Origin of the sequence: Ralstonia sp. 22111, assembly GCF_052045895.1 — a bacterium.
Lineage (GTDB): Bacteria > Pseudomonadota > Gammaproteobacteria > Burkholderiales > Burkholderiaceae > Ralstonia > Ralstonia wenshanensis.
Genome location: NZ_JBQEPR010000009.1, coordinates 1 through 55,382, shown reverse-complemented (window position 1 = coordinate 55,382; position 55,382 = coordinate 1). Strand labels below are relative to the sequence as shown.

Genomic DNA, 55,382 nt, shown 5'->3' with positions numbered 1-55,382 from the left:
CAGATGGCGCTTCAAACTGAGGCCAAGCATAACGTTCACAATTTGCTCACACATCCCTATAAAGAGTGAAATCGCGTTTAGATCTGATTAAGTTTTTTTTGTTGACTCTGCAAGTGTGAGTTGAGCATGCACATGCCGCATTATGAGTGAACGATTATGCGCATATGCAAATTAAAAAACCGCCGAGAACATTAATTCGGCGGCTGATATGACAATCTGATGAAAAGATCTCTAGCCGAACTTGATGGCGGCGAGTTCACGGGTGCCTTCTGCTTCCTTGCTGGCACGCAGCTGCAGCGCACTCGTCAGGCCACGGCTGCGGCTGGTGGACACTTGTTCGACGATAGCGAGCTTCTCCGGCACGCGGGACGTGGGCGCTTCGAGCAGCGCCTGCGCAAGCGCTTCTGAAGCTTGCGCGTCGGCAGAATTCGGGTCGATGCTCCGGTGCAGGTCCGCCAGGGCGAGGTGGCCCTCGATCTCGCGAGCAGCGGACGGCCGGAGCCGATGCCGGTTCAGGTAGCGCTGGTTGGGGCGGGCGTGCTTTTCAACGGTCTCGCAGTAGGCCTCGAACTCGCGCGCGGCCTGTTCCGGTGTGCCGCCTGGCTTGTGCGCAAGCATGTTGATCCATGCATCGCGTTCGCTGCGCACGACGGCCAGGTATTCACGCACGCTGCGGTATTCAGTGTCGAAGTAGCTGACGCGATCGGCAATCTTGCCGTTCTGGTAGCCCATCTTCACCTTCGTCGTATGGCCGCCTTCCGAGAGTTTCCAGTTGAACCCGAGCGGCATGCCGCCGGTAAACGACTGTGTGAACTTGCCGCTCTCGCCGGCTTTGGCCGAGGCGTTGTCGTCAGGAGCCGCCGTGTAGAAGGTGCGGCCCACCGAGAACGCCAGTCCACCCCGGGCCGTCACCTTGTGCCCCGTCGCGACGCTGAACTGCTCGACGCGCATCGTGCCGGTCTTCTCCTGGAGGGTCGCCGTGTTGCTGAGCGTCTTTTCGCCGCGCAGCCGGGCCGACGGGCCGATCCGCACCGGCGTGTGCGGGCTGCTCACGCGTACATTCATGCCGACGCTTGCGTCCATCGAGGCGCGCCAGCGCTTCTTGGTCTGGTCGACCCAACTGATCGAAATGCCGCCGCTTTCGCCACAGTGCTGTGCCAGCGCATTCCACAGCGTATCGGCATCGGGCCGCTGCTCGGGCGCGGCGCACGCGTGCTCGAACAGCAGGTTGGTGGCCTTGACGATGGCATCCGCAGCGGCTTTGTCGTCGTACTTGATGGGTTCCCAGTCGTCGTGGCCCTCCACGGGGCGCTGCGTGGGCCGCGTGGCCCGGATGACCACGCCGCGCGGCTCACCTGTCTCCAGATCGAATGGCGTGACCTTGACGGCGAGCAGATTGGCGCGCAGGCGCTTGCCCCACGTTTTGAGGTCGTAGCCAACGGAGGCCCCCACGCCAACCGAAGCGCGCATCGTGCGGTCAGTGCCGACGAACACGTCGCGCCCATGAGAACTGCGTCCGATTTCCACCACGGCCTGGCGGCCTCTGCCGTAATTGGCGTCCAGTTGCACGGATACGGGCACCGGCAGCGCCTTGCCGACGTGCGACAAGCCTGTCGATACGCCGGCCGTGCTGCCGCCAATCCAGCCACCGTTGGACAGGCGCACCTTGTTGCCCGATTCCATGGACGTGAGCAGCGTCTCGATGGTCTTGCGCGCGTCTTCGATCGTGGGCGCCTGCATCTTGAGGTCTTCCGGGTGCTCGAGCTTGTCGGCACGCTCAAGTGCGCTTCGGAATGCGGGCGCCTCGGCGGCCTCGCCCGCGTGGGCACTCCAGTAGCGCAACAGCGTGGCCGACGGCTGGAGCCCCACGAGGTATTCCGGCGGCTCGCCCACCAGGCCGGCGTGGTCGATGAGCTGCGTCACGTGAGCCTGCGCGGTGTTGACTTGCGGCAGGGTCAGCGTGTCCAGGCGGGTTTGCGCCCACGCCCGGGTGTCTACATCGTCGGTCAGTCCGGCCGCGGCCACGAGCTGCGCGAATTCCTGATGGGCCGGCGAACTGCCCGGTGTGCGTGCGACGGCAGTCGGCTCGGCGCTTTCGCGTTGCATGCGGCTGACCGCTGCGCCGACTTCCGGTTGCAGCGCACGCAGCTTCTCTGCCGTGAGCGCGTAGTCGCTCAACGGCGCGTTGGCAGCTGTCAGCCCGGCCCAGTGTGCAAGGATTGCGCCGCGCCAAAGATCGCCCGGGTGGGCGATGGTGTGCAGCGGCGGTGCATTGCCTGCCTGCGCGAGCGTGTCGATCATCGTCCGTAGCGCCGCCGTATAGGCGTCCATTTCCTTGACGAGACCCGGCCGCTGTGCGCCGTGCATGCCAAGCGCAGCCGATGACAGCGGCGATTTCTTCTTGCCGATCATCTGCCAGAAATGGCTGCCCGTGGTTTGCTTCTCTACGCGCGGAATGGTGCGCCCGACAAACTTGGCCAGGCGTGCCTTGGTGTTGGCCAGATCCGAGCCCGGACCATCTTCACGAAAGCCCTGGTGCCACGCAAAGAGGACCCCCGCCTGTTGCGCGCTGACGGGCTCGCCGCGCAGCTTGAGCGCAGCGGCGTGCATGACGTTGACGGCGAGTGACTCGGCTTGCGTGCCGCTGCCCGCCGGACGCGCGTGCAGCAGGGCGGTGGGGTCGGCTGCGGTGGCGGCGGCCGTATGCACATGGTCGGCCGCCTGCAGAAAGGCGCGCGCGGTGTGCGCCTGCTCCGGTGTGGGCGGAGTCTCCATCAGGCCGGTCAGCGCTTCAAAGCCGTGATGGCTGCGCGAGAGCAACTGCGCCGTGCGCCAGGCCGCGCTTGCCACGCCCGCATCGCTCATGCCCTGCGGCATTGGCGGGACCGCCAGGCTGCTTGAAGAGCGACCGGAGCGACCGGAGCCACCCGACCCGTCTGAACTGCTTGATCCGTACTGGGCCAACAGGCTGGATTGCCGGGAAAGCGAACGGGGGCTTTGCTCGTCACTGGTTCGGCTGGCGCCGGTTTCGCTGCGCTGTGGCGACGTTTCGCCCTCGCCAAACAGATGAGACAAGCCCAGGTCCGACGTGCTGGAACGGTGCGACGCCGTTGCCGATGCCGTCTCATTGAACAGGCGGCCCATGCCCAAGGAGGAGCTGCTCGTGGAATGTGTTGAGCCCTCATTACTCGGCGTCGAAACAGGTGCCGCAAAGGCGGCAGCATCAAAGTGCACCGCATGCGTGACGTGCTGCAGCACCCGCAGCGCATCGCCTGCATTGCCGCCACTGGTGGCCGCCAGCGCGCGTGCCGCCAACATCGGGCGGATGTAGCTGCCTGCGGCCGACGAGGTGCCCTGCGCTGGAGCCGCCAAGACGCCGAGCCGATCGGCCAGCAGCTCACGTTCGCTTGCGCTGCCCGCCATGCGGAACAACTGCGCAATGCTCTGGCGGAACGCTTCGCCCGTAGCCGGAACCGTCAACGCTGCGGCGGGCGATGCCGCTTGGGGTGTCGGCGGTTTTCCGCGTTGGCGCAAGCGCTGCGCACCCTGTTCAGCACGCTGCATCATGGACGACGTTTTGCGCTGCGAACGTGCCGCGCGGCGTGTTTCTTGATGTTCCTGCACCTGCGCTGTGGCAGGGTGCGGGGTGCCTTCGGTGGCCTGCGGCGTTGCCTCGGGCGTGGTCGTCAACGTGCCGCGCGTGGGCGCCTTGTAGTTGTCCACCGTATTGAACGACGTGCCGGAGCGCTTGCGGTCGCTTAGCAGCGTAGCCAGTTCTGTCTCGTCACTCTTGGGCAGCTTTTCGCGCACGCGCGATTTCAGGTTGCTGAGCCAGCCACCCTTCTTGCGGGGCTGCAGAGCATCGCCGCCCTCGGCCGATTGCGATGGCGATGGCGTGCGCGCGGCGAAGTCGTGGAGTGTCTCGTACTCCGACGGCGATGTCGGCACGTTGACGGGCAATAGGCGTGAAGGTGGCATGGCGCGAGATGTTCAGGCACTGGCCTGGTCAATCGGCATACCACTTTGATGCGGCCGAATGACAAACACGCGCGCAATGCGAATCCGCCGTGACGATGGCGAAGTTGCATGCCACCGGCCCAGGCGCAATCGGCTAGTGCACCGACCACTTCGAGACCGATGTCGCTGACGCCGCAAGCCCGCTCATCGCGTCAACGAGCAAAGCGCCCGTCGGGTCGTCGTGAAGCGCGTAAGGGAAGCGATAGACCAGCGTGCCGGTGTGCGCCTGCTGCGCCACCTCGCCCCGCGACGAAGCTGGCAGGCCGAGGCACAGCCCGAGGATCACGTGCAGTGCTTCGTCAACGTTGATCTCAAGCGGCTTGCCTAGGTCGATACAAACGGTGACCGACTCATGGTCGGCATTTGCATCTGCATCACAGGTGAACCAGAGCTGGTATGCGCCGATGAGGATGGGGTGCGCAGCGAAGGGGAAGAACTCGCCGGCGCGTAGAAGCGGGATGTCTATGGTTGGCAGATACGGTGTGCGTGAGGCGGACATGAACTTGGATTGGCGATGCCGCCGAGCCGACGCGTCAGCTTCAACGAGCACCTTCGCATGTAATGCCGCGAGCGTACGGCGTTATATGACAGCCGGCGTACGCGTTCACGAAGTCATCACGGGCGCTGCGAAGGCACGCCCGTAGGGGCGCTGCCGTGCGCCCCATGCATGCGCATTACGCCCGAATCCACACGTAGGTGCCGTTCGCCAGGTTCTCGAACATGTCGTCTGTCGTCTGCAGGATGTTGTCGCGCCAGTAGCGGCCGTGCTCGGCATAGTGGCCCAGCAGTTCGGCCAGTTGCTCGCCGTCGATGTCGGGGTCGTAGGCCACACGCACGATCAGGATGATGCCGCCCGTATCGCCATCCAACCCGAGTTGTGCATGGTCTTGCGCATAGATGGTGACGTTGGCTTCAAGCATGAGGCGGAACACGCGCAGCGTGCGGCCGCCTGTGACGATGCCGTAGTCGAAGTTCAGGTAGAACGCGTCGATGTCTTCCTCGACTGCATCGATGATGACTTCGAACCCCTCCACCGTGAGCCGGCCGGCGGCGATGATGGCATCGGCATCCGGAATCTGCAGATGCATGCACATGTCGCGGATGAGGCTGTCGCGCCGTTCGATGCTCATGCTTTACACCAGCAGATCTTTGGCCGCTTTCGGGCCGGCTTCCATCAGCTTGGCGAATGCCTGTGTGCGGTTCAGCTCATCCTCGAGATGGGCTGTGTTCAGCATGTCGTCCGCGGCGGCGGATACCACGGCATGCAGCGTGCCGGATGCGTGCGCACCTGTGTGGCCGTGCGCAGGGTGCGATGCAGACGGATCCTGCGCAGGAGTTGCGGCAGCTGCAGAAACGTTGCGGTGGATGGGGGTCATGTCGGGATCGCGGTAGCGGGTCGGATTCGGTGAATCGGGCTGCGGCGCGATGGGCCGGGGGAGAACAGCAGAAGCGCGCGGGCAATACATCTAAAAAACCGCTCGGGAACGGCGCGGCCCCGTTCCCGAACGTTGGCGGCACAGGATGTGCCGTCCGGAACTGATCATTACGAGATCAGGTCCTTGGCGGCCTTCGGGCCCGCTTCCATCAGCTTGGCGAACATGTTGGTGCGGTTCAGTTCGTTTTGCAGACGGGCTGCGTTCAGCATGTCTTGCTCGCCTTCTTTCGTGATGGCTTCGTTTTGAGCATCGAACGACAGGCGGCTACCGGTGTCACGCAGGGCAGCGGTGGTGGTTTGCACGGTCATGGAAAACTCCTTTTCGGTGGATGAGTGGTCTCGGGTGAGAGCCGGGTTTTTCAACAACACCCCGGAATGGGATGCCGCTGATTCGGTTCAGCGAACGTGCTGCTGTTGTGTTCGCCGTGAAGTCATCATCGTGGATTTCATTGCGCTGGACCGGCGAAGAGGCGAAATGTGATGTCGTCTCGCGAAGCCCGTATGTGCACTGCGCGCGTTATGCCGGGATCAACCCCGAGCACACTTGTGCCGCGCTGGAAAAGCCGTGCGACAGCACGCGAAGCTGCTCGCGGTTGTTGACGTCCGTCGCACGAATGGCGCGCTGTTCCATGTCCATGGCGGTGTGCTTGAGCGCTTCGATAGCCTTGTTCAGCGGGCCGAAATCCTTCGGGCCTTCCTGCTTGGCAAAAGCCTGAATGTCGTCAAACGTTTCGATGATGTCGAGCGTGAAATGGTCAAACATGTGAGTCTCCAGAAGAAGGGGAATGGCAAGAACGATCTGCGCCTTAACGCTGCGCAGCGAGAAAATCCTTGGTGCCGTCGGAGCTTTCGATGTAGCTCAGTTCATCCACGGAAAGCGCGGATGTGGCATCGGCCTTGGGGTCACGCACGCGTGCCTGCGTGATGTCCAGGGCGATGTCCTTGATGTTGCCGCCCAGGTCGCTGCGCACGTGGTCTGCCGTTGCGCGAACTCGCTCAGGGTGCACGGCTGGGCCCGTAATGGAGAACCGGTTGCTGCCCAGGTAGCTGATGCGCAGCCCCGGTTCCTGCAGCGATTCACGCAGGTTTTCAATGACCTCCTGCGCGATGGAAAGATCGGTGCGGACAGACGCTGACACCGCTCGCAGATCGCGCAGCGTGGCAAGCTCTTCGTTGGCCGACGTCACGATGCCGTGCACGATGATCTCGTTGTCGTGCTGTTCGATCTGCAAGCCGTCGATGCGGTGCAGTGCCAGGCATGTGCGCACACGTTCGATCAGCGGTATTTGTGCCGTGGCTGCGGAATGCGCGGCGGAGGATGGCTCGCGTGTCGATGCCAGCAGCAGCGCGCACGGCGTGAGCAGCGCGACTGCTGTCACGCCCATCCAGCCTTTGCGTGCGCGAGGCCGGGTGGGCGCGGGCGTTTCGGAAGCGGGGGCTTGCGCAGCAGCAACGCTGTGGCTGCCGCTGTCCGTGGCTGCGGGCGATAGCACCCGCTCCAGCAGTGCAAGGTCGGGTGGCCATGCCTCGCCGGCCGGCCCGACACAGAGAATGACCTCGCCAAAGCGGCGAGGGGTCAGGTCGTCCCAGGTGCTGCCGCCATCGTCGGATTCAATCAGGACGCCGTGTTCCGTATCGACAAGCAGCGCGATCGGATCGCCCGCCCAATCAGAGATGCGGATGCTGGCTTGTGCGTCGGGGCCGACCGTCCAGCGGCCCGGTGTCAGGTCGAGGCAGGCGCCGGCATGCGCGCCTGCCAACACGCGGATGTGCTTGTTCATGGTGATTGCGGGGAAGGATCAGGAAGCGGAGGCAGGGCCAGACCCAGCCCCGCCCGGTAAGACCAGAGTTCGGTTGTCCAGCGGCGCGCGACGGCGCTGCTGCGTGCGATGCTCTCGCCGCGCTCGCGGCCAATGCGCGGCCGCGAAGGACTGAGCAGCAAGAGCGGAAACAGCAGGTTGAACGTCTTTTCTCGGTCGGTCAGCGCGCTGGCGGCGTGTTGCGGCGTGGTGGTTGCCAGCAGCCGGTCTTTTACGGCGGCCAGCGTGCCGGGCGTGCCTTCGATGGGCGTCTGTTTCAAGTAGCTGCGCAAGATGTCGAACGCCATGCGCAGCGGCATCGGGTGGCCCGTGTGCATGGCGTGCCGGACGGCAAGCAGCTCCTGTTCAAGGCGCTGGAAGCTGGGCGATTCCACTTCGGCCAGTAGCGTGTCGGCCGGCAACGCGCCGGCCTCTGTGGCTGCTGTTTTCTGTGGTGCCGCGGCAGCGGTCTCTGCGGCTTGTTCCTGCAGGTACTGCAGCAGCAGGGCGCGGCGGCCCTGGGCGCTGCGGCGGTCTCTTGCCTGGTCGTCGTCACCGTCGCTTTGGTCTTGCCGGGACGACAGGCCAATCACCATCGGCTCGACCTTGCGCGCATGCTCCTCCAGCATGAGGAGCAATTCTTCGAACGTGCTGTCGGTGATGGGCTCTTCGGGCGAGCCCGCGCCGCTGCGCTTGCCTGTGCGCGGCCGGCGCACGCGTTTTGCAATCTGCGCGACGTGCTTGTGGCGGTGCAGCTTATCTTCGACCAGCTGGTCGGCCCAGTGGTGGTGTCCGTGCGCACTATGCCGATGATGCTTGCGATGGTGCGGCGCGGCCGTGTTCTGCGGTGCCTGTACCGGATCGGGCAACGAGAGAACGCTGGGCGGCGAGGCGGAGATGCGTGTCATGGCACCCTCCTATTGGAAGAGCGATTGCAGGATCGTGTTGCCGAACTGCAGGATCGATGCCGCGCCCCACGGTGCAGCCACCACAATCACCACGGACACGATGATGAGCTTCAGCCCATGCGAGATGCTGCTGTCCTGCAATGAGGTCACGGCTTGCACGAACGAGATCAGCAGCCCGGCAATGGCGGACACCGCCACAGCGGGCAAGGACACCAGCAGGCACAGCATGAGCGCCGTGCTGGTCAGGCGCGTGATGTTGTCGTAGTCCATGGCGGCCCCTTTAACGATAGGTGTTGACCAGGCCGTGAATCAGCACAGACCAGCCGTCCATCACCACGAAGAGCAGCAGCTTGAACGGGATGGCAACGTTGCTGGGTGTCACCTGCGATAGCCCCAGCGCCATCAACAGGTTGGCGATCACCAGGTCGATCACGATGAAGACGAGATACAGCAGGAAGCCGATGCGGAACGCCGCCGTCAGCTCCGTCAGCGTGAAGGCGGGCGCGAGGATGATGAGATCGTCTTCCTTGAGCTGTGCGGCTTTGGCCGGTGGCCATAGTTGCTGAGCCGAGCGCATGAAGAACGCTTTCTCGCGTGCGTTGGTGTGCTTGTCCAGGAACTGCCGGAACGGCTCGCGCGCGGCATCGAGCAGCGGCATGACCTGGCTGACGTTCGCGCTGGAATCATTGAGTTGCATGTGGGCGCGCTGCATGGCCTCCATGCCGACCGGCGCCATCACGAAGCACGACACGATCATTGCAATTCCGTTGAGCACCATGCTGGGCGGCACCTGCTGCACGCCCAACGCATTGCGCAGCAGGCCGAGCACGACCACGATCTTGGTGTACGACGTGACCACCATGGCGGCAAACGGCAGCAGCGCAATGGCAACCGCCGCAATGATGAGCGAGGCGAATTCAATGTTCTGCATGGCGCGCGCTCATGGCGGTGATCTGCAGGCCCAGATGCTCGCCCACTGCCACGAGTTGCCCGTGGCCGAGCGTCTGGCCGTGGCAGACCAGGCGGACCGTGGCATCGCGCAGCAGGACGGGCAACTGCAGGACGTGGCTTGGCGCGAGGGCAGCCAGCTCGGCCAGCGGCAGGCTCATCACGGCAACCTCAAGGTGTACGGGCACCTCCAGTGCTTCTACTGCGATGCCGTCAGTGCTGTCGGGTGTGGTGTCGTGCGTGGCGGCGGTGTCGTCGTTTGCGAGCGCGGGAACATCGAGAATCGTCACGGTGCCTTCCTTGTAGTGAGCATGGGCAGTGAAGTGGGCGCGTCGGCTATCACCGCATGTGAGGCGTACGGCGCCTTCATCGGTGTCGGGGCGATAGGCGTGCATGCCCCAGCCGAGCAGAACGTCGCCGGCCGCGAGCGAAGAAAGCGTGTGCGTTTGGCATCGACGGCTGGCGATACGAACGCCCATCGGCAGTCCCACCACGCCGAGTTGTGCAAGCACAGCGTTGCGATCGGCCACGGGTGGCGCGGGCGGCGCGGCATGCCAATCGAGCGTGGCGATGCGGCATGGCGTTTCACCGTGTGGCCCATCCAGCCGCATCGGCAATTCCGGCTGATCGCTACGTTGCGCATCGTTGTGTTCGGGCGTGAATGTCGCCAAGGTGGCGTCTCCCAGCCCTGCCGCAGACAGCGTGTCGAGCATTGGCGCGAGCCAAAGCCCGGCAAGCGCCGTGCGGCGTTGCGCATCGGCTTCGTGTGCGATGGCGTGGAGTGCGGGGTGGTTGGCGCCTTCAACAACAACGTCGACCGCACACAGCGATGAGCGAATGCCAAGTCGCATAGGCGCCTGCATGGGCGCGGCGTGGTCTACGGCGTGCAGTTGCCAGCGGCGTCCGTGGTCATCCGGGAACGGCGTTCCGGTCAGCCGTGTCAACGCGGCCTGGGCCGGCGTGAACGCACGCAGGTGCGCATCGAGCGGGGATGGCGTGAGCCCGGTGTCCATGGCGAGTCGGCGGAAGGTGTCGGGTGAGGCGTGGGAACGATCACCACACTTCGAGTTCGATATCGATGCGCTGCTCCAGCAAAACGTGAATGCGTTGGCGCAGTGCATCGCCATGCTCGGAGAGTAAGTCGCGCGCCCGCGGGTGTGCCGCCAGGAAGCGAAGCCATAGCGTGTGGGGCGAAAGGCGCAGGGTAAGGCGGGTGTCGGGCAGCACGCGCGGGTCGAGGTCCAGCGTCACTTCCCAGCATTCGCTGTTGGCTTTCACAACACGGGAGCCGCAGAACCTGGAAAGCAACTGCGCGAGATGTTCCGTCACGGTGCTCCCCACGCTGATCTCTGAGCACGTGCGCACCAGGCGGCTGATCATGGCCGAGGTGTGAAGCGGCGGGGCGTCGGGCGGCGCTTCATCGGGCTGCGCATCGGCGTGATCTTGCGCGGGTGGTTCGTGCTCTGGGGTGTCCTCGCATGCGGCGTCGCTGTACGCATCGAGCGGTATCCAGGCGGTAGCTTCATCCGCGCAGGGCTCGGCCTGCATGCCGGCTCGCCCGTCTGCGCTGCGTTGCGCGACGGGCCGCCGGACGGGCGTGGCCGGATGGACGATGGGCGGGGCTCGCCACAGGCGTACGGGCGTGGTCATGGCGGCTTACAGCGTGAGCTTGCCCACGGGCTGCAGATCAACGTACGCGCCCAGCTCCTGGAAGGAATACACGTTCAGCGCCTGCAAGCGCGGCTCGATCATGCGGCGGACATAGCGTCGGATGTCCATGGACGTGACGATGGCAAGCGCACCGACCGGCGTCGCACCCGATTGCGGCGCGCTGCGGCTCATGTGTTCGAGCCGCGTGACGATGGTGTCAACCTGTTGCGGGTCCAGCGTCAGGAAGTTCCCTGCCGGCGTGGGTTTGATCGCCTGGCGCACCGTCTGCTCCACCGTCGGGTCCAGCAGAATGGCGGGCATTTTGCGTGAGCCACAGGTGGCCTGGTGCGCGATCTGTCGCCCCAGATCGCCGCGCACGTACTCCACCAGCATCAGCGTGTCTTTTTCTTTCGGGCCCCAGATGACAAGGCTTTCGAGGATGGCGCGCATGTTCCGGATGGGCACCTGCTCTTCCAGCAGGCGGCGCAGCACGTCGGCCATGCGCTGTGCGGGCACGGCCTTCTGCGCCTCGGTGACCAGGCCCGGGTACTCGGTGGTCACGCGTTCCATGATCCATTGCGTTTCCTGCAGGCCGATGAACAGATGTGCGTGCTTGCGCAGCACATGCACGACGTGGTCGGCAATCACCTGCTCGGCGTGGGTTGCTGCATCGGGCGCTGCGTCCAGTTGCGCACGCAATGGTTCAGGCAGATCGGATACCGATACTTTGCCGTCAAGCACCGCGACCGGCTGGCCAGGGATGTCGTGCACCAGCACTTCGTACGCCTCTTCGGGTTGCGCGGCGCTCTTCCAGACCGCAATGCCGGGGAAGGGCAGGCCCAGCTCTTCAGCCAAGGCGTGCCGCCCGCTTTGGAACGCGGCATCGAGTTTGGGAATGTCGAGCCCCTCTGCCAGCCGTGTGCCCAGGCGAACCCCCAGAGGCGCCGTGAACGACGGGGCCTTGTCGGCAATGGTCGGCGCTTTATCCTTGGACCCTTCGCGCAGCAGCGCGGGCAGGGTATCGCTGTCGGTCGCGCTACCCGTGTTCAGGCGCTTGCGCAGCGTGTAGCCAAAAGTGAAGACAACACCTGCCAGCGCGACAAACAGAAACGACGGAAAGCCCGGCACCAGCGCAAAGCCGGCCAGTAGCGCGCTGGCGGTGAACATGGCCCGTGCGCTGGTCGAGAGCTGCCGCACGATCTCCTTGCCGAGCGAGCTTGGCTTGGCGCCGTGGTCGTCGTCTGACACGCGCGTGATCATCACGCCGGCCGCCACCGAGATCAGCAGCGAGGGAATTTGCGACACCATGGCGTCGCCGATGGACAGCACGGCAAAGCGGTTGGCAGCTTCACCGGCCGTCATGCCGTGATACGTGATCCCGATCACGATGCCTGCGAGGATGTTGACCAGCGTGATGACCAGGCCGGCAATCGCATCGCCCTTGACGAACTTCATGGCGCCGTCCATGCCGCCGTGCAATTGGCTTTCCATGGCCAGCAGCGCGCGGCGCTTGCGGGCCTCGTCTGCGCTCAGGTGCCCGGCGCGCAGGTCGGCGTCAATGCTCATCTGCTTGCCGGGCATGGCATCGAGCGTGAAACGCGCGCCGACTTCGGCCACACGTTCAGAGCCCTTGGCAATCACGATGAACTGCACGGTGGTGATGATCAGGAACACCACCAGACCCACCACCAGGTTGCCGCCCACCACGAGCTTGCCGAAGCTCTCGATGATGTGGCCGGCGTCTGCGTGCAGCAGGATGGATTTGGTCGATGCGATGTTCAGCGAGAGCCGCAGCAGCGTGGTGAACAACAGCAGCGACGGGAACGCCGACAGCGACGTTGCCGCCGGGATGTACATCGTCACCATCAGCAGCACGACCGATAGCGTGATGTTCAGCCCCAGCAGCGAATCGATCAGGACGGTGGGCAGTGGCAGCACCATCAACGCAATGACGGCAACCACCAACGCGGCGATGCCGATTTCGCCGCTGAATTCAGAGAAGGCGGTCTTCTTGGCCATATCGGATGCCTCAGTTCAAGATGGAAGGGCCTGCGCCCGAGTGTTTGGCGCCGGGGTCTTTCGCGCCGATCTCGCCCACCCAGGCCAGCACTTCGGCCACGGTTTCAAACAGGGCTTCGGGCACGGGATCATTCAGCTTCACGAGGTACAGCGCGCGTGCCAGCGGCGGGTTGCCGATGATCGGAATGCCGAGCGCCTGCGCTTCTTCGCGCAACCTCAGGGCTTCGTCGTCGACGCCCTTGGCGGTGATGCACGGCAAGCCGCATTGTTCGGGTGCGTAACGGATCGCCACGGCGTAGTGCGTGGGGTTGACGATCACGGCCTGCGCGCCGGCCACGGTCTGTTTAGGCTTGGCTTCGTCCACCATCTGGCGCGCCAGCTGCTTGCGCTGGCCCTTGATGTGCGGATCGCCCTCGCTGTTCTTGTGTTCGCGCTTGACTTCGTCCTTGCTCATGCGGTGGTCGCGGATGAAGAGCCAGCGCTGGATGCCAAAGTCCACCGCGCCGAGCAGCAGAAACAGCAAGCCGCCCGCGCCCAGCAGCTTCACCAGCATCGACATGCCGATCTGCGCGATATCCATGACGGGCTGATACGGCGTGCCCACAATGGTCGGCAGCAACATCAGGACGAGCTTCCACAGCGCGGCCCCAACGGCGAGCGCTTTCACCACCATCTTGAGCAGGTCAATCATCGAGCGCATGGAGAAGATGCGCTTCAGACCCGATGCAGGGTTGATGGCGCTCATCTTCAGCTCGAGCGGCTTGGTTGAGAGCACGATGCCCGTCTGGCCCCACGTGGCAATCCAGGCGACCAGCGCAAACGCGAGGCTCAGCGGCAGCGTCATCAGGGCCAGCTGAAGTGCGACGTGGCCGAGCGTCTGCTTGAGGGTCATGGCCGGGTGCCGGCTGTTGTTCACATCGAGCGCGAGGTCGACCAGCGCCCGCCAGCGATCGCCCAGCAGCGATGCCGTCATGGCAAGCAGCAGGCAGCCCGTGAGCAGCACGACGGCGGCAATCAGGTCGGCACTCTTGGCGGTTTCGCCGTCTCTGTGCGCGTCTCTGAGTTTCTTGTCTGTGGGCTCTTCGGTTTTTTCGTCCGACATGGCGGTGCCCTGGGGTGTCGACGGAGGAGGCCGCGGCGTACGGTGCCGTAGCGATGCGAGGCATTGTGCAGACGCGGGCGCTACGCGCTTGGCGCTTGAGCGAAGGCGGATGCGCCGTTCCGAAGCCGGCGTGCGGGTCGGACGAAAACAGGCGGTTCTGCGTTGTGCATGGGGGCGCACAGCGCTGACCGACTTCGGGGCGGGGCGCTCTTTTTCGGGGTGGGTGGCTGGCGCGCGGCATGCGGGCGTCTATGGTTCCACCCGAGGTCGGCCGGTCTATCAATGCCGGCATCGACATGACCCGACACGGAGAACCCTGCGATATGGAACCGATTCAATGTAGCAACCGCCTGCTGGGCGGGCTGCTCGAAGTCTTGATGTATGCAACGCGCAGCGGCCAGTTCGACAACGCGCAATCGCTGCTGACTGCATTGCGCACGCTGCGCCCGAATTTTCGCGAACTCGACCTGGTGGAAGGCTGGCTGCTGGTGGGCCGCCATCAATACGCCGATGCCGCGCGCATCCTGCGCGAGCTGCACAACGGCGAGCGGGCCGAGAGCGTGGTGCCGTTTGCCTCGGCCATGATGGCGCTGTGCCTGAACGCCCTGGGCGATCAGGAGTGGCATGTGTATGCCAATGAGGTGCTCGCCCGCAACGAAGACGCCGATTCCGTCGCGCTGGTGCGCACGCTGATCGGCGTGCAGGAAGAAATGGATGCCGGCACGTTCGGCACCACCGCCGCTGCCGCGCCGGCCGCAGAAAGCGTGGATCTAAGCGCTTACCACAGCGCGCACTACTTCACCCGCGCTTAACCATCCTCCCGGGAGTCCATCATGATCCAAGGTCCCACTGCCATTCCGCCGGTCACTGCCGGCACGCTGGGCGCCGGCATTGCCCCGGCTGAAACTGCCGCGCCCGCGCCCGAGCTTGTTGCACGCTTCGAATCGATGCTGCAGAACGCAAAGCACAGCCAGCACCACAGCAAGGGGCCTTCAGCCGTTGGCGAACTGGTCAAGAAAGAGGATGCCGCCGTGCAGGCGTCGATGGCGCGTGTGGAGGCCATGACCGAGGCCGAACGCGGTATGTCGGTGCAGGAAGTGGTGGCCGAAGGCGTGCGCGTGCAAATGGAGTGCGCGGCCACCATGACGAAGATCCACCTGGGCAGCACCATTGCGCATTCCGGCAAGAACGCCGTGCAGACCCTGATGCGGAACCAATGATGCGGACCGCGCTTCCATCCTGCCGCATGCGGCGCGGCGCACTCGCACTGCTGTTCGTGCTGACTGCGCTGCTGGCTGGCTGCAACAAGCAGCTCTTTGCCCAACTGAGCGAGGCCGACGCCAACGACATGCTCACCGTGCTGCTGCAGGCCGGCATCGACGCGCAGAAGAATTCGCCCGATGACGGCAAGACCTGGTCGGTGATGGTCGACCAGGATGCCTTTGCCCGCGCGATGGAAGTCCTGCACAGCCACGGCTTGCCGCATGAAAAGTACGCGAGCCTGGGCGACATCTTCAAGAAGGACGGGCTCATCTCTACGCCCACGGAAGAGCGGGTGCGCTTCATTTACGGCGTATCGCAGCAGCTTTCGCAAACGCTTTCGCGCATCGACGGCGTGTCCGTAGCCAATGTGCAGATCGTGCTGCCCAACAACGATCCGCTGGCCACCGTGGTCAAGCCATCCAGCGCATCGGTGTTCATCAAATACCGCCCGAGCGCCAATGTGTCTTCGCTGGTTCCGAGCATCAAGAACCTGGTTGTGCATAGCGTGGAGGGGCTTACCTACGAGAACGTCAGCGTCACGCTGGTGCCCGGCACCGTGGATGCGCCCACCGCCGATGTCGCCAGCCGCGCGCCGGCTGGTGTGTCGTGGGCCACGCTCGGCGCCGTGGTGGGCGCGCTGGGCGTGATCGTCCTGCTGTGGCGTGCCGCAACCCGGCTGTCCGCCGTCCGGACACGGCTTGACGCAGCGCGTGCGCGCCTGGAAGACAAGTTGCCGGCACGCTGGAAGAAGCGCGCAACAGCATGATCGAGAGGAGCGCCGCACCCGATCCGGCCGCCGCCATGATCCTGCGCATGTTGCACGCGTATCAAGAGCGGATGCGTGGGCTAGTGCATGTGTTCGATGCATCCGCATGCGCCGCGCAGGCTAACGGTGTACCGGCAGGCGCAACCAAAGACTGGCGCCAGGTCTGTATCGCGCTTGGCGTGGGTCAGGTGGGCTTGCCGACATTGCTTTCGCGCGGGCATCGCCTCGCCGTGCTCGATAAAGACGACCTCCAGCGCGTGCTGGCCGCCCGCATGCTGATCGGCAGGCGTGCCGCGCTGGCGCGATGCATCGACGGTGCTTACCTCGCCGGTCTTGCCGGTCTGTTGGGGGAGGCAGCGCTCACGGCGTTGACGCAACGCGAGCACTGGGCGCCAGACGCCAGTGGGCCGCTGCCTGCGCTCGACTTGGCGCAGCTTGCCGAGGCTGGCCTGCATGCGCTGATTGCCGACGGTACGGTGTCGGATCCGTCGCTCGCGCAATTGATGCGCCTGACGATCGGCATGCAAGCGCCGTTGCCGCCGGGTGCCGGCACTCCCTCAGATGGAACGCCAGCCGAATCCTTCATGGCTGCGTTGCCTGTTCTCTTTCCGGAGTTGGCATGGTTATTTGGTTGAGGCGCGATGCTCCGCTTGGCATTGGCTCGGACGTGATCCGTGCAGAAGACTACGGGCACGTGGTCGAACTGGATGCCGCATGGCGGGCCGCGGAGGAGGCGCGTGAGGCCGCAATGGCGCAGGCTCACGCCCAGGCTGAAGCCATCGTGGCGCAAGCCCAGGCCAATGCCGACGAGTTGCTCAGGCAAGCCGAGCAGCGCGCGCAGCGCAGCGCCAAGCTCGGTTATGCCGCTGGTCAGCGACGTGCGTTAGAGGATTTTCACGCGTCCATGGCCGCGCGCGCGTACGACGATGACGAAGCCACGCGCCGCGAGGAGGACCGCCTGATCGCCACGGTCATGCAGGCAGTCGAGCATGTGGTGCTGGAATCCGACCGCCAGGCGCTGTTTGCGCGTGTAGCCGCCACGCTCGGCCGCGTGCTGCAAAGCCAAGCGCGCTTGACGGTGCGTGTGTGTGCAGACGAGATCGAACCGGCCCGCGCCGCCTTCGCCAAGGCCGTGCAGACGGGGTCCCTCAACGCCGCCTTCGAGGTGCTGGCAGACGACCGCGCAGAGCCCGGACATTGCCAGTGCGAATGGGACCACGGCGTGGCCGATGCGAGCCTGCGTGTGCAATTGGCCGCGCTTCGACAGGCGCTTTCCGGTCGCAAGCGCAAGCCGGTTGAACATGCCGATCCGCACGAAGACTTCGCAGATGACGAGGGCGGCTTCGACGAGGATGCGGCATGACCAAAGCCGCGCTGATCGACGCCATGGACGAGGCAATTCGTAGCGTGGCACCCGTCCAGCGGCTGGGCAAGGTCGTGGAAGTGACGGGCACTCTGTTGCGGGTGGGCGGCGTGGACGTCAAGCTTGGCGAGCTTTGCACGTTGACCACGCCGGACGGCACGGAGCTTCAGCAAGGCGAGGTGGTCGGCTTTAGCGAGCACTTTGCGTTGCTGGCGCCCTTTGGCGGCGTGGTGGGCTTATCGCGATCGACCCGCGTGGTGCCGAGCGGGCGCACGCTTTCGGTCGGGATCGGGCCCGGGTTGCTCGGCCGCGTGTTGGATGGTCTGGGCAGACCCGCCGATGGTGGACCGCCGCTGGATGTGTACGACTACGTGCCGGTGTTTGCGCAGGCGCCTGACCCGATGTCGCGCCGCTTGGTGGAGCAGCCGCTAGCCACCGGTGTGCGCGTGATCGACGGATTGGCGACGCTGGCAGAGGGGCAACGCATGGGCATCTTCGCGCCGGCCGGTGTGGGCAAGAGCACGCTGCTCGGCATGCTGGCGCGCGGCACCGAATGCGACGTCAACGTGATCGTGCTGATTGGCGAGCGCGGCCGCGAGGTACGCGAGTTCATCGAACAGATTCTGGGTGAGGAAGGCATGCGCCGCTCCGTGCTGGTGTGTGCAACGTCCGATCGTTCGTCCGTGGAGCGCGCCAAGGCTGCGCACGTGGGTACGGCCATCGCCGAGTATTTCCGCGACCAAGGGCTGCGCGTGCTGCTGATGATGGATTCGCTCACGCGCTTTGCCCGTGCGCAGCGCGAGATCGGCCTTGCAGCGGGCGAGCCGCCCACGCGGCGTGGCTTTCCGCCGTCAGTGTTTGCTGAGCTGCCGCGCCTGCTCGAGCGGGCAGGCATGAGCGCCACGGGCTCCATCACCGCGCTGTACACCGTGCTGGCCGAAGACGAATCCGGCAACGACCCCGTGGCCGAAGAAGTACGCGGCATTCTGGATGGCCACCTGATCCTGTCGCGCGACATTGCCGCGCGCAATCGCTATCCGGCCATCGACATCCTGAATAGCCTGAGCCGTGTGATGACGCAAGTCGCGCCGGCCGACCACTGCGCAGCAGCCGGCCGCATGCGCCAATTGCTTGCCAAGTACAACGAGGTCGAGACGCTGCTGCAGATGGGCGAATACAAGGAAGGCAGCGATGCCGTGGCCGACACCGCCGTGCAATGGAACGGCTGGATGGAAGACTTCCTGCGCCAGCGCACCGACGAGTGGTGCAGCCCAGACGAGACGTATCGGCTGCTGAGCGAGGTGGGTCAGACATGAAGCGCAAGCGCTCCGCTGTCTGGCACACGCTGATCGAAGCCAAAACGCGCCAGCGCCGTCGTGTCGAAGCGGAGATTGCTGCCGCACAGCAAGCCGTGGCGGAAGCACAGGCCGCCGCGCAAGACAGCGAAGACGCGTGCGAGCGCGCGCATGAGCGGCTGCGCGGGCATATCGGCCGCATGGATCAACTGATTGCCGCCCCCGTGCTGCTGGCCGATGCGTACTTGCGCTACGACGCGTTTCGCGGCGAGCTGGATGATGCGGTCGTGCAGGCCGAGCACGACGTGGCGGCCGCGCACGCCGCCGTGGCCGAACGCGAGGCCGAACTCAAGGCGCGCCGCCAGGCACTGGCGCGGCTCGATGCCATGCTCGATCAATGCCGTAAGACTGCGGAGCGGATCGACCAGCAGGAAGCCACTGAGCGCGAGCTTGCCACCGAGGAAGAGGCCGTGGAGGCCATCCTGGCGCGTCCGCGCCCACGCGCAGCGGCTTGATGGCGAAACATTCTGACGACATTCACGCCCTCATATGGAAGCGATCGATACCGTTCTGCACGCCTGGTTTGATCTTGATGAAAGCGCGGAGGTCATCCTTGCGCTGCTCGCGCTGTCGTGCGTGCGCATCATGACCATCTTCGCGATCCTGCCGGCCACGAGTGACCAGTCCGTGCCCGGCACCGCGCGCAATGGCGTGGTCTACACGCTCGCCATCATCGTTGCAGCGGCGCAGCCGCCCGCCGTGGCGGAACACCTGAGCGCGGCCCGGTGGTTCCTGCTGGCCGGCAAGGAGATCTTTCTGGGCGCGTGCCTCGGCTACGCGGCGTCCACGGTGTTCTGGGTGGCGCAGACGGCGGGCACGATCGTCGACAACATGGCGGGTTTCAACAACGTGCAGATGAGCAACCCGTTGCAGGGCGACCAGAACACGCCGATCGGCAACACGTTGTTGAATCTGGCCGTCACCTTGTTCTATGCAGCGGGCGGCATGCTGTTCCTGCTGGGCGTGGTGTTCGAGTCGTTCCACTGGTGGCCGCTGGGTGCCACGCTGCCCGACATGAGCGCTGTTGCCGAGAGTTTTCTGCTGCAGCAAACCGATTCCATTTTCTCCACGGCCGTGAAGCTCGCAGCGCCGGTGATGATGACGCTGTTCCTCATCGATGCCGGCATCGGCCTGCTATCGCGTGCGGCAGACAAGCTCGAACCCGCTTCGCTTGGCCAGCCCATCAAGGGTGCGGTGGCCATCCTCATGGTCACGGCGCTGGTCGTGGCCATGTCCAGCCAGGTGCGGGATACGCTCACCTATAGCCAGTTGCTGCAGCGGGTCAAGAGCGGACTGGTGGGCGATGACACGTCGTCAAAACCGAAGAATATGCGGTGAGGATTGTTCAGCGCCTGACGAAGCTTTGTTGAGATTGTGGGTGCGGCGATTTCTTAGGATGTCCTTACGAAATCAAACACCAAGCGGCCCGCGCTTCGCGAGCCGCAATCTCTGACACGGGAGCGTCGACATGCTGGGAAACATCTACTTTGCCTTGGCCTCCGGATTGGCAGCGCGTGAGCGTCTGCCTGACTATGCGAAGGCCGTCTTCGCGGAGGATTTCGACCGCGCGTATCAACTGGTCGATGATCATGGCGGCCAGCAAGGCAAGGACGCTGGCGACTACGCTGGCGTGCTGGCCATGGCCGATGCATCGATGCTGCTGGAGTGCGATGAAGACGCCGAAGAAGCGTTCCGCACCGCGCAGCGTCTGATTCGCCATTCGGATGATCAACTGCGCGTGGTCTCGTGCCGCAACATGGGCTGGCAATCGCTGCTGCGCGATCGCTATTCGGCCGCGGCGGGCTGCTTTTCCCGCATGGCTGAAGACGATGGCGCGACGTGGCTGCAGCGCATCGAAGGCATGATGGGCCTGGCCCTCGTGCATCACCAGCTTGGTCAGCAGGACGCAGCAGACGAGGCGCTGCAATCGGCGCGCGCCATTGCAACGGAGCGCAATGACGCCGGCTGGCTCGCCACGCTCGATCTCGTCGTGTACGAGTTTGCGGTGCAGGCTGGCATCCGGTGCTCCAATCGCTTGCTCGAACACGCGTTCTGGCAGTCGGCCGAAGTGGGTGCTGCGATGCTGCACCACCATGGCGGCCGCGACGGATGGGCGCCCAACGGCAAGCACGATGCGAGTGTGCCCGCGATGATCCATCGCCGCGCCGAGTACCTGAGCCTGCTGCGCCGCATGGCCGATGGCGATCGCACGGCAATCGACCCGCTCATGGCGATCATGGGGCAGTCCCGCCGCATGGGTAGCCGCCTGTTGATGCAGACGAAGGTTGAGGTGGTGCTGGCAGCGCTCAGCGGCGAGCAGCACGACGTGGCCGGCAAGGTCTATGACCAGATCTGCAACCGCGATACGTCTTTCGGCGCACGCCGCTGGAATTTCGACTACCTCTACTGCCGCGCCAAGATGGCCGCGCAGCGCGGCGACGCAGCCGGTGCGCTCAAGTACTACACCGCCTACATGCAAGATGCCCTGCGCTGCCTGCGCACCGAATCGCCCGGCGTGCGCCGCGTCAGCCAGACCACGCCCGCCGCGTCACGCGCGTCCGATGATGTGAGCGCGCGGCTGTCTGCCAAGTACCGGCGCGCGTATCACTACATCCTGGACAACATTGAGCGCAGCGACCTGACCACGCGTGAGGTGGCCGCGCATATCAACGTGACTGAGCGTGCGCTGCAACTTGCGTTCAAGAGCGCGGTGGGCATGTCGCCCAGTTCGGTCATCCGCCGCCTGCGTCTTGAGGGCATCCGCTCTGACCTGCTGGACGAGGGGCGCGGGCCGTCGAACATCATCGATACGGCATCGCGCTGGGGCATCCGCAGCCGCTCGGCGCTGGTCAAGGGGTATCGCAAGCAGTTCAACGAAGCGCCGTCTGAAACCATCTGGCGTTAAGTCGCGGGCGCTGTATCGCGTGGCCGCGCGCTGGTGCGGTCTGTCTTCTTCATTCTCACGAGTGCAACCATGCATCTGACTCGAATTGCGGGCCGGAAGGGTCGCGTGCTGGCCGCGTGCCGGTGCCTGATGGCCGCGGCCATCGCGGTGCTGTCGCTGGCCGGAAGTGCCGCTGCGGCGGTGATCCCCTGGCAGTCGCAAAAATTTGAATACGTGGCCGACCGCAAAGACGTGAAGGATGTCTTGCGAGACCTCGGCGCCAGCCAGCACGTTATGACGTGGATTTCGCCGCAGGTCGAGGGCAGCGTGACGGGCAACTTCAATGAAACACCGCAGCGTTTTCTCGATCGCATGGCCGCCACCTTCGGCTTTGCGTGGTACTACGACGGCGCCGTGCTGCGCGTGACGGGCGCCAACGAGGCGCAGAGCGCGACCATTGCGCTGCAACGCGCGTCCACCGCGCAGGTCAAGCGTGCGCTGACGCGCCTGGGCGTGACCGACCCACGTTTTCCCGTGCTGTACGACGACGAAACCGGCAGCGTGGTCGTATCCGGGCCGCCGCGCCTGGTCGAACTCGTGCAGGACATCGCACGCCTGATCGATCGCGGCCGCGAGGACGCCAACCGCACCGTCGTACGTTCCTTCCCGCTGCGCTATGCCTGGGCCACGGACCACACCATGATGGTGGACGGCCAGTCCATCACCATCCGCGGTGTCGCGTCCATCCTGAACAGCATGTACGGCAACAACGCACCGAGCACGGAGAACCCCCCGCAGCGCGGCAGTGACCGTCGCGTCGACAGCGTCGCCCCCGGCGAGGCAAACGCAGGCCGTGGTGGCACGCGTGCGCTTTCTGGCCTGGGCGGCAATGATCGCAGTGGCGGCAAGGCGCCTCTGCCGCCTGGCGGTATCGGCCAATATGCCGGTGGTGGCGCTGTGGCACCGCTGCCCAGCGGCGAAGGCCGCAGCCGTACGGATGCATTCCAGGAAGACGGCGGCAGCGCCCCGATCATCCATGCAGACCCGCGCAGCAACTCGGTGCTCGTACGAGACCGCGCAGACCGCATGGCGGCCCACCAATCGTTGATTGAATCGCTGGACACACGCCCGGCTGTGCTGGAGATCAGCGCCAATATCATCGAGATCAGCGAGAGCGCATTGGAAGACCTCGGCGTTGACTGGCGTCTGCACAACAGCCACATCGACATGCAAACCGGTTCTGGCACGAACACGCAATTGTCCAATCCGGGCTCGCTCGATGCGGTTACCACCACGGCCAATGCCGCTGCGGCCATTGCCGCTACGCCAACGGGGGGTGTGTTGACCGCCGTGATCGGTGGGGCATCGCGTTACCTGATGGCGCGTATCAGCGCGTTGCAGCAGACCAACCAGGCGCACATTACCGCGAGCCCTAAGGTGGCCACGCTCGACAACACCGAGGCCATCATGGACAGCAAGCAGAATTTCTACGTGCCGGTGGCGGGGTATCAGTCGGCGGATCTGTACAGTATTTCGGCGGGCGTGTCGCTGCGCGTGTTGCCGATGGTGGTGACCGATGGAGGCACGTCGCGCATTCGGATGAACATCCATATTGAGGATGGCCAGATCACCAGTCAGATGGTCGGCAACCTGCCGGTGGTGAACAAGAGCGAGATCGACACCCAGGCACTCATCAACGAAGGCGAAAGCCTGCTGATCGCCGGTTACTCCGTCGACCAGCAGACCAAGGGTGTGGATGCTGTGCCCGGGCTTTCGAAGATCCCGTTGCTGGGGGCGCTGTTCCGGCATGACCAGACGACTGGCCAGCGGTTCCAGCGCTTGTTTTTGCTGACCCCGCGAGTGGTGGCGCTGTAAGGCCACTTGCCAATGCAGCAGAAAAAAAGCCTCCCGTCGGGAGGCTTTTCTGTTTGTGCTCGCCGGCAACGCGGTCAACGGCGGTTTGACGGCTCGGCGACGCCTTGCTGCGCAAGCGCATTCCAGTGGTGCTGGGCGATGGGAAGCAGTGCCAGCGCAAGGCCTTCCCGGCGTTCGTCTGCAGTGCCGTGTTGATCCTGCCGTGCCAGCCGGTGAAGGGCCTGCGCCTTCGGGTCGTGCGCAATCCGCGTGGCCAATTGCGGCAGAAGACGCCTGAGCGTGCTCGTTCCCTTGGCACCCTCGGCCACCTTGCTGAGGTCCAACACGAACTGGCGGCCAGCTTCTGAGGCCAGCAGCGGTTTCAGTTCAGTCTGCAATGGTTGTGCAAGCGCCGCGAGTGCGGCCTGGGCCTGCGTGGCGGTCCACAACTGCTGAACAATCGGTACCAGCTGTGCAGCCACCTGGTGCGCAGGGCTGGTTGACAGAGGACGCCTTGCCTGTTCGCGCAGACTCTGGATCTGCGCGTGGTTGGCAATCTTCTGCGCGAACGCCGGAAGCATCTGTTGCAGCCGGCTGGAGCCTCGCACGCCAAATGCGCCTTCGCCAATGGCGATCACCAGTTGACGCCCCGAGCTGGAGGCCACCAGATCGGCGAGTTCATGCTGCAGGGCGCGCGGCAATGCACGTGCAGCGGTATCCAAACGTGCGAACCCCTCGCGATCGGGCTCAACGTTGAACGCGTTGGCCAACGCCTGCCGCATGGCGGCAGACGCATCGGCCTGCAGGGCTGCCGGATTCCGCAGGGCCTGATTCCTCACTTCGGGCAACTTGTCATGGGCATGCTTCAGTCGAAACGCGACCGAGAACAACTGGCCGTCATTCATGTCGCTTGCCGAACCGAAGACGGCGTTTTCCATCTCTTCGTTCTTGCGCTCGATGTCGGCCTGCAGCAGTTGAAGGCGCGGCGCATTCTTCATCGCCCATTCTTCACGCACCTTGCCGATTTCGGTGCGCAGATGTTCCGGGAAGTGCACCTTGCGGCCGGGCATCGGAGTGATGAGCGATTTCGGCAGACCCTGCATGGTGAGGCCCGTGCAGCCACGCAGATCGATGGTCTTGATCTGGTGTAGTTTTCCGACCGACGCCGGCACGGCACGGAGCTGCGGACAGTCGGAGAGATCGAGCGCTTTCAGATGACGCAGTTGCCCAATGGAATCGGGTACCGAAGTCAGGCCTACGTTGTGTTGGAGGTTCAGTTCGGTGAGCTTCGACAGGTTGCCGATGCTGGCAGGTATTTCGCGCAGATAGGTATGCGCCAGAGACAGTGTTTTCAGCTTGCGTGCGTTGCCAATGTCGCGCGGCAGCCAGGTGAGCGGTGAATGCTGGATGGCAAGGTGCTCCAGGTTCGCCAGCCCGTGCATGGCCGGCAACTCGCGCACGCCACTTCCCACGATTTCCAGATGTTTCAGGCACGACAATTGCCCCAGCGTGTCGGGCACCGCAAGCAAGCGCTGGTTGTCGTGCAGCTTGAGCGTCTCCAGCAGGCCAAGGTTGCCCAGATCATGCGGCAACTCGCGCAAGTCGCAATCCGACAAGTGGAGCGTCTTGAGGTGTGCGATTTCGGAGACGAGATCCGGCAGATGGAGCACGGGCGTCGCTTTCAGTTCGATCTTGTCTGCGGGCTCTCGACGCCCTCGCGCTACGTCTTCGATGTGCGTCAGTGCAACGTTGAGCTGTCGTTCCGCATTGAAGTGGGCAGGCGGGTTTGCCGGGCGGTAGTCGGCAATCCGGGTAAGCATCTGCGCGTGCCACGCTTCCAGGGCCAGGCGGACACCGGAACCGGCGATGCGCGCATTCACGGCGGCGGCGCCGTGCAGTGGGCTTTCCAGCGCGGGGGGGTGTACATGGAGTGGGCTGTTTGGCGCCGTGCGCGATGGGCCAGTGGACGTGCCGGCACGGATGTTGGGGCGTGCAGCGGCAGGCCCGCCGGCATTGGCGGGCGAGCGGCGCAGCCCGAACAATCCGGCAATGCCGCTGCGCCGTGGCTGCCGTGCAGGCTCCTGCCGCGGGGGCGTGGCGTAGGCGGGGACGTTGCTGCGCGCTGGAGTGGAATCGGCGGCCTGAGCCTGCGAAGTGCGGCGGAATGGGTTGATCGAATGCATTGAAGTTCGCGTCGAGAGGTGCACCGCGGTGGCGTCGCACCGATGATGGAAAGCATCAGCCCCACGCAAACATCGCGTGGGGCCGACGTGAAGCACACGAAGGCGCTGGCTTACGCGGCCTTCTTATGCGTCGACGTGCTGACGTTGGCGCTAGCGCTCACTTGGCTCGAGCCGGAGGACTGCGGTGCCGAAGCGGGTGCCTTGGAGGTGACGTCGTCGCCGTCGTCATCGTCGTCGTCATCGCCGTTCGACTTGATGGCGTTCAGCATGCGTTGATGCGCAGACTGCTGTTGCAGGAGTTGCAGCTGCAGGAGCGCATCCTGCCCGGTGGGGTCCGCGCCGTTGGGTTGAGCGTTGTTGTTGCCGTTGCCCGTCTTGCTGGTGCCATTACCGTTGCCGTTGCCGGAGTCGACTTCGGCCTCGTGCTTCTTCTTGCCCTTGCGGCTTGCGCCTTCGTGGTCGTCCGCGACGGCTTGATGTTGCGTGCCGGTGTGGTGGGCTTCAGGCGGCGTGGCGTGACGGTTCTTGCGCGAGGCATGGAAGTCTCCTGCCACGCCAGCGCCCGCGGCAGCAGCGCCGAGCAGCATGTCGCCGTTGCCGTTGCCGTTGCCATTACCGCTCACCTTGTCGAACAGGTTCTGCGCCTGCACGCCGGCCTCCGCCTTGGTGCCTTCCTTGGCGGCAAGCTTGACTGCATCCTTCAGGCCGCTGCGGCCGCCCGTGAGCGCACCTTCCACCACGGAGTCGACCACCGTACCGCCCAGGTGCGTCTTCTGCAGCGTTGCCACGGCGGCGCTGGCGGCCAGACCTTCCGGCGTGAGGTCCGAGGCCAACTGTGCGGCGTTACCAGCGGCTGAGCCGATGTCGCCCAGCGCTTCACCGAAGTGACCATGCGCGGCGGCTTTGCCGGCTGCAATGGTGCTGTCTGCGAAACCGTTGACGCTATCGCCGATGCTCTTGACCGTGCGGTCGGCGATATCGTTGACGAAGCCCCGGGCCTTGTCGACCTTGCTCAGAGCCTTGTCCAGGCCCTTGCTTAGGTGGGCGTTTTCCAGCGATTTTTCGGCCACGTCAAAGGCGGCGGTATTCAGATCCCGCATGCCCTTGAAGGTGGCTTCGCCAACGCCTACCGCATCGTGCAGCGCTTTTTGAATACGCAGGTGCACCAGGTCGTTGGTCATGGCTGCCGTCTGCTTGGCAACGGCCTCCACATCGTGGACGAGGTTTTTGCCGACGCTCTCGGCGGCGTGGGCAATGCCCTTGCCGACCTTGGCGATGTCATTGCCCAAGTGCTGAAAGGCGTGCTTGATTTTGCTGAAGATACTCATGGTGAGTCTCCGTGCTTGAGATAGCAAAAATGACGACCGTTGCCGGCCGTCAGGTTAAGTGGCCTGGCGTTACGCGCCCTGCACCTGGGAGTGCTGCTGTTGCGTGCCGCCGGCCTTTTGGGCTTGCAGTTGCTCGAGCACCTTGATCATGTCTTTGAGTAGCGTTTCGAGCTGCGCCATGGGGCTGTTCGCTCCGTTTCCGGTGCCGTCTGCGCCGTTCGCGCCATCGGCCGTGGCGGTGTTCGGCGTGCCGGAGGCACCGGACGGGCCGTTTGCGCCACCGGCTGCCGTGCCGCCCGCTGCGCCACCCGCGCCTTGCGCACCACCTGCCGCGCCCGCGTTGCCTGCGCCACCCGCGCCAGCGCTGCCACCTTGCGTCTGGTCGCCGCCAAGCGCCTGTTGCTGTTGTTGCGCCAGCATCTTCACCAGGTCGTCCAACACCTTCAGCAGTTGTTCGATCATGGCGTCGTTGCTCTTTTGGCCGCTGGCCTCGGCACCGTTGGCGTTGTCCGCGCCCGATGCGGCACTGGCATCGCCTGTGGCGTCAGCACCGTTTGCGCCGCTGGTATCGCCCGAGTTGTCGGTGCCCTCTGCGCCGCTGGTGTCGCCCGAGTTGTCGGTGCCGTCTGCGCCGCCGGTGTCGCCCGTGCCGTCAGCACCGTTTGCGCCGCCTGCGTTGTCAGCACCGCCAACGTCGCCAGTGCCAGCGCCACCATCAGCGCCACCTGCACCGGCACCACCGTCAGCGCCACCTGCGCCGCCCGCACCACCGAAGGCGTTTGTCATCATCTGCTGCTGCATCAGTTGCAGCGCGTCGTCGAGCATCTGGAGCATGTCGTCCATGTTGAGGCCCTTGCCGCCGTTGGCACCGCCTGCGCCATCGACGCCCTTGGCGCCTTCGCCCGTGTCGAGCTTGTGCTGCATCTGCTCGCTGAGCGTCATGAACTTCAGCAGGTCTTCCAGCAGCTTCATGAGCGCTTGCATCGGGTCCTGGCTGCTGGAGTCGCCGCCGTTGTCATCGCCAACTTGCTGGCCCTTGCTGGCACCCTGCGCGCCTTGCGAACCCTGGGCGCCTTGTGCGCCTTGGCTGGCCGACGGGCCATGCGCAGCACCCGCGCCCGGGGCGCCACCGCCGGTTGCGCCACCCGAGCCACCGCCGGCACCTGCATTGGCGCCGCCTTGTGCTGTGGCGTTGCGCAGCATGGCTTCAAGCACCTTCAGGATGTCTTGCACGAGATGCTGCAGCGGGCTGTCGGCCTGGTTCTGTTTGCCGGGCTGATCCAGTTGGAGCTGGGTCGAGATATTCAGTGAAGCGTTGTCTTGGACCTTCATATTCATGTGTCACCTCAGTGGGCAGGCGTGATGCATGGCACCGCCCAGGCCGCTGACAGGGCGCATGCCGATACAGAGAGGAGAGAAGCCGCGCGACCGGCCTCTGCAGAGAAACGGCGGCACGGCAATCGCTTCCGATTCCGATTCCGGTTCGGGTCGCGGGGCCGGTATGGCCCTGCGCGTTCTGCCCGTGCCGGGCCGCGCAGCCCTGGGCAGCCGCGTGCCGGCACGCCGATCGCAGAGCGAAATGGCATGTCGGGCGACTTTGGTGGAACGTTAGGGAATGTCGGCCATCAGGCCATGCTGCGAGGCCGAAGCCCTGATCACCGAGACGAAATCGCAGGCCAGCGAGATGTGAGAGGAGGCAGGCTCACGCGCGCGCCGCCGTGTCAGGGCATGCGGCGGACCCATCGGGAGTGGGATTCAGAAGTTGTGCGTGACGCGCAGCGCCAGCGTGCGGCCGGGCAGGATCGGGATGTAGCTGCTGCTGAGCGTGTTGCCGTATGTGCGCACGTTGAAGAGGTTGCGGGCAAAGACATCGATGCGCCAACGCTTTTGGTGCCAGAAGAGGCTGCTGTCGACGCGCACGGCGCCGGGTACTCGAAAAGGGGCGTCACCATGGGCATCGGCTCGGCCCTGCGCGCTGATGCCAAGCCCCATGCCGGCGCCTGCGAGCACGCCGCTTTGTATGGTGTACGTCGTCCAGAGCGCGGCGTTTCGGGCTGGCACGCCGGGTGCGTAGCCGCCCGGCAGCCTTGCCGACATGCGAGAGGCCGACAACCACAACGAGGCCTCCCAGCCGCGCGCCACCGTGCCCTGCATCGACAGTTCCACGCCCTGGTTGGTTTGTTCGGCCAGTTGCGCGTAGTAGCCGGGGTGCGACACGTCGGCCAGGCTCACGTTCTTGGCATCAATGCGATAGAGCGCTGCCTGTGCCGTCAGCGTGTGGTGGGCGTTTTCCCATCGCAGGCCGGTTTCCACCTGGCGGCTGCGCTCGGGTTGCGTGCCGGTGCCGTCATAGAAGTAGCCGGTGTTGATCTGGAAGCCGCGCATGTAGTCGGCAAACCACGCCGTGCTGGGGGTGAGCTTGTAGAGCACGCCGACGGCGGGCGTCCAGGCCACGCCTCGCAATTGCGTATGGGGCAGCAGGGCGACGTAGTTGTTCGCGCGGATGGAACCGGACATCTCCCATCTGTCGCCAATGGCGACGTGGTCGCGCAGCCGAAAGATCGATTGCCGCAACGTTTGCGACAACCCGTTGCCCGGAACGAACGTTGCCTGCGGCAGCGGTACGGGCGCAAACGGGTCTTGCGTGACCTGGGCGATGGACCCCGGTTTGATCAGGTTCTGCCGTTCCTGGATCTCTTCCCAGCCGAGCGTGAATGCATGGCGCACGGCGTTGTGCGACCAGGTGCCCGTCAACTCGTTCGACATGGCCCACAAGTGGCTTTCTGTGTGGCGCAGCCCGCAGATCGTGTTGTTGGGCATGGCGCGATACGACGAGGCGGAGCCGAGGTCCCACTGGGCCGATTCCTCTCTCACGGATTCATAGCTCGCCCGCGAATGGATGGCCCAGTCATCGGTCAGGTTGTGCGAGGCCGTGTAGTAGACGCGCGTGCCGCTGCCTTCCACGCGATCGTCTACGTTGCCGAAGGGAAGCTGCGCGGGCACGCGGGCAGGTGCGCCGCCCAGTGCGAAGGTGGCGGGCGGCACGGGCTGCCGGCTGGTGAGCGATTCGATACCGGCGGTAATGCTTGTTGCGCTGTCGCTCCAGCCCAGCGCGGCGTGGGCGTAGCTGACGCGGTGGCCCGCGTATCCGGCGTCGCTGTCGGTCGTCGTGTCATTGAGCCCAACGAAGCGGTATGACAGCCCGTTGGCCCCGATGGCCCCGGCCAGGTCAGCGACCACCTTACGGCCGGCATGCGAGGCGACCTCCATGGCGATGCTGCGCTGCGCGGCAGCGGTCGGCGCTTTCAGGCTGGCATTGATGGCGCCGCCAGCCATGGTGACGCTCGCCACGTCGGCGTTCGGTCCTTTGATGACGTCGATCTCTTCAAGTGCATCCACGGGCCGCAAGGAGCCGAGCTTGTCCGGCAAGCCATCCACCGAAATTGTGTTGGTCAGGTAGCCGCGGATGGCATAGAGGGGCGGTGCTGTGGGGTCAGCCAATACCGATGCCACGCCGGCCTGCGCCAATGCGGCATTCAATGAGGTCGGCTGTTGGCTGGCCAAGAGACCGCGTGTGACCGTATTGACGGCGTGCGGCATGCTCGTCATCGGCATTTCAACGCGGGTGATGGCGCTGCTGGAGCCTACCGCGAATCCTATGTCGCCCGCGCCATGGACTTCCGATGGCGGTAGTGAGCCGATGTCACGCGGTGAGTCGGGCGCGCCGGCGTTGTCGGCCGCCACAACGGTGAGCGTGCCGTCAGGCAGCACGGAGAGCGCCAGCCCGCTGTTTTGCAGTGCCAACCGGGCCGCGTCTGCGGCCGTCATCTTGCCGTCGATCGGGCCTGCCCAGCGCTCCTTCACAAGGCTGGATGCGAACGACACCGGTTGACCGCTCAATCGCGTGATTTCCATCAGGACATGCTCGAGCGTCGAGCGCTCGATACGCACCTGCAGCGGCTCGTCAGCCGCCATGGCATGCGCGTGCTGTGCCATCGACAGTCCGATCAGCACGGCAGCCAGGCCAGGGAGGCGGAACCAGGTAAGAGGCAAGGGCGTCATGAGGGGCAGCGCTGTCACCGTGCGGTGAAGGTCTGGAAAGAACGGAGAACGCAGGACGTTCGCGCCCCCTGCGCCTGAAACTTCCGAGGCGCTCTGCCGCGTCGCAGAAACAGACGGATCTGCCTGCTAGGGGCACCCCCGGTCCAGACTGGCGCGATGGTCCAGTCCACACATGCCGAACTGGCGCCTGCCTTTCGCCAGCGCGATCGCCGGGATCCGCTTGTTGTTCATACCCCACCCGTATTTTTATTGGCGTGAAACGGGCGCCAATAACGCACGATCCATGCCACGTTTCCCCTCCGAAGAGGGGGGCGGTTCTTCTCGAGCCGCTTGACGCAGTCTCTCGGCGCACCGTAACGCAGTCTCTGATCTGTTGAGCGCTTCCTTTGGACGCACGTCATTGGATGATGGGCGCGACCTTGTTTCGCGCCGCAACAGTTCCTTTCGCGCTGTGGCGCTGCCGTGCGCCGGGCGGCCGCTATGGTTGTGGCCGTCCGTGACTCGTCCTGCTGCCGTGGTGTTTATGCTGTCATCAACGTCTTGCCTTGCCGATGCGCTGGCCGAGCGCATTCGTTCGTCGCTTCGAAGGGCCGCTGAAACGCGTGGACTTGCCGCGCGGCACGAGCGCTTCTATGCCACCGCTCAGGCGCTGCGCTCCGAAATTCTGGAATTGGTGTCCGAAGAGCCGGACGACCTCGCCGTGCTGAAGTGCGTTCAGGCCTTTCGAGAAGAGACGCAGGCATTCAAGCAGTCGCACGCCATTGCGCGACTCGCGTATTCGCCCGAGGTCGACCAGGGCTATCCGTTTCGCGACGAAATGGAGCAGCCCATTCTTATCGCCACGCTGGAGCCGACCGGTCGATCCAGAGACCGCTTCGAGCGTTACCCGGCAGACGCCGTATGGCCGTATCTGCAGGCCGATGTGGCGCCCCCCCTGCGTGGCGCGCTGTACCAACGCACGCTTGTGTGCCGGCGGATGCAGCGCGCTGACCTACGCGACGCGCGCGAGGAGGCACTCATTGGCGAGCGTGGTGTATTTGCTGCGCGGGACGTCGCCGTTGGCGAATGCCTCGGCGTCTACGGCGGCCGGCTCCTGACGCCCGCCACTTATTACACCTGTCTCGACGATTCCTTCGTGCTGAGCACCAGCGCTGGCGGCGTCGATTCCTGGGTCGACGGGGAAAACATCCTGGCGATGGCCAACACCATCTTTACCTACGAACGCGGCAAGGCGGATCGGCAGGCGGAGTCGGGCTACAACATGGAGGCTGCGGTGTTTGAGGCGACTTCACGTTGCGGACGACGCTTTGCCATCCGCGCCTTCTTTGCCACACAGCGCGTGGCCGCCGGTGTTGAGTTGCGCTGGAACTATCGCTATTCGCCAGAGCTGATTCGCCAGCGGTTTGGCGCGTACGCTGCAGTCTAAGGGTAGGACGCCGAATCTATCGCAGCGTCAGCGGCGTCGGTTTCACCAATGCGCTTGCCGACATCCTGTCCAGGAGCTGCGTGCCATATCACCCCAGGCGAATGGCAAGACCGCTCATTGAAATGGACATGAAAAAGGGCGCTCTACCAAATCAGAGCGCCCCAGCGTGCATCGATCAGCGACGAGCCATCACGGCTCGTGGCGCAGATACCCTTCCTTGCTCGGGTCGGGCATGAAGTACGTCACAACGAGAGACACCGCGCACAGCGCTGTCACATACCAGTAGAACGTCGATTCGGTGCCGGCCTGCTTGAACCACAGCGCCACGTATTCCGCCGAGCCCCCGAACACTGCGTTGGCGATCGCATACGACAGGCCAACGCCCATCGCGCGCACCTCGGGCGGGAACATCTCGGCCTTGATCAGCCCGCTGATGGACGTATAGAAGCTGACGATAGCCAGCGCCAGCGTGATGAGGCCGAAGGCCGCGAGCGGGCTCGACACCGTGGCCAGCGCCTTCATGAGCGGCACTGTACCCAGCACCGAAAGCGCGCCGAACAGCAGCATCGAATTGCGGCGGCCGATACGGTCGGACAGCGCGCCAAACACCGGCTGCAACACCATGTAGACGAACAAGGCGCCTGTCATCACGTTGGAGGCGGTCTTGGTCTCCATGTGCGCCGTGTTGACGAGGTACTTCTGCATGTACGTCGTGAACGTGTAGAAGATCAGCGAGCCGCCGGCGGTAAAGCCGATCACGCGCAGGAACGCGCCCTTGTGCTGCCACGCGCCGCGGATCGTGCCGGCGTGCTCCGCCTTGCGCGCCGAGGCGGTCTGCGTTTCGTGCAGTGACTTGCGCAGATACAGGGCGATCAGCGCCGTCAGCGCACCCACCACAAACGGAATGCGCCAGCCCCAGGCTTTCAGCTCGGCCGTCGTCAGCAGCTGCTGCAGGATCACCAGCACGAGCACCGCGCACAACTGGCCGCCGATCAGCGTCACATACTGGAATGAAGCAAAGAAGCCGCGCCGGCCCTGCAGCGCCACCTCGCTCATGTAGGTCGCGCTGGTGCCATATTCGCCACCCACTGACAGGCCCTGGAACAGCCGCGCGACGAGTAGCAGGAACGGGGCCAGAGCACCGATCTGCGCGTAGGTCGGCAGTACAGCAATGAGCAGCGAGCCGCCGCACATCATCAGCACGGAGATCATCATTGCCGTGCGCCGGCCGTGCCTGTCGGCAATGCGGCCGAACAGCCAGCCGCCAATCGGCCGCATCAGGAAGCCCGCCGCGAACACACCCGCCGTGTTCAGCAGTTGCGTCGTGCGGTCACCGCTGGGGAAGAACGCCGGCGCAAAGTACAGCGCGCTAAATGCGTAGACGTAAAAGTCGAACCATTCGACGAGGTTGCCCGACGACGCGCCGACGATGGCAAAGATGCGGCGGCGTGTGTCGTGCGGGTCAACCGCATGCGGGGTGGCAGTGCTATCCATGAGGGCGTCTCGGTGTGGTTGTTCTGTGGGCAGCCTAAGCTGACCCTCAGAATTGTAGCGACATGTCGCAGATTGTCGCGCCCCGGAATTGCCCCGATGGATGAGATAGTGTGTTGCGGGAGGCCTGCGGAGGTTACGCAGAAACGGGTACGCCCGGCCTCTTACACCGCGACCGCATGCAAGCGAATACCCAACGCCCGCATGACTTTGAGCACAGTGGCAAAGCTCGGGTTGCCTTCTTCGGACAAGGCCTTGTACAGCCCTTCGCGCGTCATGCCGGTGTCACGTGCGAGCTGCGTCATGCCGCGCGCTCGGGCCACCACGCCCAGCGCGTGGGTGATGAATGCGGGGTCGTCGGCCGCTTCCTCCAGGCACGCGTCCAGATATGCGGCCATGTCGGCCTCGGTCTTGAGATGCTCGGCGGAGTCCCACGGGCGGGTTTTGACGGGTTTGTCGTTAGGCATGGTCACTCCACGTCGAGATGGCGCGACAACTCAATCGCGCGTCGGATGTCGGCTTCCTGTGTCGACTTGTCACCGCCACATAACAGGATGATCAGTACTGCGCCACGCTGGGCGAAATACACCCGGTAGCCGGGGCCGTGATTGATACGTAGTTCACTGACACCAGCTCGGACAGGCTTCACATCACCTGGATGACCCAGTTGCAAGCGGTCGATGCGCACCTGGATACGGCGCTGCGCAGTCTTGTCACGCAGCCTCGAAAACCAGGTGTCGAAAGCGTTGGTGGTGCGGATCGTCAGCATGCGGGGATGCTAAGGGTCGCACTTCAACCTGTAAACTATAGTTCACAAATGGTCACAACCACAATGCCGAGCGGGCTTGTCAACGGGCCCCCTGCCGCACGTTGAACACTGCACGCAGCCCGAGCGCCACCAGGGCCGCCGCCGTACAGAACGTCATCAGTCCCGTCCAGCGCGCGCTCGTCCACGCCAGGCTCGCGCCATACGCGCCCACCGACATGCCGATGAACAGCGCCGTCATGAACACCGCGTTGATGCGGCTGCGCGCTTCGGGTGCCAATGCATAAATGATGGTCTGGTGCGAGACCAGTGCCGCCTGCACGCCCACGTCAAAGATGAGCGTGCCGATCACGATGGCGATCAGCGATTGCGGGAACAGCGCCATCGCGGCAAACGTCACTGCCATGAGCAACGCGCCACCCGCTGCGATGTGGCCGGGCGCAACGCGGCCCGACAATCGCCCGGCAATGCTCGCGCCCAGTGCGCCTGCGGCACCGGCAAAGCCAAGCAGCCCTGCTTGCCCGGTCGAGAGCCCGAGCGTACCCGTCAGGTGTAACGCCACAGTCGACCAGAAGCCCGAGAACGCAATGCCGATGAACGCTTGCGTGATGGCCGACGCGCGCAGCCGCGGATGCTGGGCGAACAGCGTGCCGAGCGAGCGCAGCAACACGAGGTAGGGCTGCCTCGTGGTGGCGGAGGGCGGCGCCACACCAAAGTGCGCGGCCCGTACGGCAATCGCCAGTCCGACAATCGCCACCGCTGAGACGCCGAATGCCGCGCGCCAGCCGAAATGGTCCGCCACGATGCCGCTGAACACGCGTGAGCTGACGATGCCGATCAACAGCCCCGTCATCACCGTGCCGATGTTGCGATTGCGGTTGTGGTCCGTGCTGATGGCGGCGGCGCTGGGCACGAAGTCCTGCGCCATGGTGGCTGACAGCCCCACCGCAAAGCCTGCCGCTGCCAGCAGGGGCAGGTTGGGCGCAAGGCAACTGGCGATGAGCGCCAGCGTGAGCAGCACCGCCTTCCACAGGATGACGATGCGGCGATCGTAGCGGTCGCCCAGCGGGCCGAAGAAAAAGATGCCGCTGGCGTAGCCCGCCGCCGTAAGCGTTGGCAGCACGCCCAAGGCCTGCGGCGCGATGGCGAGGTCGCGGCCGATCAGGCCCAGTAGCGGGTGGTTCAGGTAAATGCACGCCACGCTGATCCCCGCGCCGGCGGTGAGCAGGCGGATCAGCCCTTGGGTGTCAGGTGCGGCAGGTGCGGTGGTGGTATTGGCAGGCGTTGGGGACGCAGGCGAGGTCGACATGGGAACCTCATGGAGGAGATTGCTGCATCGCAGCGAAGCGGCGATCCTAACAACTTTCCTCTGGGCCTGCTGACGGCCAATAACCTTGCTGATGGTGGTGTCAGGCGCGCTGTCCGGCGGGGGCGGGCGCTGCGGCGGGGGTCTCTTCCACGTCTTCGCTATGGCCGCCCTGCACGTCGTGGCCAGCGTTGTCGATCCACAGACGAGCGCGATCTTCGCCCACGCGCGACAGCTCCATGCGGTATTCGTAGCGGTCGGGCCGGTAAAGGCCCTGCAGCAGTTGCACGGGTCGCCCGCTCATCTCGCGCACGATGCGCTGGACGGAAAGCAGCGGCGCGCCCACCGACACATCCAGATACTGCGCCGTCGCCACATCGGCCAATCGCGCGGAAACCACCTGCGACGCCCGGTCGATCCGCACGCCCGAGCCCTCAATCAGCCGCAGCAGCGACTGGTTCGCCAGGCGGTCCAGCGTGAGCTTGCTCGTCACGTCCAGCGGCAGCCACGTGGTGATGAGCGCCATGGGCGTGTCTTCCAGGTGGCGCACGCGCACGAGTTTCTTGATCGGCGTGCCGGGCGGGATTTCCAGGCACTTGGCCTCGTCGGGCGGGGCCAGCACGTCTTCAAATTCGACGACGACGGCGGAGGTGCGCTCGCCCACGTCGATGATGTTCTGCAGCAGCGTCTGGGCGCCGCCGCCCATCGTCACCGGGTCATCGGGTTTGACGACAAACGTGCCCATGCCGCGATGGCGGCGCACCAGCCCTTCCTTGACGAGGTAGTCGAACACGCGCCGCATCGTGACGCGCGACGCGCCGAACTGGCGGGCCAGCTCGATTTCGCCCGGCATCGGGCCGTCACTGAACCGGCCCTCAAGAATCTGTTGGCGCAGGACGACGTAGATCTGGTGGTAGAGCGGTACCACGGCATCAGGCATGGCAGTCGTGGTTCCGGGCGTGAGCAGCGAGGTCGAGGGCGAAGTCAGGAGGGGCAACCATCAGCCGATGGTGGGAAGGCGCGGGATGCGTTGGAAAGCCGGGTTGAACGCGGCCGTTTGCCCTTTCATTCGCGACGATAGGGCGTTTTTCCGGGCCTGTAAAGTTGTGTGTTACCCGTTGGCCGGAGGCGTATCCGCAGCCGTTGCAGCGGGATTTTCCCCCTGCCCATAACGGGGATTGCGCTCGCGTATCGAGTTCTTGGGCGCAACCGGCTCGCCCAGCGCATTGACCAGCGCCACGTGGATCGGCGTGCCGCTTTCGCGGTCGCGCAACAGGATCGGGCCTTCGCCGTCGGGCGTGAGGTAGCGGTCGCCCCATTGCATCAGCGCGACGATGGCGGGCAGCAGGTCGACGCCCGCCCGCGTGAGCCGATAGGCGTCGCGCACGCGGTCACCCGGCTCCTGGTATGGCACGCGCCGCAGGATGCCGTACGTCACCAGTGCCTTGAGCCGCGACGACAGGATCGCCGACGAGCACCCGGTGCGGCGCAAAAATTCATCAAACCGCGTCACGCCCGAAAAAGCCTCGCGCAGCACAAGCAGCGTCCATTTCTCGCCGACGATCGACACGGCGGCCGCGATGGAGCAAGGCTGTTCCATCGACGTCACAAGCTCCGACGCCGCTGGGACGGGGAAGGGTTCCGGAATTCTCATGGCAAAAGCATAGTCAATTCTGACTTTACTTGCAAAAGTCAGGGTTTCTGCTAATCTAGCTTCAAATTAGAAAGCCAGGCGGTGATCCCGTGCTGGCGGCCAATAACAACGATCCATCGCGTGAGGAGATCCCCATGCTTTACACCATCCACCGTTACCCCGCCGAATGGATCGACCGCTGGACCATGCACGACGGCTCCATCGCCACCGTGCGCCCGATTCTGCCGCAAGACGCCCCGCTTGAGGCCGCTCTGGTCGAGGGGCTGTCGTCCGAGTCCCGCTATGCGCGCTTTCTAGTGGGCGGTGGCCGCCTGACCGACGAGATGCTCGCCGCCTATACACAAATCGACTACGTGAACCACATGGCGCTGGTCGTGAGCGTGGCGCGCCCCGACGGCACCGGCGAAGACCTCATCGCCGACGGCCGCTTTGTGGTGGAAGACGGTGTAGCCGAGTTCGCCATGCTGGTGGCCGATGCGTGGCAGGGCAAGGGCGTCGGCCGGCGCCTGTTTGCCACGCTGGTCCGCGCTGCGCGGGTGTCCGGCGCGCGAGAGGTCTTCGGTGAAGTGCTGTCCATCAACCGCCGCATGATCAGCCTCGCGCGCGATGCGGGTTTCCGCGTGGCCAATGTGCCGGGCGACGCCACCGTCTGCACCGTGCGCCTGCCGCTGGCGGCCGCCGAAGCCGTCATGACGCCATTCGTTTTCGCCTGAACCGTCCCAGTTTCGCGTGCCTGCGCCCATGCAGGCGCGCTGACCGTGTGTCTCTTTCGCCGCCGTTGGGCGGCTTCTTTTTTGGCTGATTCATCGAATTCAGTGTTGCTCAGGGCAAAAAAACATCGCTTTTGTGGATGAATGGAGGCGCATAGACTCCTCTGCGTGGCCTGGTGCGTGGGTGCCCCCCACCTGCGTGCCGGTGCTGCCTTATGCAATCGCTACCCTCTTTGCCCCACACCATGAGCGACGTCACCCCCGTGCTTGCACCGTTTCACCTGGCTTTTCCTGTCCACGACATTGCCGCGGCGCGCGCCTTTTATGGCGGCATCCTCGGTTGCCCGGAGGGCCGCAGCTCGCCGGACTGGGTGGATTTCAATTTCTACGGCCACCAGATCGTCGCCCATCTCGCGCCCGACGAAATCGGCCACCGCAAGACCAGCGCCGTCGATGGCGACAACGTGCCCGTGCGCCACTTCGGCGTGGTGCTTTCCATGCCCGAGTGGGAAGCCGCCGCCGATAAGCTGCGCGCCGCCGGCATCGCGTTCATCGTCGAGCCGCACATCCGCTTCAAGGGCGAAGTGGGCGAGCAGGCCACGATGTTCTTCCTCGACCCGTCGGGCAATGCGATGGAGATGAAGGCGTTTGCCAACATGGCGTCTCTGTTTGCCAAGTAAGGCGGCGCGGCGCGCGTATCCTTGCGCTTCTCTTCTGATCCGCGCGCCTCATGCTTCGAGAACTCAAGACCTTCATCGCCGTCGCTCGGTACGGCACCTTTGCGGGCGCGGGCGAGCGCATCGGCCTGACGCAGTCGGCAGTGAGCGCGCAGATCCAGCGGCTAGAAGAATCGCTCGGCTTTCAATTGTTCGATCGCACGGGGCGCTCGGCCACGCTCAATGCCGCCGGGCGCGATGCGCTGGCGTTGGCCGAGCACATCGTCACGCTGTACGACCGTCTGGGCGACCAGGCCGGCGGCAACGAGCAGCGCGGCCTGGTGCGCATCGGCGCGATTGCCTCGGTGCAGACGTCGTTCCTGGTGGATGCGCTGGTACAGTTCCGCAGTGAATTTCCGCATTGCCGCGCACGCATCGTGCCGGGCGTCTCGCTTGATCTGCTCGGTTTGGTGGATGCCGGCGAGATCGACCTCGCCGTGCTGATCCGGCCCCCGTTTTCGGTGCCGGCTGATCTGGAATGGCGCACGCTGGTGGCCGAACCCTTCGTGCTGCTGGTGCCGGCCAGCGTGCCCGGCGACGACTGGCGCGCGCTGCTCGCGCATCAACCGTTCATCCGCTACGACCGCCGCTCGTTCGGCGGCCGCCGCGTCGACCAGTTCCTGCGCGACCAGCGCATCACCACGCACGACGTGATCGAACTCGACGAGCTGCAAGGCATGACGCAGCTCGTGGCGCGCGGGCAGGGCGTCGCACTCGCCCCGCAGACCGCCGCGCAAGTCGGGTGGCCGTCCGGCACACGTGCCATCAGCCTGGGCGACGCCACCTTCTACCGCGAGATCGGCCTGATCGAGCGCCCACGCCACAGCCGCCAGCCCATTGCGGGGCGGCTTGCCGATTGCATTGACGAAGCCGCGCGTCCGCATCAGTGATGCGGTGTGCCGCGGGCACTCAACCGATCAAAAGCTCAGGCTCTGTTCGATTTCCTGAACCTTGCGCCGCGCCAGCGCCAGGTTCGATTTGTTCTTGTCGAGCACGACGTAGAGGAACAACCCGGGCTTGCTCGCGACGGGGCGAATGATGTGGTACTGCTTGCTGAGCGTAATCAGGATGTCGTCAATGACGTCGTCGAGCTTGAGCGCCTGCATGGTCTTGAGCTTGGCGCGTACCACCTCGGTATTGCCCGCTGCGGCGAGTTCGAGATCGATGCCATCGCCTGCCGATGCGAGGATCATGCCGCTGGCGCTGTCGACCAGCATGGCGCACATCGCACCGTCGAAGGTGGCGAGATGGGTAATGGAACTGTTGAGATTGCTCATGATTGGACTCCCCCGATGGTGTGAGTAGGTTGTGGCGATGAAATCAGTGCGACCACGGCCAATGCGGCTAGGCGGGTCGGTGCAGCAAAGACATGGCGGGCAGCGCAGCGAGTTCTTCTGCGATGCGCTTGGCCTCCCACAGGGCGCGCCCGAGCACGGCATCGTGCCGGTTCGCCATGCACACCTGCACGATCGCGGACTGGCGCACGGGCTGGAACACCATGGTCCCCATGTCGGTTTCGAGCACCATGCGGTGGCAGGTGTTGAATTGCATCTCGCGCCCCAGCGCACGCACCACCGACATGACCGTGCTGGTCATGGCCGAGAGGCGTGCCGCGCTATAGCGCGTTGGGTCCAGCGCAGAGGCAATCGTGAAGCCGTCGAGCGTACAGAGCGTCGCGGCGGACAGGTCGGGTAGCGCATCGGCGTACCTCGTCAGCACCGCCGTGGCGGCGTGCGTGAGTTCGGTTGGAACGGGGGATACTGCTGCGTTCATGTTTGCAGGGTGTAGAGCATGATTTCGACGATATCGAGCATCTGTGCCGGCTCGCGGACATCGGCCATGACCACCGGAATGGCCCGCCCGAGCACCTGGCTGAGCCGGGCGGAAAATGCATCGACCTGGGCGGGCGTGGCCGGCCGCGCCACGAGCACCAGCGTGGATGGCTGTGTGGGTTCGGAGGCGATGCGACGCAGCAGCGGGATGCAACGCTCGCCGACGTCGGGAGCGTTGACGTCAACCATGACGATCGCGCCGGCGATGACGGAGATGAGCCAATCCCGCAGGAAATCGAAACGGTCCTGCCCGGGGCTGCCGTACACCTGCAGCAGTTCGCCATTGCCCAGGTCCACCTCGCCGAAGTCGACGCCAACGGTTGTGGTGGCCTTGGCGGACGCGTGGCGATCAAGATTGGGCACATCGCAATCGATGGTCACCTCACCGCATAGCGTGCGAATGGCTGTTGTCTTGCCGATGCCCATCGGGCCGAAAATACCAATGCGATGCATTCAGTGTCGGCCCTGTAGCTGATGGCGAGACGTCCGCAGCCAGCGTCCGACGACGTCGAAGAAGCGGCTGTGCGAAACACTTGCGTTTGCGGGCGTGGTTGCCACGGGAGCATCGCGGTGCACGTCGATCTGCAGGGCACCAAGCCGGTTTAGCGTGCGCAGCAGCAGGCGGGCTTCTTCCTGTTCGAGTCCGCCGTCCGTCGTCAGCCAACGCAGGCTGACCGCGCGATTGGTCATGGTTGCCATCGCCCGCCGGAAACGCAGCGCCTGCAGATGCATCTCGAGCGTGACCCAGCGCAGCAGGCGGTAGGTCGGCTCGGGGCTGGCCTCAGTTGTTTGCGTGGGGAGAGATTCGACGGGTGCGGTGCTCGGACGCGCGGGTTTGTCCATGAGACGCAGCGCGACGCGATCCAGCGTCACCCAGAGGTCCGGCAGGCTGAACCCGAGTGGCAAGTGGAACGCGTCGTCGCCGTGGCTGGATTGTGGTGTCTCGTCGAGCCAGATCTTGATGGGAGCTACAGCGACCGCATCGGCCGACTCGGGAGCGAGTACCACCACATCGGCCTGGCCGGGCAGGACTTCATCCCATTGATAGAGCGAGCGACCGACAAGCGCGCCGATGCCTGAGCGCAGCCGGCGCTGCAGACCTTCATCAAGATGCTGCAATGAGATGCGGCCACGTCGATGATCCACGCGCGCGTGGCTCGGTGCGAGCGGCTCCATGCCTGTTCCCCCCAATTCAGATATCCCGAACCACGAGAACGGCCGGCGCATTGCGCGGTACTTCTGCGTGGAGATGCGGCATGCATGCCGGGGCTTGATCAAGCCACTGGTGCGCTGCCTGCTGTTGTTTGTGTCTCGATTCCGGCGCCGTTCTGGCGCCCGTCAATCGGTGAGCGAGAGGCTAGCATCGTCATCGGCGCCTTTGGGCGGGCCTGAGGAATCTTGAGTTTTGCTTGTGAATCGCTGAGCAGTCCGGGAGGGGAGCGAAGTGACGAGACACAGGCCCGGCATCGGTGATACCGGACATACGCCGCGGCTCATTGACCGGGCGTTATATCGGCTCGTATATTACGGCCGGTCATCCATCCACTTTCCCGGGTCTGTCATGCAACGTTTCTTGCCGCGCGCGCACGTGCGCACCATTGGTCTGGTCGCTGCGTTGTCGCTGGGCTTGGCAGCGCCCGCGCATGCGGCGGACCTCGTTGTTTCAGCGGCCGCCAGCCTGACCAACGCCTTCAAGACGATTGCGCAGCAGTACGAAGTGCTGCATCCGGACACCAAGGTCGTGCTCAACTTTGGCGCGTCCGACGTGCTGATGCAGCAGATCGTGAAGGGTGCCCCCGCTGACGTGTTTGCCTCTGCCGATCAGGAAGCGATGAACAAGGCCGTGGCCGAGAAAGTCATCAAGGCTGAGACGCGCCACGACTTTGTCGCCAACCAGCTCGTGCTGATCGTGCCGGCCGCAGGCACGGTGCCCGTGCATGCCCTGACCGATCTCACGAGGCCCGACGTGAAGCGTGTGGCGATCGGCAATCCGGCGTCGGTGCCGGTGGGCCGCTATGCCAAGCGTGCGCTGGAAGCGGCCAAACTGTGGGAGCCGGTAGAGGCCAAGGCGGTGCTGGCGCAGAACGTGCGGCAGGCGCTGGACTATGTGTCCCGCGGCGAGGTCGAGGCCGGCCTGGTGTTTTCCACCGATGCCGCCATCGCCGCCGACAAGGTGAAGGTGGCGAGCCCCGTGCCGCTGAATGTGCCGCTCACGTACCCGATCGCCGTGACATCCGGCACGAAGCAGCCGCAGCCGGCGGCCGACTTTGTGGCGTATGTGCTGTCGCCGGCGGGCCAGTCGGTGCTGGCCCGGTACGGTTTTCTGAAACCTTGATTACGCGGTAGCCGGTTGACCCGCGCGCTCGGCATCCTGCTTGGGCGTGCGGTGAATGCGCAGCACCAGGAAGGCACCCGCCACGCACAGCCCGCCCGAGATCATGGAAGCGAGCGTGTAGTTGCCCAGCGAAGCGCGCATCATGCCCGCACCCAGCGTGGCGAATGCTGCGCCCAGCTGGTGCCCCGCGACGATCCAGCCGAACACGATGGGCGCGGCGGCCTTGCCGAACACATCGTTGGTCAGGCGCACGGTGGGCGGCACGGTGGCAATCCAATCCAGGCCGTAGAAGACGGCGAACACCGGCAGGCCGAAGAACTCGAAGCCGAACGCATACGGCAGGTAGATCAGCGACAGCCCGCGCAGGCCGTAGTACCAGAACAGCAGCACGCGGCTGTTGTAGCGGTCGGACAGCCAGCCCGACAGCGTGGTGCCCACCAAGTCGAAAATCCCCATTGCGGCGAGCAGGCTCGCGCCCTTCACTTCGGAGAACCCGTGGTCTGCGCACATGGCGATGAAGTGCGTGCCGATGTAGCCGTTGGTGCTCGCACCGCAAATGAAGAAGCTGGCAAACAGCAGCCAGAAATCGCGCTTGCGTGCCGCCTGCACGAGCGTCTGCATGGCCAGGGTGATCGGGTTGGCGCGCGGGCCTTGCGCGGCTTCCGGCGCATCGGCGGGTTCGCCATAGGTGCGCAGCCCGACGCTCTTGGGCGATTCCGGCAGCAGCAGCCACACGACCGGCAACAGCAGCGCCAGCGCGCCGGCCACGATCAGCACCACCGGGCGCCAGCCGTAGCTCTCGACCACCGCGGCCATCATCGGCAGGAACACGAGCTGGCCCGTGGCCGAACTGGCCGTCAGGATGCCCATGGCCAGCCCGCGATGCGAAGTGAACCAGCGGTTGACCACCGTCGCGCCCAGTGTGATGGCCGCCACGCCCGTGCCGCCGCCGACCATCACGCCCCACAGCAGCACCATCTGCCACGGCTCATGCATCATCGCCGAGAGTGCCGTGCCCGACACCAGCACCGCCAGCGCACCCAGCACCGTCGGGCGGATGCCGAAATACTGCATCGATGCCGCCGCAAAGGGCCCCGTCAGGCCGTACAGCGCAATACCGATGGAGATGGCCAGTGAGATCGTGCTGCGGCTCCAGCCGAATTCGTGTTCGAGCGGCAGCATCATGACGCTGGGCGTGGCGCGTGTGCCGGCCGCGCACAGCAGGATCAGGAACACCACCGCGAGCGCAAGCCAGCTGTAGTGGAAACGGGGGGCGATGAGGCGGGCAAGTCGCTGCATGGGGCGTCCGATTGTTCGATGCTTTTTCGATTCTTGTTGGGGCGACAATATCGCATTCGTTACCGGTCGGTAACAACGTGGTTGCGATAGTAGGTACCGATCGGTAACATGTCAAGCTGCATTCGAATGACACCGGCGTGGCTGGGGGTTTGCCTCCCACCGCGCTTGCAGGAGCATCACCATGGCCACGCTCAATCGTCGCGGACCTCGCGCACTTTCCACCACCGTTGATCAGCCCAAGCCGACGCCGCGTCGCATCAGCGGCGAAGACGCGCACGCCAGCCTGCTTGAAGCGGCTCGTCAACTGTTTTACTACGAAGGCGTGCGGGCCGTTGGTGTCGAAGCCGTGGTGGAGAAGGCCGGCGTCAACAAGATGAGCCTCTATCGCCAGTTCAAGTCGAAGGACGATCTCGTCATCGCCTACCTGGAGCGCAGCGACGAGAGCTTCTGGGGCTACTTCAACGCCAGCATGGCCAAGCACCCGGCCGACGCGCGCGCGCAACTGCTGCAGTTCTTCATCGATGTCTCCGAACGCGCCTCACGCCCCGGCTACCGGGGCTGCCCGTTCGTGAATGTGGCGGCGGAGTTTCCGGACCTGACGCATCCGGCGCGGCAGTTTGTCCAGCGCAACAAGGCGCTGCTGCTCGCTCGCCTGCGTGATCGCGCCCAGGCCGCCGGGGCGGCCGATCCCGATGCGCTGGCCGATGACCTGGCTTTCCTCATCGAAGGCGCCTATACCGCCAGCCAGACCTTCGGCACCGATGCGCCGCGCCTGATCAAGAGCCTGCCGCGCACGGCACGCGTGTTGCTCGATGCGGCTATCCCAGCGCGCAAACCGGACTGATGTTGTAGCGCGCTCACGCAGACAAGACATGGGCGCGCGGGTGTCGTGGGATGCCGCTACACTCGCTGGCATTGTTGCTTCGGCTGCACCTTGATGACGCCCAACCAAGCCCCGCTGTCTCCCGTTCGTACGACACCCGCCACGCCGCTCACGTTGCCGGCTGCGCTGTCGCAGGCGCAACGCGCGCTCGATCGCATCGTGCTCGGCAAGCCGCTGCAGATTCGTCTGGCGCTGGCGTGTCTGCTCGCACGCGGGCATCTGCTGCTGGAAGACCTACCCGGTGTGGGCAAGACCACGCTGGCGCATGCGCTGGCCCGCACGCTTGGCCTGCAATATCAGCGCGTGCAGTTCACGAGCGATCTGCTGCCCACCGACCTGATCGGCGTGTCGATCTACGTGAAAGAGAAGGGCGCATTCGAATTCCACCCGGGGCCGCTGTTCGCGCAGGTGGTGCTGGCCGATGAAATCAACCGCGCCACGCCCAAGGCGCAAAGCGCGCTACTCGAAGCGATGGCCGAAGGGCAGGTCACGCATGACGGGGCGACGTATCCGTTGCCCGAGCCGTTCTTCGTGATTGCTACGCAAAACCCGCTGAACCAGATCGGCACGCATCCGCTGCCGGAATCCCAACTGGATCGCTTCACGATGCGGCTGTCGCTGGGTTATCCCGATCAAAGTTCCGAACGTGCGCTGTACCTCGGCGGCGGTGCGCCGCAAGACATCGAGCCGGTGTTGAGCGCCGCGCAGGTCATCGCCTTGCAGACGGCTGCCGATGCCGTGCACGTGGCACCGGCGCTGGTCGACTACGTGCTCGCACTGGTGAATGCCACGCGCACCGATGCACAGGTGCAGATGGGCCTGTCGCCGCGCGCCGGGCTGGCGTTGCTGGCGGCTGCGCGTGCCTGGGCGCTCATTGATGACCGCGATGCCGTGCTGCCCGAAGACGTGCAAGCCGTATTCAAGGCTGTGGCGGCGCACCGGTTGCTGCCCACGGGCGGCACGCTGTCGGCAACCGCACTGGCGCAGCGGCTGCTCGATACGGTTGCCATTCCCTAAGTAGGCAGCGCCATGGCGCGATTGCGATCCCTGCTGCTCGCGCCGTTGCGTCTGCTCGGTACGGGCCTGGCGATGCTGCCCGGCATACGGTTTGTGCGGGCACGCGTGCAACGCTTTCTGCAGCGACCGCGCAAGCCGCGCGAAGGCCGCATCCGGCTGGACCGCAATCACGTCTACATCCTTCCCACAGCGGCCGGCGGCGGCTTTGCGCTGCTGCTGGTGGTGATGCTGCTCACCTCGCTCAACTACAACGTGAGCCTGGGCTTCCTACTGACGTTCGTGCTGGCTGGCGTGGCGGCGTCGGCCATGTGGCAGACCCATCGCAACCTCGTTGATCTGGAAGTGCGCGGCGCGGCGGGCGATGCCGTGTTTGCCGGGCATGCGTTGAATGTGGGCGTGGCATTGGCCAATGTCACGCCATGGGCGCGTGTGGGGGTGGACGTGAGCGCCGCGCAAGCCGCCGCGGTGGAAACGTCGCTCGACGCGCAGGACGCCGTGGTGGCCGCGTTGTCTTTCGCCGATCAGCCGCGCGGCTGGTTCAAGTTGCCGCGCCTGACGGTGTCGACGCGTTTTCCGCTTGGCCTGTTTCGCGCGTGGAGTTATGCCGATGCGCCGCTGACCGTGCTCGTCTATCCCGCGCCCGAACCGTCCGCGCCACCGCTGCCCGCGAGCTTTGCGCCCGACCCTGGCGACGAAGACGACACGCGCGCCGCGCGCACCCATGTCGAAGAAGCCGCAGACCAACTGCGCACATACCGCCCCGGCGACGCACTGCGCAGCATTGCCTGGAAACACAGCGCGCGGCTCGACACATGGATGAGCCGCACCGGCCAGCAAGTCCGTCACGCGCAATGCGTGCTTGCGTGGGAAGCATTGCCGCCCTCGATGAACGTGGAGCAACGCCTGTCGCGGCTGTGCGCCTGGGTGCTGGCCGCCGAGAACGCGCCCGCCGGTGATGAGCCCGAATACACGCTGAGCCTGCCGGGCGTTGTCATTGGTCCGGCGAGAGGTGCCGCGCATCGGGATGCATGTTTACGGGCGTTGGCGTTGTGGGGCAAGCCTGCGATGCCGGAAGGCGAAACCGCATGACGACGACCGCCACCATCGGCACCGAAGCGGCCGCCTTCGGCTCCGCCCGCGCGCTGACCCATCGCGAACATGGCTGGCTGATTGCGCAGCTTGCCGTCGTGCTCGCGCCGCTGCTGCGTGCGCTGCCGCTCGTCACGTGTGCGGTGTTCGGCGTGCTGCTGCTCTGGCGCGCGCTGCTGTGGGTGCGGGGCGCGCCATTGCCGGGCAAGTGGGTGCTGGGGCTGACGGGCGTGGCCACGCTTGTCGTAACACTGGCACTCGCCATGCGCACCGGCGGAAACATCGGCCGGGACTTGTCGGTGGCGCTGCTTGGCGCGTTTCTCGTGCTCAAGCTGATGGAATCGCACACCGTGCGCAACGGCGTGCTCGTCACGCAGCTGTGCTGCTTCCTGCTGCTCTCGCAGGTGCTGTTTGACCAGCCGCCCTGGCTGGCCGCCACCATGCTGGCGACCGTGGCGCTGCTGTTGCGCAACTGGCTGTTGCTGCTGCATCCGCAGGCGCGCGCGCGCGTGTCGCCTGCGCGTGTGCTTGCGCGCCTGGTGCTCATGGGTTTGCCGTGCGCGGCAGTGCTGTTCCTGTTGTTTCCGCGGCTGGATCATCCGCTGTGGCGCCTGCCGCAAACAGCCGACACCGCAGTCAGTGGCCTGTCTGATCGCATGGCGCCCGGCTCTGTCGGCCAGTTGATCCTGTCCGACGATCTTGCCTTCCGCGTTGACTTTGTCGGCGCGCCGCCACCGCTCGACACGCTCTACTGGCGCGGCATGGTGCTGTGGCGTTTCGATGGCCAGACATGGACGGCTGCATCGATGCGGCAACGTCCCGCACCGGAAAGCGTACCCAATTCTGCGGACGCAATCAGCGGCGCGCCGGGTGTGTTCGACTACAACATCACGCTGGAACCGACGCGCCAGCGCTGGCTGTTTGCGCTCGATCGTGGCCAGTCGATCGAGGCGCGCGACGGCACCGGCCGCAGCATCGACGGCGAGTTCCTCAGCACGCAACTGCTCGACCAGCGCGTGCGCTATCACGCGCGGTCGTGGTTGCCCGGGCGCAATCGCACGGATGACGCGGGTGCCCTCGACCCGCTCACGCAGCAGATGGCGCTGGCTTTGCCCCCGGGCAATCCACAAGCGCGTGCGTTGGCAGCGCAGTGGGCACCGCTGCCGCCGGCCGAGCGCGTATCGGCAGCCCTCAAGCTATTCGGCCGCGCACCGTTTGCCTACACGCTTGAACCGGAGCCGCTGCATGATCAGCAGATCGACGATTTCCTCTTCCGCACGCACCGTGGTTTCTGCGAGCACTACGCGGGCAGCTTCGTCTTTCTGATGCGCGCGGCGGGCGTGCCGGCGCGTGTGGTGGTCGGTTACCTCGGGGGCGAGGTGAACGCCATGAGCGGTGACATCATCGTGCGCCAGTCCGATGCACATGCTTGGGCTGAGGTGTGGCTCGACGGACGCGGCTGGGTGCGTGTGGACCCGACCGCCGCCGTTGCACCGCAACGCGTTGAACGCGGCTTGGCCGCCGCCGTGCCGGCGAGTGAATTCCGCTCGCGCCGTGCGGAAGAGCCGGGCTGGCTGCGCAGCGTGCGCTGGGGGCTGGATGGCCTCATCAGCGGCTGGAACAGTTGGGTACTCGGCTACGACCGCAATCGCCAGGCGCGCCTGTTTGCGTGGCTGGGGCTCGATGCGGCGGACCCCCGCGCGGTGCTGTGGGGCGTGTCGGGCCTCTTCCTGCTCGCGGCGCTGCCGCTTTTGTGGCAGCAGCGCAAGCCCAAGCCTGACCCGGTGCAAGCCCAGTGGCAGCGCTTGTGTGACAGGCTGGCGCGGCATGGTTGCACGCGTGGCGTTGCCGAAGGCCCGATGGTCTATGCCGAGCGCGCTGCCACGCAGTTTCCACAAGCGGCACAGGCGTTGCGCGATGCCGCGGCCGGCTATGTCGCCCTACGCTATGGGCGTGACGATGGCGATGCGCAAGCGCGTGCCCGGCGGTTCACGCAATGGCGCGAAGCCGTTGCGCAAGTTCGTCTGGGCTAACGCGCAAGCTGTTGATCGGCTTAGAAGATGTGCCCCAAATGCGGGCACCCGCTCGGTTGATCCAGCGCGCTGGTCATTCACCTGTGATGGAATATTTTCCGATCCAGGGATTAAATATTTCGGATAGATAACTCGGGCAGTGCAATAACTGCACGCAGTTTCCCGATTGCAGATAATCGGTGCGACACAGTCGCGCAGGGCATGCGCATTATCGGTGCATATTCGATTGGATTAGGCGTCGATACCCTCACTGGCACAGCGGGAACCTTTCTCATACGATGGTTTTCGTACCGCTTCCGCTGCACTGCAACGTTTGACGAGAACACCAGCCCAGCTGGGTTTCCGGGCAGCAGCGGTTTCGCAGATTCCGCAGGAGCCATACCAATGCATCGACCGAAACGCATGCTTGTCGAGAATGTCGCGTGGGCGCACGAAACAGCCGCGCGCGACCCCGAATTCTTTTCGCGTTTGGCCCAAGGCCAACAACCCCAGGTGTTATGGATTGGGTGTGCGGATAGCCGTGTGCCGGCTGAAACCATTACCCATTCCAACCCGGGCGATTTATTCGTCCACCGCAATATCGCCAATCTTGTTTGCCCGGCGGACGACAACACAATGAGCGTGCTGGAATATGCGGTGCGCGTGCTCAAGGTCGCGCACGTGATCGTGTGCGGGCATGATGGCTGCGGCGGCGTCCGTGCATCGCTGCTGCCGCCGCCCGACGGATTGCCACACGTGGCGCGCCGCATTGCGCCGCTGTGCGCGCTGGCAGGTCACCACCGTGCAGAACTCGATGCCGTGCCCGATCTGGACGCGCGCGTCAACCGCCTGGCTGAACTCAACGTACTCGAACAGGTGCGCTGCCTGCGCGAGAGCCCCATCGTGCGCGAGGCGGAACGCCCGCCGCGCATACATGGCTGGATCTTCGGCCTGGCCGATGGGCATATCCGCGTGCTGGCGTCGGGCGATCCCGATGCGGAACACGCCACCCGTGGTGACATCCTGATGCCCGCCGAGGCCATCGCTTAACCCGATCGGCGGTGGCTTTCGCGGCTGTCGCCCGTTCCCGACGTTTTCTCTCCTCACGCATGCCGGCGGTGCCCCCGCCCGCAGGCAGGCGTTTGCGCGTGCGCAGTTCCTACAACTCCCACAACCATGCAGACACCAACCTCACCGGCTTTCTTCCCGCGCGACATGCTCGCCGGGCTCATCGTGTTTTTTGTCGCCCTGCCGCTGTGCCTGGGTATTGCCAATGCATCGGGTGTTGACCCGCTTGCCGGGCTGCTCTCCGGCATGATCGGCGGCATGGTCGTGGCGCTGCTCAGCGGCTCGCAATTGAGCGTGAGCGGGCCGGCTGCCGGCCTCGTCGTGATCGTGGTGGATGGCATTGCCAAGCTGGGCGGCTTCTCGGCGTTTCTGGTGGCTGTGGCGCTGGCGGGCGCGCTGCAGTTTGTGTTCGGCATGCTGCGCGCTGGGCGCTTTGCGGCGTATGTGCCGTCGTCGGTCATCAAGGGCATGCTCGCGGCGATCGGGCTGCTGCTGATCATCAAGCAGATGCCGCTGGCGTTCGGGCTGGCAGGCGAGGACGGCGCTGCAGGCGTCGTGGGCGCGGGCATGATCGCCACGCCGTGGGGCTCGGTCTCGTTGCCGGCGTTGCTGGTGTCGCTGTTGTCAGCCGCCGTGCTCATCGGTTGGGACACGCCGATGCTGCGCCGTTTCACGTTGGTCCGCGCACTGCCTTCACCGCTGGTTGTGGTGGCACTCGGCATTGGCGTGACGTTGCTCCTGGAGGTGGTGGCGCCGGGCATTGCAGTACCGGCCGAGCATCGTGTCGATCTACCGTCGCTGGCGTCGTTTGGGGCGTTTCTCGATGCGCTTGAGTCGCCCACGCTCGGTGCACTGGGCAATCCCGATGTCTGGCGCGTAGCCATGGCATTGGCCATCGTGGCCAGCCTCGAGACGCTGCTGTGCCTGGAGGCGGTTGAGCAGATCGACCCAAAGAAACGTGCCGCATCGCCGGATCGCGAGCTGAAGGCGCAAGGCGTGGGCAACATGGTGGCGGGCCTGCTGGGCGGGTTGCCCATCACGTCCGTCATCGTTCGCAGTTCGGCCAACGTGCACGCCGGCGCGCAGAGCCGCTGGTCGGCGGTCGTGCATGGCGTGCTGCTGCTGGCGAGCGTGTTTGCGCTCACCGCCATCGTCAATCTGATTCCGCTGGCGTGCCTGGCCACCATCCTGATCTTCACCGGCTACAAGCTGGCCAAGCCGTCGCTGTTCGTGGCGGTGGCGCGGCAGGGGTGGGACCGCTTTGCACCGTTCATTGCAACCATCGTCGGCGTGCTGCTGACGGACTTGCTGATCGGCATCGTGATCGGCATTGCGCTGAGCATCGCGCTGGCGATTCGCGCCAACCTGCGCCGCACGATTGTCATGGCGCGCCATCACGACCACTTCCTGCTCTCGTTCCGCAAGGATGTGTCCTTCATGGGCAAGGTGCCGCTCAAGCGCTATCTGGCGCAAGTGCCGGATCACGCCACGCTCATCGTCGACGGTGCCCGCGCGGATTACATCGACCCCGACGTGCGCGAGATGGTCGAGCACTTCATCGAGGCAGCGCCGGCACGCGGCATCGTGATCGAGCGCCATCACTTTGATGCGACCGTGCCACAGCGTGCTCCTGGGCTTCGCATGCCGCGCCTGCCATTTGTGCGAACGGCTGCCCGATAACGTGGGCCTGGATTTAACTCAATTTGAGTAATTTGGAGGGCGTTGTTGCATAAATCCGCCCGCCACGCGGCGAGCTGATGTTTACGCACAACGGTGCGGACAGATAGAGCTGTAAACAATGCGGCTGGCTGCGTAGATTCTCGACTTTTGCCGGGAAGATGCACAGGGACACACAGGAGCGAGGCGAGCCCAAGGGCATATCGCGTCAAGAACTGGGCGGCGTACAACGCTGGCCTGATTGCCAGGGGAGACGTCACGAAGTGGATTGAACAAAGCGTGTTGGCGTCGTCCGACGTGGGCATGTCCAGGCGCGGTCGCCCGTGCGTCTATCCGGATGCTGTTATCCAGATGCTGCTTGGCCTCAAGCAGGTGTTCCGCCTGCCGCTGCGCGCGCTGCAAGGTTTCGCCATGAGCTTGCGCAAGCTTGCCTTCGCAGACCTTCCTGTGCCGAACTACACGATCTTGAGCAGGCGCGCGCAGGACTTGGCGGTCATCCTGCCTGCGCTGCGCACCGGCGAGCCTATGCACCTGGTGGTCGACAGCACCGGCCTGAAGGTGTTTGGTGAAGGCGAATGGAAAGTGCGCAAGCACGGTTATTCCAAGCGCCGCACTTGGCGCAACGTTCATCTGGCGATGGATGCCAAGAGCGGTCAGATATGCGCCGCATTGATGACGCATCAGGATGTCGGCGACGCCGACGTGTTGCCTGACTTGTTCGACCAGTTGCCGCCTGGCACGTCCATGGACGTCGTTGGCGGTGACGGCGCTTACGACACCAAGTCGTGTCATGCGGCGATTGCAGCCGCAGAGGCGCGACCCTCGATTCCACCGCGCGAGAGCGCGATGCCGTGGCCTGACGCTGCACCCGGCGCGGCATGGCGCAATGCGGCCATCGGCGCCATCGCAACGAGCAGCAGACGCGAATGGAAAAAGGCCAGCGGCTATCACCGCCGCTCGCTGGTCGAGAACCTGATGTATCGGCTCAAGACGCTCACGGGTCATTCCCTGTGGGCGCGCATTGTTGGCTCCCAGGCAACGGAGGTGGCCATCCGCGCAGGCGTGCCCAACCGCATGACCGCGCTCGCTCGCCCGCAGTCCGTCCGCGTCGCCCGAATTATGCCTCACAGGGAGAGCTCCGCCTTCAAATTCGATTTATGCAACAACGCCATTCGTACTGATAAACGCAATTCGCGCAAAGGCACCTTCGGGTGCCTTTTTTGTGGCAAATGTCAAGTGCCCGACATAATCGTTGAAAATCTGCTTGGCCAAGCTGTGGTATGCGTATACGCCCCAAGCAATCAACCGAGAGGTAAAGTGGAATGAGCAGCTACGAGTTTCCCTTTCTGGAGAAAGGACTCATTCGCCCACTATGGAAAACGTCAGAAGATACTTGCACTGCCATCGACGGAAATGAGTTCAGCCTGTCAATGGAAAAATCCCCTCCAAAGCTGAGTTATCTTGAACTGCCTCCGCCCAAGTCTCAACAAGATACGAAACCGTTCAGAGGGTTGTCTGTGGAGCTGCGAGAATGGATATTAACTCGGCCACCGCCTCCCCCGCCCCCACAACCCAAGCCAGCCCCGACAATAGCTCCTGCGACAAGGAAACCGAGGGTTAAGCCGTTTGACCTGCAAGACATTCCAGACGTAATGGACCGGATTGGCTGGCCCGTATCGGCTAAGCTACAACGCAGGTGGTTTGCTGGGGCACTGAACTATGCAAATACCGACGACGGTGCACGAGACGGTATCAATCAGGACGGCAAGCCATTTCCGCCCAGCATGATTGACACTACCATCATTAAATTGGACTGGCTATTTCGTTTTCCAAGAGCAAAAGAGGCGTTTGAATATCTTTCCAGAAAGGATGTGCTGTTCACGGCTCGCTCCAGGGATGTATTGGCGAGAAAATTTAAGAGACTTAGACCCACCAGTCGGTGCTTGAGCACATGGAAGTTATGTGATGGAAATATTCACGAATATCATAAAAACTTCCAGTTTCAGCTTGTCTCTGTTGACTCCGACTTTTATAGCAAACTAAAAATGTTCATGCGGGGCGTGGCTGTGCCGAATGGCATTTGGATGGATGATTTGTATGGGGCGCTTGGAGCATTCACATTTGACGCTGCCATTGATAGCTACTCATACATGGTCTACAGCAATGGTCGGGCTCGCCTGGAAATTTATGGGGTATCTATATACGCACGGGACGTTTTCACCTTCCATGACCGCTCTGATGAATGGGGTACGCAGTACCTTGGCCATTGGAACAAGACGGGGTTTATCATTATCCCAGCAGGAACCATTGCAGGAGAAATAACAAAATCTGATATTCTTTGGTATACGGTAACGAGAAATGCCTACATTTCAGAGAAGAACGTCTACTACCCCATTCGAAACAAAGATTATCGAAATTGGCAACTCAAACACGGTCAAGGCGGGGATTTTATTATCTACTCCGATAGGCGAAGCATTCCATTGGCTGGACCCATGGTCATTGAATTTAACATAGAGTGATCAGCATATGCGTCAAAGAATAGGAGTGGCAAAGGTCGCATTTGTTGCGGCAATTGCGGAGGCTTTTATATTAATTGCGATTAATGAATTGGCTATCACCCGGAACAGTTATGTTGAGGGGACTGGCATTGTTCCTAGTGGAGTGGCTTTTTTTTCCATAGCCTTGGTATTTATTATTTTTTCTAGTATTTTGTGGATATTGTTTCTTTTGGTCGCCCTTATTCAATGCAGAGACGCTAATTCTCAAGGCGGAAAATTGATGCTTGCTGGATCGTTTCTTGTTCGCATTTGCATGGTATCAGCGCAGCTTTATGTAATTTTTTCTACACCTCACTACCATTAGTTTGCTTTAAATCAATCAATTTTCGTGGCGCTTTTATTTTGTTTTTAATCCAATTAATTGGCCTCACCTCCCTTATTCAATATAATCCACATAATAACGAAAGGGGAATGCAATGAGGACGATATGGGAAATTGAAGAAGAAATGGACGCACAGAGCGAGCAAAGCAATATCGGTGCCGTCATGGATTTGGTGGACGAATTAGGGAATATGTCCGATTCGCTAGGCGTTGTTGCATAAATCCGCCCGCCACGCGGCGAGCTGATGTTTACGCACAACGGTGCGGACAGATAGAGCTGTAAACA

The 55,382-nt window shown here is 64.2% G+C and carries 53 protein-coding genes and 1 pseudogene; 24 read left to right on the top strand and 30 right to left on the bottom strand.

What is annotated here, in order from left to right; all coding sequences use genetic code 11:
* Window positions 1–231: 231 nt before the first annotated feature.
* From ACTJK4_RS20365 to sctU, 14 genes are all read right to left on the bottom strand, one after another.
* Window positions 232–3,978, bottom strand: coding sequence for a hypothetical protein (locus tag ACTJK4_RS20365; RefSeq protein WP_440077622.1), 3,747 nt, complete (start codon window positions 3,976–3,978; stop codon window positions 232–234).
* A gap of 133 nt (window positions 3,979–4,111) precedes the next feature.
* Complete coding sequence (locus tag ACTJK4_RS20360; protein ID WP_440077621.1) at window positions 4,112–4,516, bottom strand: hypothetical protein; 405 nt, start codon at window positions 4,514–4,516, stop codon at window positions 4,112–4,114.
* Window positions 4,517–4,691: 175 nt separating this feature from the next.
* Window positions 4,692–5,147, bottom strand: a complete 456-nt coding sequence (locus tag ACTJK4_RS20355; protein WP_232038753.1) for a molecular chaperone Tir — start codon at window positions 5,145–5,147, stop codon at window positions 4,692–4,694.
* Between the two features lie 3 nt (window positions 5,148–5,150).
* Window positions 5,151–5,393, bottom strand: coding sequence for a serine kinase/phosphatase (locus tag ACTJK4_RS20350; protein WP_440818795.1), 243 nt, complete (start codon window positions 5,391–5,393; stop codon window positions 5,151–5,153).
* Window positions 5,394–5,560: 167 nt separating this feature from the next.
* The gene (locus tag ACTJK4_RS20345; protein WP_414561497.1) at window positions 5,561–5,761 is read right to left on the bottom strand and encodes a serine kinase/phosphatase; all 201 of its coding nucleotides are present in this window, start codon (window positions 5,759–5,761) and stop codon (window positions 5,561–5,563) included.
* Window positions 5,762–5,969: 208 nt separating this feature from the next.
* The gene (locus ACTJK4_RS20340; RefSeq protein ID WP_440818794.1) at window positions 5,970–6,215 is read right to left on the bottom strand and encodes a type III secretion protein HrpX; all 246 of its coding nucleotides are present in this window, start codon (window positions 6,213–6,215) and stop codon (window positions 5,970–5,972) included.
* A gap of 43 nt (window positions 6,216–6,258) precedes the next feature.
* Window positions 6,259–7,233 carry an HrpD5 family protein gene (locus tag ACTJK4_RS20335; protein WP_440818793.1) on the bottom strand — a complete coding sequence of 325 codons (975 nt, stop codon included), beginning with the start codon at window positions 7,231–7,233 and terminating at the stop codon, window positions 6,259–6,261.
* Window positions 7,230–8,159, bottom strand: coding sequence for a type III secretion protein HrpV (locus ACTJK4_RS20330; RefSeq protein WP_440818792.1), 930 nt, complete (start codon window positions 8,157–8,159; stop codon window positions 7,230–7,232). Before ACTJK4_RS20330 ends, ACTJK4_RS20335 begins: the two co-directional genes overlap by 4 nt.
* Before the next feature lie 9 nt (window positions 8,160–8,168).
* The gene (gene sctS, locus ACTJK4_RS20325) at window positions 8,169–8,429 is read right to left on the bottom strand and encodes a type III secretion system export apparatus subunit SctS (RefSeq protein WP_024978147.1); all 261 of its coding nucleotides are present in this window, start codon (window positions 8,427–8,429) and stop codon (window positions 8,169–8,171) included.
* A 10-nt stretch (window positions 8,430–8,439) separates the two neighbouring features.
* On the bottom strand, window positions 8,440–9,090 hold the full coding sequence (gene sctR / locus ACTJK4_RS20320; RefSeq protein ID WP_045205537.1) for a type III secretion system export apparatus subunit SctR: 651 nt from the start codon (window positions 9,088–9,090) through the stop codon (window positions 8,440–8,442).
* The gene (gene sctQ, locus ACTJK4_RS20315) at window positions 9,077–10,120 is read right to left on the bottom strand and encodes a type III secretion system cytoplasmic ring protein SctQ (protein ID WP_440818791.1); all 1,044 of its coding nucleotides are present in this window, start codon (window positions 10,118–10,120) and stop codon (window positions 9,077–9,079) included. Before sctQ ends, sctR begins: the two co-directional genes overlap by 14 nt.
* A 40-nt stretch (window positions 10,121–10,160) precedes the next feature.
* Window positions 10,161–10,757 (bottom strand): type III secretion system protein SctP, encoded by a 597-nt coding sequence (gene sctP / locus ACTJK4_RS20310; RefSeq protein WP_440818790.1) that lies wholly within the window; start codon window positions 10,755–10,757, stop codon window positions 10,161–10,163.
* Window positions 10,758–10,763: 6 nt separating this feature from the next.
* Window positions 10,764–12,776: an FHIPEP family type III secretion protein gene (locus ACTJK4_RS20305; RefSeq protein WP_433867654.1), complete on the bottom strand. Its 2,013-nt coding sequence runs from the start codon at window positions 12,774–12,776 to the stop codon at window positions 10,764–10,766.
* A 10-nt stretch (window positions 12,777–12,786) separates the two neighbouring features.
* Window positions 12,787–13,878, bottom strand: a complete 1,092-nt coding sequence (gene sctU / locus ACTJK4_RS20300) for a type III secretion system export apparatus subunit SctU (protein ID WP_433867655.1) — start codon at window positions 13,876–13,878, stop codon at window positions 12,787–12,789.
* Between the two features lie 323 nt (window positions 13,879–14,201).
* Between sctU and ACTJK4_RS20295 the strand changes: the two genes are divergently transcribed.
* From ACTJK4_RS20295 to sctC, 10 genes are all read left to right on the top strand, one after another.
* Window positions 14,202–14,690 (top strand): HrpB1 family type III secretion system apparatus protein, encoded by a 489-nt coding sequence (locus ACTJK4_RS20295; protein ID WP_232038743.1) that lies wholly within the window; start codon window positions 14,202–14,204, stop codon window positions 14,688–14,690.
* Between the two features lie 21 nt (window positions 14,691–14,711).
* Entirely contained in the window at window positions 14,712–15,098 is a 387-nt protein-coding gene (locus ACTJK4_RS20290) for a type III secretion protein HrpB2 (RefSeq protein WP_232038742.1), read from the top strand.
* Window positions 15,099–15,124: 26 nt separating this feature from the next.
* Window positions 15,125–15,907: a type III secretion system inner membrane ring lipoprotein SctJ gene (gene sctJ / locus ACTJK4_RS20285; protein WP_322018243.1), complete on the top strand. Its 783-nt coding sequence runs from the start codon at window positions 15,125–15,127 to the stop codon at window positions 15,905–15,907.
* Entirely contained in the window at window positions 15,904–16,542 is a 639-nt protein-coding gene (locus ACTJK4_RS20280; protein WP_440818789.1) for a type III secretion protein HrpB4, read from the top strand. The genes sctJ and ACTJK4_RS20280 overlap by 4 nt, the downstream gene beginning before the upstream one ends.
* A complete protein-coding gene (gene sctL, locus ACTJK4_RS20275) occupies window positions 16,527–17,270 on the top strand; it encodes a type III secretion system stator protein SctL (RefSeq protein WP_440077612.1) in 744 nt (247 codons plus the stop codon). Before ACTJK4_RS20280 ends, sctL begins: the two co-directional genes overlap by 16 nt.
* A 23-nt stretch (window positions 17,271–17,293) precedes the next feature.
* A complete protein-coding gene (gene sctN / locus ACTJK4_RS20270; protein ID WP_239498105.1) occupies window positions 17,294–18,586 on the top strand; it encodes a type III secretion system ATPase SctN in 1,293 nt (430 codons plus the stop codon).
* Window positions 18,583–19,080 (top strand): type III secretion protein HrpB7, encoded by a 498-nt coding sequence (locus ACTJK4_RS20265; protein WP_440818788.1) that lies wholly within the window; start codon window positions 18,583–18,585, stop codon window positions 19,078–19,080. The genes sctN and ACTJK4_RS20265 overlap by 4 nt, the downstream gene beginning before the upstream one ends.
* Before the next feature lie 34 nt (window positions 19,081–19,114).
* The gene (sctT, locus tag ACTJK4_RS20260; protein ID WP_232038738.1) at window positions 19,115–19,963 is read left to right on the top strand and encodes a type III secretion system export apparatus subunit SctT; all 849 of its coding nucleotides are present in this window, start codon (window positions 19,115–19,117) and stop codon (window positions 19,961–19,963) included.
* Window positions 19,964–20,093: 130 nt separating this feature from the next.
* The gene (locus ACTJK4_RS20255; protein ID WP_440818787.1) at window positions 20,094–21,530 is read left to right on the top strand and encodes a helix-turn-helix transcriptional regulator; all 1,437 of its coding nucleotides are present in this window, start codon (window positions 20,094–20,096) and stop codon (window positions 21,528–21,530) included.
* A 69-nt stretch (window positions 21,531–21,599) separates the two neighbouring features.
* Window positions 21,600–23,384 carry a type III secretion system outer membrane ring subunit SctC gene (gene sctC / locus ACTJK4_RS20250; protein WP_440818786.1) on the top strand — a complete coding sequence of 595 codons (1,785 nt, stop codon included), beginning with the start codon at window positions 21,600–21,602 and terminating at the stop codon, window positions 23,382–23,384.
* A gap of 74 nt (window positions 23,385–23,458) precedes the next feature.
* On the opposite strand, the gene ACTJK4_RS20245 is transcribed toward sctC, so the two are convergent.
* From ACTJK4_RS20245 to ACTJK4_RS20230, 4 genes are all read right to left on the bottom strand, one after another.
* Window positions 23,459–25,546 (bottom strand): leucine-rich repeat domain-containing protein, encoded by a 2,088-nt coding sequence (locus ACTJK4_RS20245; RefSeq protein WP_440818785.1) that lies wholly within the window; start codon window positions 25,544–25,546, stop codon window positions 23,459–23,461.
* Between the two features lie 110 nt (window positions 25,547–25,656).
* On the bottom strand, window positions 25,657–26,874 hold the full coding sequence (locus ACTJK4_RS20240; RefSeq protein ID WP_440818784.1) for a hypothetical protein: 1,218 nt from the start codon (window positions 26,872–26,874) through the stop codon (window positions 25,657–25,659).
* Window positions 26,875–26,943: 69 nt separating this feature from the next.
* Window positions 26,944–28,212, bottom strand: coding sequence for a hypothetical protein (locus tag ACTJK4_RS20235; RefSeq protein WP_440077608.1), 1,269 nt, complete (start codon window positions 28,210–28,212; stop codon window positions 26,944–26,946).
* A gap of 417 nt (window positions 28,213–28,629) precedes the next feature.
* Window positions 28,630–30,936 carry a TonB-dependent siderophore receptor gene (locus ACTJK4_RS20230; protein WP_440818783.1) on the bottom strand — a complete coding sequence of 769 codons (2,307 nt, stop codon included), beginning with the start codon at window positions 30,934–30,936 and terminating at the stop codon, window positions 28,630–28,632.
* A gap of 496 nt (window positions 30,937–31,432) precedes the next feature.
* On the opposite strand from ACTJK4_RS20230, the gene ACTJK4_RS20225 reads away from it, so the two are divergent.
* A complete protein-coding gene (locus ACTJK4_RS20225) occupies window positions 31,433–32,362 on the top strand; it encodes a type III effector protein (RefSeq protein ID WP_440818782.1) in 930 nt (309 codons plus the stop codon).
* A 189-nt stretch (window positions 32,363–32,551) separates the two neighbouring features.
* Here the strand turns inward: ACTJK4_RS20225 and ACTJK4_RS20220 are convergent, their stop codons facing one another.
* The 6 genes from ACTJK4_RS20220 to ACTJK4_RS20195 form a co-directional block, all read right to left on the bottom strand.
* Window positions 32,552–33,856 (bottom strand): MFS family transporter, encoded by a 1,305-nt coding sequence (locus tag ACTJK4_RS20220; RefSeq protein ID WP_232038730.1) that lies wholly within the window; start codon window positions 33,854–33,856, stop codon window positions 32,552–32,554.
* 161 nt (window positions 33,857–34,017) lie between these two features.
* Entirely contained in the window at window positions 34,018–34,320 is a 303-nt protein-coding gene (locus tag ACTJK4_RS20215; protein WP_232038729.1) for an addiction module antidote protein, read from the bottom strand.
* A gap of 2 nt (window positions 34,321–34,322) precedes the next feature.
* The gene (locus ACTJK4_RS20210; RefSeq protein WP_260801189.1) at window positions 34,323–34,622 is read right to left on the bottom strand and encodes a type II toxin-antitoxin system RelE/ParE family toxin; all 300 of its coding nucleotides are present in this window, start codon (window positions 34,620–34,622) and stop codon (window positions 34,323–34,325) included.
* A 79-nt stretch (window positions 34,623–34,701) separates the two neighbouring features.
* Window positions 34,702–35,928 (bottom strand): MFS transporter, encoded by a 1,227-nt coding sequence (locus ACTJK4_RS20205; RefSeq protein WP_322018112.1) that lies wholly within the window; start codon window positions 35,926–35,928, stop codon window positions 34,702–34,704.
* Between the two features lie 100 nt (window positions 35,929–36,028).
* Window positions 36,029–36,865, bottom strand: a complete 837-nt coding sequence (locus tag ACTJK4_RS20200; protein WP_440077603.1) for a GntR family transcriptional regulator — start codon at window positions 36,863–36,865, stop codon at window positions 36,029–36,031.
* A gap of 171 nt (window positions 36,866–37,036) precedes the next feature.
* On the bottom strand, window positions 37,037–37,579 hold the full coding sequence (locus ACTJK4_RS20195) for a winged helix-turn-helix transcriptional regulator (protein ID WP_260801192.1): 543 nt from the start codon (window positions 37,577–37,579) through the stop codon (window positions 37,037–37,039).
* Window positions 37,580–37,713: 134 nt separating this feature from the next.
* Here ACTJK4_RS20195 and ACTJK4_RS20190 point away from each other — a divergent pair, with 134 nt between their 5' ends.
* The 3 genes from ACTJK4_RS20190 to ACTJK4_RS20180 all read left to right on the top strand — a co-directional run bounded on the left by ACTJK4_RS20190 (window position 37,714) and on the right by ACTJK4_RS20180 (window position 39,895).
* Window positions 37,714–38,292 (top strand): GNAT family N-acetyltransferase, encoded by a 579-nt coding sequence (locus ACTJK4_RS20190; RefSeq protein WP_232038724.1) that lies wholly within the window; start codon window positions 37,714–37,716, stop codon window positions 38,290–38,292.
* Between the two features lie 242 nt (window positions 38,293–38,534).
* Window positions 38,535–38,969, top strand: coding sequence for a VOC family protein (locus tag ACTJK4_RS20185; RefSeq protein ID WP_440077602.1), 435 nt, complete (start codon window positions 38,535–38,537; stop codon window positions 38,967–38,969).
* 50 nt (window positions 38,970–39,019) lie between these two features.
* Window positions 39,020–39,895, top strand: coding sequence for a LysR family transcriptional regulator (locus ACTJK4_RS20180; protein ID WP_440077601.1), 876 nt, complete (start codon window positions 39,020–39,022; stop codon window positions 39,893–39,895).
* A gap of 27 nt (window positions 39,896–39,922) precedes the next feature.
* On the opposite strand, the gene ACTJK4_RS20175 is transcribed toward ACTJK4_RS20180, so the two are convergent.
* The 4 genes from ACTJK4_RS20175 to ACTJK4_RS20160 form a co-directional block, all read right to left on the bottom strand.
* Entirely contained in the window at window positions 39,923–40,282 is a 360-nt protein-coding gene (locus ACTJK4_RS20175; protein ID WP_232038721.1) for a hypothetical protein, read from the bottom strand.
* Window positions 40,283–40,349: 67 nt separating this feature from the next.
* The gene (locus ACTJK4_RS20170; protein WP_440077600.1) at window positions 40,350–40,778 is read right to left on the bottom strand and encodes a roadblock/LC7 domain-containing protein; all 429 of its coding nucleotides are present in this window, start codon (window positions 40,776–40,778) and stop codon (window positions 40,350–40,352) included.
* On the bottom strand, window positions 40,775–41,290 hold the full coding sequence (locus tag ACTJK4_RS20165; RefSeq protein WP_232038719.1) for a GTP-binding protein: 516 nt from the start codon (window positions 41,288–41,290) through the stop codon (window positions 40,775–40,777). The genes ACTJK4_RS20170 and ACTJK4_RS20165 overlap by 4 nt, the downstream gene beginning before the upstream one ends.
* Window positions 41,291–42,013, bottom strand: coding sequence for a hypothetical protein (locus ACTJK4_RS20160; RefSeq protein ID WP_440077599.1), 723 nt, complete (start codon window positions 42,011–42,013; stop codon window positions 41,291–41,293).
* Window positions 42,014–42,398: 385 nt separating this feature from the next.
* Here ACTJK4_RS20160 and modA point away from each other — a divergent pair, with 385 nt between their 5' ends.
* Entirely contained in the window at window positions 42,399–43,172 is a 774-nt protein-coding gene (gene modA / locus ACTJK4_RS20155) for a molybdate ABC transporter substrate-binding protein (RefSeq protein ID WP_440077598.1), read from the top strand.
* Here the strand turns inward: modA and ACTJK4_RS20150 are convergent, their stop codons facing one another.
* Window positions 43,173–44,471, bottom strand: coding sequence for an MFS transporter (locus ACTJK4_RS20150; protein WP_260801199.1), 1,299 nt, complete (start codon window positions 44,469–44,471; stop codon window positions 43,173–43,175).
* 181 nt (window positions 44,472–44,652) lie between these two features.
* Here ACTJK4_RS20150 and ACTJK4_RS20145 point away from each other — a divergent pair, with 181 nt between their 5' ends.
* The 9 genes and pseudogenes from ACTJK4_RS20145 (at window position 44,653) to ACTJK4_RS20105 (ending at window position 55,079) form a co-directional block, all read left to right on the top strand.
* Window positions 44,653–45,315 (top strand): TetR/AcrR family transcriptional regulator, encoded by a 663-nt coding sequence (locus tag ACTJK4_RS20145; protein ID WP_232038715.1) that lies wholly within the window; start codon window positions 44,653–44,655, stop codon window positions 45,313–45,315.
* A gap of 93 nt (window positions 45,316–45,408) precedes the next feature.
* Complete coding sequence (locus ACTJK4_RS20140; RefSeq protein ID WP_232038714.1) at window positions 45,409–46,371, top strand: AAA family ATPase; 963 nt, start codon at window positions 45,409–45,411, stop codon at window positions 46,369–46,371.
* Between the two features lie 12 nt (window positions 46,372–46,383).
* Window positions 46,384–47,460 (top strand): DUF58 domain-containing protein, encoded by a 1,077-nt coding sequence (locus ACTJK4_RS20135; RefSeq protein WP_440818781.1) that lies wholly within the window; start codon window positions 46,384–46,386, stop codon window positions 47,458–47,460.
* The gene (locus tag ACTJK4_RS20130) at window positions 47,457–49,493 is read left to right on the top strand and encodes a transglutaminase TgpA family protein (RefSeq protein WP_440818780.1); all 2,037 of its coding nucleotides are present in this window, start codon (window positions 47,457–47,459) and stop codon (window positions 49,491–49,493) included. The genes ACTJK4_RS20135 and ACTJK4_RS20130 overlap by 4 nt, the downstream gene beginning before the upstream one ends.
* A 384-nt stretch (window positions 49,494–49,877) precedes the next feature.
* Window positions 49,878–50,522 carry a carbonic anhydrase gene (locus ACTJK4_RS20125; RefSeq protein ID WP_440818779.1) on the top strand — a complete coding sequence of 215 codons (645 nt, stop codon included), beginning with the start codon at window positions 49,878–49,880 and terminating at the stop codon, window positions 50,520–50,522.
* Between the two features lie 126 nt (window positions 50,523–50,648).
* Complete coding sequence (locus tag ACTJK4_RS20120) at window positions 50,649–52,220, top strand: SulP family inorganic anion transporter (RefSeq protein WP_440818778.1); 1,572 nt, start codon at window positions 50,649–50,651, stop codon at window positions 52,218–52,220.
* A gap of 158 nt (window positions 52,221–52,378) precedes the next feature.
* Window positions 52,379–53,330 (top strand): annotated as a pseudogene (locus ACTJK4_RS20115) (IS5 family transposase); the annotation flags it as partial.
* A 209-nt stretch (window positions 53,331–53,539) separates the two neighbouring features.
* Window positions 53,540–54,736, top strand: coding sequence for a DUF6402 family protein (locus tag ACTJK4_RS20110; RefSeq protein ID WP_440818777.1), 1,197 nt, complete (start codon window positions 53,540–53,542; stop codon window positions 54,734–54,736).
* Between the two features lie 25 nt (window positions 54,737–54,761).
* Entirely contained in the window at window positions 54,762–55,079 is a 318-nt protein-coding gene (locus tag ACTJK4_RS20105) for a hypothetical protein (RefSeq protein ID WP_316881783.1), read from the top strand.
* Between the two features lie 72 nt (window positions 55,080–55,151).
* On the opposite strand, the gene ACTJK4_RS20100 is transcribed toward ACTJK4_RS20105, so the two are convergent.
* Window positions 55,152–55,382, bottom strand: a 231-nt coding sequence (locus ACTJK4_RS20100) for a hypothetical protein (RefSeq protein WP_440818776.1), incomplete at its 5' end; no start/stop codon positions are given.

Excerpts from the sequence above, each read along its gene's own strand:
- ACTJK4_RS20180 (WP_440077601.1), top strand. The coding sequence starts at position 39,020 with ATGCTTCGAGAACTCAAGACCTTCATCGCCGTCGCTCGGTACGGCACC.
- modA (WP_440077598.1), top strand. The coding sequence starts at position 42,399 with ATGCAACGTTTCTTGCCGCGCGCGCACGTGCGCACCATTGGTCTGGTC.
- ACTJK4_RS20110 (WP_440818777.1), top strand. The coding sequence starts at position 53,540 with ATGAGCAGCTACGAGTTTCCCTTTCTGGAGAAAGGACTCATTCGCCCA.
- ACTJK4_RS20165 (WP_232038719.1), bottom strand. The coding sequence starts at position 41,290 with ATGCATCGCATTGGTATTTTCGGCCCGATGGGCATCGGCAAGACAACA.
- ACTJK4_RS20170 (WP_440077600.1), bottom strand. The coding sequence starts at position 40,778 with ATGAACGCAGCAGTATCCCCCGTTCCAACCGAACTCACGCACGCCGCC.
- ACTJK4_RS20355 (WP_232038753.1), bottom strand. The coding sequence starts at position 5,147 with ATGAGCATCGAACGGCGCGACAGCCTCATCCGCGACATGTGCATGCAT.
- ACTJK4_RS20190 (WP_232038724.1), top strand. The coding sequence starts at position 37,714 with ATGCTTTACACCATCCACCGTTACCCCGCCGAATGGATCGACCGCTGG.
- ACTJK4_RS20240 (WP_440818784.1), bottom strand. The coding sequence starts at position 26,874 with ATGAGTATCTTCAGCAAAATCAAGCACGCCTTTCAGCACTTGGGCAAT.
- ACTJK4_RS20200 (WP_440077603.1), bottom strand. The coding sequence starts at position 36,865 with ATGCCTGATGCCGTGGTACCGCTCTACCACCAGATCTACGTCGTCCTG.
- ACTJK4_RS20130 (WP_440818780.1), top strand. The coding sequence starts at position 47,457 with ATGACGACGACCGCCACCATCGGCACCGAAGCGGCCGCCTTCGGCTCC.
- sctC (WP_440818786.1), top strand. The coding sequence starts at position 21,600 with ATGCATCTGACTCGAATTGCGGGCCGGAAGGGTCGCGTGCTGGCCGCG.
- sctU (WP_433867655.1), bottom strand. The coding sequence starts at position 13,878 with ATGTCGGACGAAAAAACCGAAGAGCCCACAGACAAGAAACTCAGAGAC.
- ACTJK4_RS20265 (WP_440818788.1), top strand. The coding sequence starts at position 18,583 with ATGAAGCGCAAGCGCTCCGCTGTCTGGCACACGCTGATCGAAGCCAAA.
- ACTJK4_RS20235 (WP_440077608.1), bottom strand. The coding sequence starts at position 28,212 with ATGAATATGAAGGTCCAAGACAACGCTTCACTGAATATCTCGACCCAG.
- sctT (WP_232038738.1), top strand. The coding sequence starts at position 19,115 with ATGGAAGCGATCGATACCGTTCTGCACGCCTGGTTTGATCTTGATGAA.
- ACTJK4_RS20230 (WP_440818783.1), bottom strand. The coding sequence starts at position 30,936 with ATGACGCCCTTGCCTCTTACCTGGTTCCGCCTCCCTGGCCTGGCTGCC.
- ACTJK4_RS20295 (WP_232038743.1), top strand. The coding sequence starts at position 14,202 with ATGGAACCGATTCAATGTAGCAACCGCCTGCTGGGCGGGCTGCTCGAA.
- ACTJK4_RS20330 (WP_440818792.1), bottom strand. The coding sequence starts at position 8,159 with ATGACACGCATCTCCGCCTCGCCGCCCAGCGTTCTCTCGTTGCCCGAT.
- ACTJK4_RS20210 (WP_260801189.1), bottom strand. The coding sequence starts at position 34,622 with ATGCTGACGATCCGCACCACCAACGCTTTCGACACCTGGTTTTCGAGG.
- sctR (WP_045205537.1), bottom strand. The coding sequence starts at position 9,090 with ATGCAGAACATTGAATTCGCCTCGCTCATCATTGCGGCGGTTGCCATT.
- ACTJK4_RS20140 (WP_232038714.1), top strand. The coding sequence starts at position 45,409 with ATGACGCCCAACCAAGCCCCGCTGTCTCCCGTTCGTACGACACCCGCC.
- ACTJK4_RS20185 (WP_440077602.1), top strand. The coding sequence starts at position 38,535 with ATGAGCGACGTCACCCCCGTGCTTGCACCGTTTCACCTGGCTTTTCCT.
- ACTJK4_RS20290 (WP_232038742.1), top strand. The coding sequence starts at position 14,712 with ATGATCCAAGGTCCCACTGCCATTCCGCCGGTCACTGCCGGCACGCTG.
- ACTJK4_RS20150 (WP_260801199.1), bottom strand. The coding sequence starts at position 44,471 with ATGCAGCGACTTGCCCGCCTCATCGCCCCCCGTTTCCACTACAGCTGG.
- ACTJK4_RS20280 (WP_440818789.1), top strand. The coding sequence starts at position 15,904 with ATGATCGAGAGGAGCGCCGCACCCGATCCGGCCGCCGCCATGATCCTG.
- ACTJK4_RS20350 (WP_440818795.1), bottom strand. The coding sequence starts at position 5,393 with ATGACCCCCATCCACCGCAACGTTTCTGCAGCTGCCGCAACTCCTGCG.
- ACTJK4_RS20175 (WP_232038721.1), bottom strand. The coding sequence starts at position 40,282 with ATGAGCAATCTCAACAGTTCCATTACCCATCTCGCCACCTTCGACGGT.
- ACTJK4_RS20335 (WP_440818793.1), bottom strand. The coding sequence starts at position 7,233 with ATGAACAAGCACATCCGCGTGTTGGCAGGCGCGCATGCCGGCGCCTGC.
- ACTJK4_RS20305 (WP_433867654.1), bottom strand. The coding sequence starts at position 12,776 with ATGGCCAAGAAGACCGCCTTCTCTGAATTCAGCGGCGAAATCGGCATC.
- ACTJK4_RS20120 (WP_440818778.1), top strand. The coding sequence starts at position 50,649 with ATGCAGACACCAACCTCACCGGCTTTCTTCCCGCGCGACATGCTCGCC.
- ACTJK4_RS20145 (WP_232038715.1), top strand. The coding sequence starts at position 44,653 with ATGGCCACGCTCAATCGTCGCGGACCTCGCGCACTTTCCACCACCGTT.
- ACTJK4_RS20135 (WP_440818781.1), top strand. The coding sequence starts at position 46,384 with ATGGCGCGATTGCGATCCCTGCTGCTCGCGCCGTTGCGTCTGCTCGGT.
- sctN (WP_239498105.1), top strand. The coding sequence starts at position 17,294 with ATGGACGAGGCAATTCGTAGCGTGGCACCCGTCCAGCGGCTGGGCAAG.
- ACTJK4_RS20345 (WP_414561497.1), bottom strand. The coding sequence starts at position 5,761 with ATGACCGTGCAAACCACCACCGCTGCCCTGCGTGACACCGGTAGCCGC.
- ACTJK4_RS20215 (WP_232038729.1), bottom strand. The coding sequence starts at position 34,320 with ATGCCTAACGACAAACCCGTCAAAACCCGCCCGTGGGACTCCGCCGAG.
- ACTJK4_RS20360 (WP_440077621.1), bottom strand. The coding sequence starts at position 4,516 with ATGTCCGCCTCACGCACACCGTATCTGCCAACCATAGACATCCCGCTT.
- ACTJK4_RS20195 (WP_260801192.1), bottom strand. The coding sequence starts at position 37,579 with ATGAGAATTCCGGAACCCTTCCCCGTCCCAGCGGCGTCGGAGCTTGTG.
- sctP (WP_440818790.1), bottom strand. The coding sequence starts at position 10,757 with ATGACCACGCCCGTACGCCTGTGGCGAGCCCCGCCCATCGTCCATCCG.
- ACTJK4_RS20160 (WP_440077599.1), bottom strand. The coding sequence starts at position 42,013 with ATGGAGCCGCTCGCACCGAGCCACGCGCGCGTGGATCATCGACGTGGC.
- sctQ (WP_440818791.1), bottom strand. The coding sequence starts at position 10,120 with ATGGACACCGGGCTCACGCCATCCCCGCTCGATGCGCACCTGCGTGCG.
- sctL (WP_440077612.1), top strand. The coding sequence starts at position 16,527 with ATGGTTATTTGGTTGAGGCGCGATGCTCCGCTTGGCATTGGCTCGGAC.
- ACTJK4_RS20125 (WP_440818779.1), top strand. The coding sequence starts at position 49,878 with ATGCATCGACCGAAACGCATGCTTGTCGAGAATGTCGCGTGGGCGCAC.
- ACTJK4_RS20255 (WP_440818787.1), top strand. The coding sequence starts at position 20,094 with ATGCTGGGAAACATCTACTTTGCCTTGGCCTCCGGATTGGCAGCGCGT.
- sctS (WP_024978147.1), bottom strand. The coding sequence starts at position 8,429 with ATGGACTACGACAACATCACGCGCCTGACCAGCACGGCGCTCATGCTG.
- ACTJK4_RS20205 (WP_322018112.1), bottom strand. The coding sequence starts at position 35,928 with ATGTCGACCTCGCCTGCGTCCCCAACGCCTGCCAATACCACCACCGCA.
- ACTJK4_RS20340 (WP_440818794.1), bottom strand. The coding sequence starts at position 6,215 with ATGTTTGACCATTTCACGCTCGACATCATCGAAACGTTTGACGACATT.
- sctJ (WP_322018243.1), top strand. The coding sequence starts at position 15,125 with ATGCGGCGCGGCGCACTCGCACTGCTGTTCGTGCTGACTGCGCTGCTG.
- ACTJK4_RS20245 (WP_440818785.1), bottom strand. The coding sequence starts at position 25,546 with ATGCATTCGATCAACCCATTCCGCCGCACTTCGCAGGCTCAGGCCGCC.
- ACTJK4_RS20220 (WP_232038730.1), bottom strand. The coding sequence starts at position 33,856 with ATGGATAGCACTGCCACCCCGCATGCGGTTGACCCGCACGACACACGC.
- ACTJK4_RS20365 (WP_440077622.1), bottom strand. The coding sequence starts at position 3,978 with ATGCCACCTTCACGCCTATTGCCCGTCAACGTGCCGACATCGCCGTCG.